The sequence below is a fragment of the Pseudomonas sp. A214 genome, assembly GCF_900156295.1.
Classification (GTDB): Bacteria; Pseudomonadota; Gammaproteobacteria; order Pseudomonadales; family Pseudomonadaceae; genus Aquipseudomonas; species Aquipseudomonas rhizophila.
On the sequence record NZ_LT707062.1, the window covers coordinates 4,044,383 to 4,101,570 of the forward strand.

The following is a 57,188-nucleotide window of genomic DNA, read 5'->3' on the forward strand; positions in this document are numbered from 1 at the left end:
GGGTATCTCGAGGATTATCCGGTGGAGCGCTACTACCGCGATGCGCGGATTACCCAGATCTATGAAGGGTCGAGCGAGATACAGCGGATGGTGATTGCCCGGGAGTTAAAGAACTACCTGGTGTGATGGCTGAAAAAGCATCGCGAGCAGGCTCGCTCCCACATGGGATCTTTGGTGTACGCAATCTCTGTGTACACCTCCGAACCCTGTGGGAGCGAGCCTGCTCGCGATGGCGTCAGTCAGGACGCCGCATTACTTGTCCTGAAACTCCGCCGCCCGTTTGGCCACGAACGCCGCCATGCCTTCCTTCTGATCCTGCGTCGCAAATGCCGCATGGAAGACCCGGCGCTCGAAGCGCACACCTTCGGAAAGGCTGACTTCAAAGGCGCGGTTGACGCTTTCCTTGACCATCATGCTGATGGGCACCGACTTGGAGGCAATCAGAGCGGCGGTTTTCAGCGCGTCGTCGAGCAATTCATCAGCCGGCACGATGCGCGCGACGATGCCGCACCGCTCAGCTTCCACTGCATCGATGAAACGGCCGGTCAGGCACATTTCCATGGCCTTGGCCTTGCCCACTGCGCGAGTCAGCCGCTGGGTGCCACCCATGCCCGGCAGCACGCCCAGGTTGATCTCCGGCTGACCGAACTTGGCATTGTCACCGGCCAGGATAAAGTCGCACATCAACGCCAGTTCGCAACCACCGCCCAAGGCAAACCCGTTCACTGCCGCGATGATCGGCTTGCGCCGGTTAGCCACGCGGTCGCTGTCGCTGAACAAGTCATCGAGGTAGATCTGCGGGTAGGTCAGCTCGGCCATTTCCTTGATGTCGGCACCGGCGGCAAAGGCTTTTTTCGAGCCGGTCAGCACGATGCAGCCAATCTTTGGATCAGCCTCCAATGCATCCAGCGCCTGGTTCAGCTCGCTGACGATCTGCGCGTTCAAGGCGTTCAACGCCTGGGGACGGTTGAGGGTGATCAGGCCAACGCGGTCCTTGATCTCCAATAAAATCGTTTCGTAGCTCATGCAGGACTCCTGTTCAAAGATTGCGCGAAATGACCATGCGCTGAATGTCGCTGGTGCCTTCGTAGATCTGGCAGACCCGCACGTCGCGGTAGATGCGCTCCAGCGGGAAATCGTTGAGGTAACCGTAACCGCCCAGGGTTTGCAACGCCATGGAGCAGACTTTTTCGGCCATTTCCGAGGCGAACAGCTTGGCCATGGACGCTTGCACCAACGCCGGCTGCCCGTTGTCGCGCAAAGCAGCGGCGTAATGGACCATTTGCCGCGCCACGGCGATCTGGGTGGCCATGTCCGCCAGACGGAACGCCACGGCTTGGTGTTCGATAATCGGCTTGCCGAAACTTTGCCGCTCGCGAGCGTAGTCGCGGGCCGCTTCGAACGCCGCGCGGGCCATGCCCACGGACTGCGCCGCGATACCGACCCGCCCGCCTTCCAGGTTCGCCAGGGCGATCTTGTAGCCCTCGCCCTCCTCCCCCAAACGGTTGCCCACCGGCACACGGACATCCTCGAACAGGATCTGGCAGGTGTCGGAGGCATGCTGGCCCAGTTTGTCTTCGACCCGCGCCACGCTGTAGCCCGGCGAATCGGTAGGCACGATGAACGCACTGATGCCACGTTTGCCGGCGCTCGGATCGGTCACCGCAAACACAATCACCACCCCGGCGTTCTGCCCGGAGGTGATGAACTGCTTGCAACCATTGAGCACGTAGTGATCGCCCTCCAACCGTGCCCGGGTCTTGAGGCTACTGGCGTCCGAACCGGCCTGGGGCTCGGTCAATGCAAAGGCACCGAGCATCGCACCGCTGGCCAGGGGGGTGAGGAATTTGGCCTTCTGTTCATCGCTGCCGAACTTGAGGATCGGCACGCAGCCCACCGAGTTGTGCACGCTCATGATGGTCGAGCACGCCCCATCGCCGGCGGCGATCTCTTCCAGGGCCATGGCATAAGTCAGGTAACCGGTGTCGCAACCGCCCCACTGCTCCGGCACGAGCATGCCGAAGAAACCCAGTTCGGCCATTGCAGCAATGGCTTCCTTAGGGAAGCGGTGCTCGCGGTCCCACTCAGCGGCGAACGGTTTCAAGCGCTCCTGAGCGAACTGCCGGGCCACGTCGCTGATTTGAGTCTGTTCTTCAGTTGGGAGCATGGTGATTCCTTAATACAGGCATTCAACGGCCATGGCCGTGGCTTCGCCGCCACCGATGCAGATGGCCGCGACGCCACGCTTGAGGCCTTTCTGGCGCAGGGCCGAAAGCAGCGTCACCAGGATCCGCGCGCCCGACGCACCGATGGGGTGGCCCAACGCGCAGGCGCCGCCATGGACGTTGACCTTGTCGTGGGGGATCTCCAGCGCGCCCATGGTCGCCAACGCCACCACTGCGAAAGCCTCGTTGATTTCAAACAGCTCCACGTCGTCGAGCGACCAACCGGTTTTGTCCATCAGTTTCTTCACCGCGCCGATGGGGGCGGTGGGGAACAGGCTCGGCGTGTCGGCAAAAGCGGCGTGGCCGTGAATCACCGCCAACGGCTTCAGGCCTCGCTCCCGGGCCTGGCTCTGGCGCATCAACACCAGCGCTGCGGCACCGTCAGAGATGGAGCTGGCATTGGCTGCAGTGACCGTTCCGCCCTCACGGAACGCCGGTTTGAGCGAGGCGATCTTGTCCAGGCGGGCCTTGGGCGGCTGCTCATCGTGGCGCACGGTGACCTGTTCCTTGCCGACCATGACCTGCAACGGCACGATCTCGGCGTCGAAACTGCCGTCCTTGATCGCCTGTTGGGCACGGGTGGTGGAAGCGATGGCGAAAGCATCCTGGGCTTCGCGGCTGAAACCATTGGCTTCAGCGCAATCTTCGGCAAAGGTGCCCATCAGGCGGCCCTTGTCGTAGGCATCTTCCAGGCCATCGAGGAACATGTGGTCGAGCACCTTGCCGTGACCCATGCGCAAACCGCTGCGGGCGCGGTCGAGCAGATACGGGGCGTTGGACATGCTTTCCATGCCGCCAGCCACCACCACCTCGGCGCTGCCGGCGATCAGCATGTCATGGGCAAGAATTGCCGCCTCCATGCCCGAACCACACATCTTGTTGAGCGTGGTGCAGCGGGTCGATTTATCGAGCCCGGCCCCCAGTGCGGCCTGGCGCGCCGGAGCCTGGCCCTGGCCTGCCGCGAGCACACAGCCAAACAGCACTTCTTCAACCGCATCAGGGGCAATGCCGGCCCGCTCCACGGCAGCTTTAATGGCGGCGGCTCCCAGTTGCGGAGCGCTGAGGCTTTTCAGTTCACCTTGAAAGCCGCCCATGGGGGTGCGGACGGCGCTGACGATAACAATCGGATCGTTGGACATGACAATTGCTCCTACTTGGCAGCCATACGCAAGGCGCCGTCGAGACGGATCACCTCACCGTTGAGCATGGTGTTTTCAATGATATGCCTGACCAGCCCCGCGTACTCGGCCGGTTTGCCCAGGCGCGGTGGAAAAGGCACGCCAGCGGCCAGGGAGTCGCGTACTTCGGGTGTCATGCCGGCCATCATCGGCGTTTCAAAAATGCCCGGGGCGATGGTCATCACACGGATGCCGAAGCGCGCCAGTTCCCGGGCGGCCGGCAGGGTCAGGCTGGCGATGGCGCCTTTGGAGGCCGCGTAGGCTGCCTGGCCGATCTGGCCGTCGAAAGCCGCCACCGAAGCGGTATTGATGATCACGCCACGCTCACCCTCGGCATCGGCCTCGGTTTCACTGATAGCGGCGGCGGCCAGACGCAACAGATTGAAGCTACCGATCAAGTTGACGTTGATCACCTGGCTGAAGCTGGCCAGCGCGTGCGGGCCGTTCTTGCCGAGGATCTTCTCGCCGCGCACGATGCCGGCGCAGTTCACCAGGCCATTGAGGCCACCGAACGCCGCCAAGGTGGCCTTGACCGCCGCGTCTGCCGCCGCTTCGTTGCTGATGTCCGCCACCACGCTCTGGCAGCCCAGCATCTGCGCCTGGGCAGCCACGGCTTCGGCGTTGAGGTCCACCAGCATCACCTTGGCACCGGCCTTGACCAGCATCTCGCCGGTGGCCGCGCCGAGGCCGGACGCGCCGCCGCTGACGAGGAAAATCTTGTTGTCGATCTGCATCATGGTTTCCTTGGATTCAAGCTGAAACGTTAGGCGCCGCGGCCTCTTGAGCCTTGGCGATCTCCTGGTTGCGCAAGATAAAGCGCTGCAACTTGCCGCTTGGGGTTTTCGGCAAGTCGCTGACAAATTCGATTTCACGGGGATAGGCATGGGCCGCCAGGCGCTTACGCACGTGCTGGCGCAACTCTTCGGCCAGCTCTGGCGCGGCGCGGTATTGGGCGCTGAGCACCACGAAGGCTTTCACCAGTTCGGTGCGTTCGGGATCGGGCTTGCCGACCACCGCCGCCTCGACGACGGCGGGGTGTTCGATCAGTGCGCTTTCCACGTCGAACGGGCCGACGCGATAGCCGGAGGTGGTAATCACGTCGTCGCTGCGGCCGACGAAGCTGATGCTGCCATCGGGGTTGAACTCAACGGTGTCGCCGCTCAGGTAATAATCGCCGACGAAAGCCTTGGTTGGCCCGCCCTCGTAACCGGCGAACCAGCACATCGGTGACTGGCTGCGGTCGACAGCGAGAATGCCCGGCTGGCCCACGCCCAATTCACGGTTATTTTCATCCAGCACCACGATCCGGTGGCCCGGCGAGGCGAAACCAGCCGCGCCCATGTGCACCGGATGTTCCAGAGCGTGGTGATTGCACAGCACCATGCCCAGTTCGGTCTGGCCGTAGTGATCGTGGATCACCACGTTCAGGTTGTCGGCAAACCAGCGGATTACCTCCGGGTTCAGCGGCTCTCCGGCGCTGCTGACCGCGCGCAGCGTGCCCTTGATCGAGCGGGCGAACTGATCGCCCCCGGCGATCAACAAACGATAGGCAGTGGGTGAACCGGCGAGGTTGGTGATGCCGTACTTGTTGATGACTCGGCAAGTGCTTTCCAGGGTGAACGGCCCATCGTAGAACGTGATGGGATGCCCCATGGCCAGAGGGCCGGTCACACCGAAGTAGATGCCGTAGGCCCAGCCCGGGTCAGCGACGTTCCAGAAGGCGTCTTCGGGACGCAGGTCCACGGCGTCACGCATGTAGCTCTGGAATGCGACGATGGCCTTGAGCGGCACCGACAGCGCCTTGGCCGGCCCAGTGGTGCCGGAGGTAAACATCAACAGGAACGGGTCTTCGCCACTGAGCATCACCGGTTCGCACTGGTTTGCATGGTTCGCCACTTCTGCCCAGAAACTGTAATCGCCGCGAACGATGCCCTGGCCTTTTGCGCCGCCGACCGTGACCACTGTGGGACAACCGGCTACATCGTTGAGTTTGGGGCGATTGACCGCGTCGGTGACCACAACACGCGCACCGGAGCTGCCCAGACGGTGTTCGATGGCCTTGGGGCCGAACGCGGTGAACAACGGCTGATACACCGCGCCGATGCGCCACGTGGCGAGTACCACGATCAGCAATTCAGCGGTACGTGGCAGCAGGCCGGCCACCTTGTCACCCTTGCCCACGCCTTGGGCCAGGAGGAAATTGGCAAAACGCGCGGCGTTGTCCTGCAGGTCACGGTAAGTCCAGGTCGCGTCGCTGCCGTCGCGACCCTCCCAGAACAAGGCAATGCGCCCCGGCAATGCATGCCGGTCGCAACACTCGACACAGGCGTTCAATGCCTCGAGCGAGCCGTGCAGTGCGGTGTTGACGGTGTGCAGGTAATCGAACTGTGACGTGGCGGACGAGTAATCGCGCATGACCAGAATCCCTCTGTACTTTTTATTGGTTGGGGGAACCGTAAACAGCAGGGAAATACTCGCGCCGAAGGGCTTGGGCGGCAATGGTCAAAGCCATCAAGTTGCTTGACTGGTTTGGCCATGGTTGGGTGATGTGGCGTCTGGGAGGCCGTTATCGCGAGCAGACTCGCTCCCACCGGGGCAATGCGAACCTTATGTGGGAGCAAGGCTTGCCCGCGATAGCGCAAGCCCAGTCAACCCACATCCCAAATCAGCCAGGATCGTTGAGAATCAGGCTGCGATAATGTCCCGGATTGGACCCGGACCACTTGCGAAACGCCTTGTAGAAGGAGCTGGCATCGGCAAATCCCAGGCGCGCGGCGATTTCCACGAAGCTGATGGAAGGTTCGGCCAGCCAGTTGATGGCCAACTCCTTGCGCACACTGTCCTTGAGCCCTTGATACGTCTGGCCCTCCTCCGCCAAGCGGCGGCGCAGGGTCGAGGCCGAAACGCACAACTGCTGGGCCAGAGCCTCGGTCTCCGGCCACTGCTCGGGTGGCAATTGGCGCAGGTCGTGTCTGATGCGGCTGGCGAGGCTTTGCGGGTCGCGATATTTGACCAGGATGTTGGCCGGTGCCTGGGCCAGAAAGCGGTTGAGTTCCTCGGTGCTGCGTCGGATGGGCAGGTCCAGGCATTCGGCGGAGAAGATCATCCGGGTGCGGGGCCGGTCAAAGCGTAGGTTCCGGGAGAACATCACACGATAGTCGTCGCAGAAATCCGGTTCCGGGCAACGCAACTCAATGGAAAGAATCGGAATACGCCGCCCGGCCAGCCAACAGGCCACGCCATGAACAATCATCCAGTAGGTGAAATAGGTGAAGGCCCGGCGCGGCTCCTGATCGTCCTCCAGCAGGACGATTTCCGCCAGGCTCTGCTGGCGGACCCATTGGGCCGGCAACTGTTCGAACATCAGCGAGAGGAACCCCAGCCCCGCCGTCAGGCCGCTCGCCAGCGTGGGTTGGGCCATGGCGCACTGGCAGAGAAACGCCAGGCTACCCGACTTGAGCTTGCGCGGGTCCATGCCAAAAAACTCGTCATCCAGGCGTCGGGCGAGCAAACGCCAGAGCCGCGCATAAGCATGGGCCGGGACCCGCGCCTGGGAGTCGTCGAGCAACGCAGGGTCTATGCCGACCTTGCTCAGAACCTCATCGGTGGCCGCTCCGGGAGCGCAGCTTTGCAGCAGCGCCTCACGTACCAACTGGATGGAGATGGTGTCTTTTTCCGACATGGCACGAGCTTTCACAGGATCCGGTAAAGCAGCCGCTCGATCCGCACCCGGCTGACCCGTTTCAGAAACCTGGCGACTGCGGCGGGATAGTCCGGCAGGGTTTCCAGGTCCAGATATCGATTGATGCGCCGGGTGTGCTGGTAAATCTGCTCAAGCTCGGCCTGACGCGGCCCCAGCAGTTCGCCCTTGGAGTCATCCAGCAACAAAGCGTTTTCCAGGTCCAGGCGAAACGCCCGTGGATTGAGGTTATTGCCGGTCAGCAAGGTGTAGCGCTCGTCGATCCACATGCCCTTGAGGTGATAGGTATTGTCACCGTCACGCCACAGGTGCAGGTTCAGTTGGCCGCTGTCGATGTAACGCTGATGCCGCTTGGCGAAGCGGCGCAGGCTGATTTCGTAGAGATAGGGCAGCGCGGCGATGATCTTGAACGGCTCGCTGGGCGGCATGTAGAAGTCGTTGGCGGTTTTGTCGCCGACGATAATGTCGATCCTGACCCCGCGAGCCAGCGCGCGATTGATTTCCCGGGTCACCCCCAGGGGCAGATTGAAATACGGCGTGCAGATGGTCAGTTGCCGGCGACTGCTGGCAATCAATTCTCCGATCACCCGGCTCAACGGATTGTTCTTGCCCACGCCCAGCAACGGGCTCACCGACAGGCCGCTCTTGTCGAGGTTGCCGGCCTGCGTGTCATACGCGGCGTACTTGAGCCGGCTGCGCAGATCGCCGATGTCCTTGCGCAGGCTGCGAGTGCTGGGCAGGTTCGGCAAATCCAGACGATGCACGGCGCTGGAGGCAATCAAGCCATGCTGTATCAGGTGCTGCATCGAGTCGGCCAGTGCCTCGTTGCGCAACAGGTGGTATCGGTCGTAGCGGTATTTGTCGAACTTGTGCAGATAGACGTTATTGAGGCTGGCGCCGCTGTAAAGCACACAGTCGTCGATCACGAAGCCTTTGAGGTGCAGCACGCCGAACAACTCGCGAGTCTGCACCGGCACGCCGTAGATCGGCACTTCGCTGGCGTGAGTGCGGGTCTGTTCCTGATACCACGCCGAATTGCCCGGCTGCTTCTTGGCGCCGATCAGCCCGCGCTGGGCCCGCAGCCAGTCCACCACCACGACCACGTCCAGTTCCGGACGCTTGGCCTTGGCGGCGTGCAAGGCATCGAGGATTTCCTGCCCGGCCTCGTCCTCTTGCAGGTACAGGGCGACGATGTAGATGCGCTGGGTGGCCTGGGCGATTTGCTCCAGCAGGCAACGGCGGAACTCGGCGGCGCCATCGAGGATGGTCACGGCATCGGCGGTCAGTGCAAAGCTGCGCAGCTTAGGCAGCAAGGGGCGTTTGAAAAGCGACGGCATAGGGCTCGCAAAAGGTCGAATCCGAAGAGTGGTTGAGCTTACACCATCGATGGGTTCGGGTCTTCAGGGCGTAATGAAAAAACAACTTGACCAAGGAGAACGATCGTTCTACTGTAGCGACATGAACGAAATCAATAGCAATGAGACCCGAGACATTATTCTCGATGTCGCCGAAAAGTTGATCTATAAAAGTGGCATCGCGGCCACCGGCATGGATCGGCTGGTGAAAACCGCCGGCGTCTCCAGAAAGAGCATTTATCGCTACTTTGCCAACAAGGACGATCTGATCGTGGCCGCACTCCAGCGGCGCGACGAACGCTGGATGCACTGGTTCAGCAGTGAGGTCGACAAGGCCCCTACTCCGCGCGCCCGGCTGCTCAACCTGTTTACCGTGCTCAAAACCTGGTTCGACAGCGAAGGTTTCCGTGGCTGTGCGTTCATCAACACCAGTGGCGAAACCGGCGACCCACAGAACCCGGTCCGCCAGGTCGCCAAACTGCATAAACAGAAGTTGCTCGACTATGTAACTCGGCTGTGCACAGAACAAGGCGTCGAGAGCCCGGAAGCCTTGGCCCGGCAGTTACTGATCCTGATCGATGGCGCCATTACCGTCGCACTGGTCATGGGCGATCACAGCGCCGCTGACCAGGCCCAAAACATACTGAAGTCCTTATTGGCTGAAACTGAATAACCCGTTCCCGTAAACCGCTGTGCCACTTGCTCGATCACTCACTGGAGATCTGCCATGTCATCCACTGCTGAAGTTCGTCCGCCGCTGCCGCCTTTCACCCGTGAATCGGCCATTGAAAAAGTCCGCCTGGCCGAAGACGGCTGGAACTCCCGCGACCCACAACGGGTGTCCCTGGCCTATACGCTGGACACTCAATGGCGCAACCGTGCCGAATTCGCCCATAACCGCGAAGAGGCCAAGGCCTTCCTGACCCGTAAATGGGCCAAGGAACTGGACTACCGGCTGATCAAGGAACTGTGGGCCTTCACCGGTAACCGTATCGCCGTGCGCTACGCCTACGAATGGCACGACGATTCGGGCAACTGGTTCCGTTCCTACGGCAATGAAAACTGGGAGTTTGACGAGCAAGGGTTGATGTCCAACCGCTACGCCTGCATCAACGACATGCCGATCCAGGAAAGCGAACGCAAATTCCATTGGCCGCTGGGTCGCCGGCCGGATGATCATCCGGGGCTGTCTGACTTGGGGCTGTAGGCGCACGGCATTTGTATAAGCAACGGAAACCTTGTGGGAGCGGGCTTGCTCGCGAAGGCGGTGCGTCAGCAGGTAGCAATGCTGGACGAACAACCGTCTTCGCGAGCAAGCCCGCTCCCACATTGCTACTGCGGGCTCGGCCCAGCGCCCGCTCACAACGGCGCTAGACAAGCGGCCACTCGCCAGGGTTGACCGGCATGCCGCCAGGCATCACATTGCCTGGACCGCCGATACACTCAGAGGCGATTTGCTCGTTGCTGACCTGTGGAGCCCATGACCGCGTCGATTCCGATCCGCCCCCCCTGCCCGCCTGGTATCTGTGACTGCGGGCGTGATGCGTTGCTGCAAACCCCGGGCAGTGACCTGCGCATTCTTTGCTTGAACCGTCAGGAAGAAAAACGCCTGCTCGAACGGCTGGAAAATATCCAGAGCCTGGACGAACTCCAACGGTTGCAGCAGCGTATGTACGAGAACCTCGGAATCCGCCTGAGCGTCGAACCCGGCTACAACGAAGTGCGCACCATGCGCGGCATCGCCATCGAGTTCCAGGAGCAGCCCGGCCTGTGCCGCAAGATTCGTCAGTCGATCCCCACCGCCATTCGACGCGGGTTGGAAAAACGTCCCGAAATCGCCTGGCGACTGCTGGATGCCCACGACCTGTTCCGTGACACCTGAGAAACAGCTTCATCCCTGAAGCTGCACATCGGTCTAGAAGTCCACGGTGGCCGAAAGCAGGTAAGTGCGCGGCGTTGCCAGGGTCAAGCCTGCCTCGCTGTCATCCGAGGCGCCGGCTGAACTCCAGTAGCGCTTGTCCGCGACGTTCTCGACATTGGCACGCAGGGTGATGTTCTTCTGGTCCACCTTGAACGCGTAGCGCGCGCCCACATCCACACGCTCCCAGGAATCGATTTCCTTGGTGTTGGACTGGTCCAGGTACTGCGAACTGGAGTGGATGGCGCGGCTGGTCAGGGTCAGGCCCTGCACGGTCGGCACATCCCACTCGGCGCCCAGGTTGACATTGTATTTGGGCGTGGCCGGCGCCCGATTACCATCAAAGGCGCCCTCGGTGGTATCGGTCAACTCGCTGTCGATGTACATGACCCCGCCGAGCAAACGCAAACCCTTGAGCGGCTCACCGAACACGCTCAACTCAACCCCGGTGTTCTCGCGTTTGCCGTTCGGGCCGAAGACGCGCGTCGTGGCATCGGTGGCGTAGGCAGGCTGCTTGATCCGGAAGACGGCGGCGGTGACGGCGAGCGCACCCGCGTCATATTTGGCTCCCACCTCGACCTGACGACTGATGAACGGCGGGAATATTTCGTCCTCGTTGATCGAGGTCGATGGCGCGATCTTGCCCTGGCTCAAACCTTCCATGTAGTTGGCATACAACGACAGCTTATCGGTTGCCTTGAACAGGATTCCGCCCGACGGCGACATCTTTTCCTCGTCGTACGCGGTGGCGCCTTTGACGTTATCCGTCCAGTCGTCAACCTTGATCCGCTGCCAGCGGGTGCCGAGGGTCAGCAGCAGTCGATCATCGAAGAAACCCAGAGTGTCGGACAGCGCCACGCCGGTGGAGCGGTTTTCGGTATAGACCTTGCTGTCCTGGCGCGTGGGGTCGCTCGGAGTCGGCGTTTGCACCGGGTCATACAGGTTGCTCGGGGACGAAGCATAACGAGCGCCGCCATTGGTGAAATCCATGTAGAAGTAGCTGGCGGCCAGGTTGATCTCATGGCTCACCGGGCCGGTATGGAACCAGTTGCGCACCCCGGCCGTGGCCGTGCGGACATTTTCATCGCGGGTAAAGTCGCGGGGTTGAACGCTGAAATCGCCAGCGTCGTTGCTAACCGAAACGTTGTGCCGCAGGAAGTCATGATCACTTTTGCGCGCCCCTGCACTGCCGTACAACATCACGGAATCGTTGACATCGTATTGCGCGTTCACCGCGCCGAAAGTGTCCTTGGTGCGCGCCTTGCTCCAGCGCTGAGCGTAGTTGCGGCGCACATCGCTGGCGTGCGGGACCTGTGCGTTGGCCCCTACCAGCACGCGCTCCTGCGGCGCGTCGGTATCGCGCTCGGTGCGCCCGATATCCGTCGAGAGGCGTAGACGCTCGCCACGAAAATCCAGGCCCAGCACGGCCATGTCACGGTCGACACTCTGGTGATCCCATTCAGTGTCGCCGGACTGCTTCACGCCGTTGAAACGAACGCCGAACTGGTTGTCTTCACCAAAACGCCGGGCGACATCCACGGCGCCGCCGAGCTGGTTGTTGGAGGCGTAGCTGCCCGTGAACGAAGTGATGGGTTTGTCGGTGGCCCGCTTGGGCACCACGTTGATCCCGCCACCCACGCTGCCACGTGGCGAGACGCCGTTGATGAGCTGGGTCGGGCCCTTGATGATGTCGACGCGGTCGGCCATCTCCATGTCGATCGAATAGGTCGGCAGGATGCCGTAGAGGCCGTTGTAGGCGACATCACTGTTGAACAGGCTGAAACCGCGAATGGTGAACTGCTCGAAACGCCCGCCTGCCGGATTGGTGGCGCGAACCGAAGGATCGCTGGCAATCAAGTCGCCCAGGGTCCGAGCCTGCTGGTTCTTGACCACTTCGCTGGTATAGGTGGTCATGCTGAACGGGGTTTCCATGAAGTCCCGCGACCCGAGCAAGCCTTGCGAGCCGCGGCGCGCGACCTGGCCACCGGCATAGGGCTCGCCCTGCGCCAGGCTCGTGGCCCCCATGATCGAGGTGGGAGCCAGTTGCAAGCTGCTGCCTTCCGGCGCCGGGGTCAGGATGTAAGCCTGCTCGCCCACCGGCTGCAGTTGCAGACCCGAGCCCTGCAACAGTCGGGCAAAGCCCTCCTCCACGGCATACTCCCCCGACAGACCGGGGCTGTTATGCCCGCTCACCAGGGCCGGGTCGACCGACAGGTTGACCCCCGCCAGGCCGGCGAACCTGGTCAGCGCGGCGCTGAGGCTGCCGGCCGGCACCTGATAGCTGCGTCGGGCAGCTTCTTCGGCTTGGCTGGAGGACATGAACAATGGGCTGGCGCTCAGGCTGAGCACGAGGCTCAGGTTCAACAGCGGACGCCAGCCGGCAAGGGCCGGGCGAAAACGCAAAGGTACTACTGCGGACATTGGAGGGAGCTCTCGTTTTTGTTCAGTTGCCTTGAATGACAAGCGAGACAAAAAAAGGGGACAGGCGTCAGACAGTATTTTTGCGCAGCGTCAATGTGACCCAGTATCGGGTGCGCGTTTGCACGTGCAGCGGCAGGCTGGCCGAGAGCAACGCGAGGATTCGATCGGTGTTTTCCAGACGGAAGCTGCCGGTCACCCGCAGCGACTCCAGGGCGGGGTCCCAACGCAATAAACCTGGGCGATATCGGCCCAGCTCACGGAGAAAATCCCCCAACGGCTGGTTCTGCGCCACAAGTACACCGTCACGCCAACCCAACTGCGCTACGTCGAACGCCCCCACCGGTCCGGCGCCCGAGGCCAAGAGGTTGACCTGCTCGCCTTCCTTCAGTGTCAGCATTGGCCCGCGCAACGGTTGCAGTTGCACCGAACCACTGAGGACCGACACCCGGCAACTGCGCTCATTCAGGCGTACGCAGACCTCGCTACGGCTGACGGAGATCAGGCCGAACGGTGCCTGAATGGCCAATGGCGCAGGCCCCTGGACATTGAGGGCCATCTCCCCTTGCACCAGCACCAGGCGTCGAGCCTTGAGGTCCAGGTCCAGGGCGCTGTCGGTATTCAACTGCAAGGCGCTGCCGTCGGCCAGCGACCAGCGCCGCTGTTCGCCCGTGGCCGTGTGCAGGTCGGCGCGCCAGACCTCCAGCGGCAGCTCTCGCCCCAGCCACCAGGCCGTGGGCACCAACGCGGCGACGCCGAGCGCACGCTTGAGCACCGCCCGACGGGGCAATGCCGGGCGATCCAGGGTCGCCATACCCAATGAAGTCGGCACCCCGGCGAAACGCTGGCGCAATCGCTGGGCTTTTTGCCAGGCGGCCTCGTGGTGGGCGCTGCTGTCGCGCCAGCGTTGCAGCGCGGCGCAATCGAAGTCATCCCCGCCAGACTCCATCATGGCCAGCCAGCGAGCCGCCGCCCGGGCGACTTCGCGAGCTTCAGGCGAAGGGGCCTGGCGCATCAAAACTCCACCAACAGGCAATGCTCATAAGCCTGGGCCATATAGCGCTTGATGGTGCGCTCCGACACCTGCATGCGCTCGGCGATTTCACGGTAGCCCAGGCCTTCGAGCTGGCTCCACAAAAAAGCCCGCCGCACCAGAGCCGGCAGGCCATCGAGCAATTCATCCAGGGCTTGCAACGTTTCCAGCAGCAGCCAGCGCTGCTCCGGGGACGGTACGCACGCTGGCGGCAAGCTCGCCAAGGCGTCGAGGTAAGCCTGCTCCAAGTTGCGGCGCGCGTAAAAGTTGCTCAACAGACGCTTGCCGACTGTCAGCAGATAAGCGCGGGGTTCGTGCAGATCGGCCAATGGCTGAGCGCTGGACAGTACCCGCAGGAACGTGTCCTGGCGCAGGTCCGCGGCATCCCAGGCATTGCCCATGCGTCGTCTCAACCAGCCTTCCAGCCAGCCACCGTGGTCTCGGTACAGCGCGTGCAAGGAACGCTCCGTTGGCGTAGCTGCATCAGACATGTCAAGAAGCCTTGTGCAAGGAATACATTAAATGAGAGTGATTCTAATTAATGTTCCCGCACGAATCCAACTTCTTTATCGAACCGCTCTGTTAATGACCCTGGCCTATCGTTTTTCGCCAGCCTGCCAAACGGGTGGTTCGCCCCCCAACGCAGCCAGGGACGAACTCATTTGTTCAAACGGCCTCAGTGGCTGGCATGCAGTTGCTTCTGGACTTGCGGCATGGCCGAGGAGTGGTGGTTAAGGATCTTCCACTGACCGTCAATGCGTTCATAGATAAAGGTGTAGCGCGCCTGAACCTCGCGCTTGGAGCCGTCGGCGTTGGTCAGGGCAAAGGTATAGACACCACTGTCCATCGCCGCGTCAGGTCCCAGGTGACGGATTTCCCGGTAGTTGATCTGCCCCACCGGCTTGCCGGCCAGGAAGTGTTCAAAGTAATCCTGAATCAGTGCCGCCGTGTTGCGCACCTGGTTGGATACGGTGGGCTGCAATATCGCATCCGGCGCATACAGGCTGGTTACTGCAGCAGCGTTGCCGGTTTTGAGGGCCGCGTTCCAGCGGTCGAACAATGCGGCGATTTCACGGTCATTCTGATTCTGTGGCTGCTCGGCTACGGTGCGATAAACGTATGGCGTTGTTTCAAGTGCCAGGGCCAAGGGTGTGGTCAGCATGAAAAAAGCGGCAGCGGCGAAGGTTTTCAGTTTCATCGTAACGTTCCTGTGGGTTTCAATGAGCCGACTTTGCCGGGCCTGACGGCCTTCGCCATCGGCCAACCGGTGCCGATTGCCTATGCCGTTCGGCAGATAGGCCCGGTGCTGATGACACGCTCTAATACCGCCACGCCGACCGGTCCCATCCACGCTGGAGCCCTATCATGCAAAGCCCACCCCATGACCCCGGCAGTGCCCTGGCCATCCGAACCCAATATCGCCAGTCGCAAAGTCGTGCCGCACGCCTGCGCCTGCTGTTGGGCACCGGCCATGAACTGACGCAATTGCCCCTGTCGGCGATGCGCCAGCGCGCAGTGCAACGAGCGTGCGCATTCATGGCCATGGATCATGGCCTGCTGCTGGAGTGGGCAGCGGACACCACGTTTCGCACCATCGCCAGCCATGGCAGCCAAGAACGGCTCGATCTGCTTGCCAACCTGGCTCAGCCGCCGTCAGCCGAGCCACAATGGCTGGAGTACCCTGGCAGCGCCCTGCCCCAGGTCTTGCGCGTTCCGTTGCGTGGTTCCGACGGTGTGGTGTTCGGGGCTTTATTGCTGGGCAACGGCGTAGCCCTCGGCACGCCGGACAACGAGGATATTGAGTCACTGCAATTGCTGGCGACCCTGCTGGCTGCCCATCTGGAAAACAGTCGTCTGCTCGAAGCGTTGCAGGCCCGCGAACGCACCATGTCCGAGCTGGTCCATCGACTGTTCAGCGCCCAGGAAGACGAACGCAAGCGTGTGGCCTACGACCTGCATGATGGCCTGGCACAGAACCTGGCCGGCTTGCATCAGCGCCTGCAGGGGTTCGCCGGTCGCTGCCCGCCTCTGCCGCCGGCCCTGGCGAACGACTTGCAGGCCATCCTCGATCTCGCCCGGGGTTGTGTCGGCGAAGGCCGGCAGTTGATCGGCGGTCTGCGTCCCCATGCGCTGGATGACTTCGGTCTGTACAAAGCCGTCGACAAGGAAGCCGACCGCCTGCGGGATGCAGGCCTGTCGGTGGACTGGGCCGAGCACAGCGCCGCTCGCCTGCCGGGCAACACCGAAATCGCCTTGTTCCGCATTGCCCAGGAAGGCATCAACAACATTCTCAAGCACGCCCGGGCCAGCCATGTACGCCTGGGATTGATGGTGAGCGACGACCGGGCCTCGCTGCGGGTCGAAGACAATGGCCGTGGTTTTGCTCTGGAACAACCCATCGAGACCAATGGCACCTGCCATCTGGGCCTGGCGGCCATGCAGGAACGTGCCAGCCTGCTGGGCGGCCACCTGAGCTGTTTCAGCCAGCCCGATGGCGGCACCCGTTTGCTGGCCAGCGTCCCCCTACCCACCCACGGAACACACTCATGACGTCCCCTTTACGCCTGCTTTTGGCCGATGATCACGAAGTGACCCGCACCGGTTTTATCAGCATGCTGGCCGGCAGCCCGGGGTTCGAAGTCGTCGGCCAGGCCAGCGACGGCCAGGAAGCCCTCGATCTGTGCGAGCGGCTGCAACCGGACATCGCCATTCTCGACATTCGCATGCCGGTGCTCAATGGTCTGGGAGCGGCGCGTATCCTGCAGCAGCGCCAGCCGGGGATCAAAGTGGTGATCTTCACCATGGACGACAGCCCTGATCACCTTGAAGCCGCCATCGGCGCGGGCGCGGTCGGTTATCTGCTCAAGGATGCCAGCCGCGATGAAGTGCTGGACGCCCTCAAACGGGTCGCCCAGGGCGAAGAGGCCCTGAACAGTTCGGTCAGTGCGCGCCTGCTGCGGCGCATGGCCGAGCGCGGTGCCAGTGGCGCTACCCCGGTCCAGGCCCTGACCGCCCGCGAGCGTCAGGTGCTGGGGCTGGTGGCCGGCGGCTTCAGCAACCGCGAAATCGGCGAAAAACTCGGCATCGCCCCCGGCACCGCCAAGGCCCACGTGGAGCGAGTCATCGGCAAATTGGGAGCCGCCGACCGAACCCAGGCCGCCGTGCGCGGTGTTGCCCTGGGGTTGGTGGCCCAACCCAGCGGGCAATGGCCATGAGATTCCTCGCCGCCCGCCGCTGGGCCAACCTGCCATTGCGGGGCAAGGCATTGGTCGTCATTTCCCTGCCCCTGGTGGTGCTGTTGCTGTCGCTGGTGCTGATCTACATCACCGAACGCCAGACCGCCCGGGCCGAAGAAGACGTGCGCCGGGTGCTGCTGGTCCAGGGCGATATCCAGACGGTGCATACCCTGCTGGCCGAAGCCGCAGCCAGCGTGCGCGGTTACCTGCTGACCCGGCGCGAAGACTTCCTGCCCAGCTACGAACAGGCCACGCCGCTGATCAAGGCCGCGTTGCAACGGTTGGACCACAACATCCGCGACGCCCGGATGCGCGAGCGCCTCAAGACCATCACCCCACTGATCGCAGAAAAACTCGATGGGCTGGATGCCTTGCGCAACGGCAAGGCCGATGACACAGCGGCCATCACGACGATTCTGATCGAAAACAAACACGTCCTGGACGTGCTGCGCGAGCAGATCAACGCCATGCGTATACGTGAGGACGCCCTGCTCGCCGACCGCAGTGCCGCCGCATCGGCCACGCGCATGCGCCTGTTGTTCGCCACGCTACTGGCGGCGCTGTGCGGGCTGCTTGGCGCCATCGTGGCGGTGCTGTTCCTGTCCAAGGGCATTGTCGCCCGCGTGCAACAGGTCCAAGGCAACGCTCAGCGCCTGGCCTTGGGTCAACCGTTGTTGCCGCAACCGCCGGAGCAGGACGAAATCGGCCAGTTGGGCACCCGTCTGGTAGAGGCCGGGCAGTTGCTTGCCGAACGCGAGCGGGCTCTGCGGGATAACGAAGAACGCTTGCGGCTGATCATCGATGGGGTGAAGGACTACGGCATCTTTGCGCTGGACGCCCAAGGCCATGTCATTACCTGGAACGCCGGCGCCGAACGGATCAAGGGTTACACCGAACAGGAAATCCTCGGCCGGCACTTTTCGTTGTTCTATCTGAGCGAAGAATGCCCGGCGCACCCGGACATGGCGCTGCACGAAGCGGCCCGTGACGGTCATTACATGGAAGAAGGCTGGCGCTGTCGCAAGGACGGCAGCCGCTTCTGGGCCAGTGTGGTCATCACTGCCCAGTACGACAGTACCGGCACCCTGCGCGGGTTTTCCAAGATCACCCGCGACATCACTGACCGCCGCGCCGCCGAGATCGCCCTGCGCACCGCCCGTGAAGAAGCCGAAAGCGCCAGCCGCGCCAAGAGCGAATTTCTTTCGCGCATGAGCCACGAACTGCGCACACCCCTGAACGCCATACTCGGCTTCGCGCAACTGCTGGACATGGACTCCAGCGCCGGCCAGCGCCCACAGGTCAGTCACATCCTGCGTGCCGGTCAGCATCTGCTGGCATTGATCAACGAGGTGCTGGACATTGCCCGGATCGAGGCCGGTCGTCTGCCGCTGAACATTGAGCCGATTGCCTTGACGACGGTGTTGCATGAAGCCCTGACGCTGGTTTCCCCCATGGCGGCCGACGCCGGGATTCAGTTAGCCGAGCTGGCGCCGCTACCCGACAGCAGCGGTGTGCTGGCCGACCGTCAACGCCTGGTGCAGGTGCTGCTCAATCTGTTGTCCAACGCCATCAAGTACAACCGGCCCGGCGGTGAAGTGCGCATTGAAGTGACGGCCCAGGGGCCGCGAGTCAGCATTGCCGTCAGCGACACCGGGCATGGCATTGCCCCTGAGCAGCTTGACCGGTTGTTCAAGCCGTTCGAGCGCCTGGGTGCCGATCCACAGGTCGAGGGCACCGGTCTTGGGCTGTCCTTGAGCAAGAGCCTGCTGGAAATGATGCAAGGCAGCCTGCAGGTCCACAGCGAGCCGGGGCAAGGTTGTTGTTTTACCCTGCAATTGCCCGGTGCCCGGGTGGAACACGCCCGCTTGCCCCCCATCGTCGCGCTGAAGGCACCGCGTCCGTCAGTCGAATATCACGGCAAGATACTGTGCATCGAAGACAACCTGTCGAGCCTGGCGCTGATCGAGACCCTGATGCAGCGACGTCCGGGTATTCAACTGCTGTCGAGCATGCAAGGCCAGTTGGGCCTGGACTTGGCTCGCCAGCACGCCCCGCAGTTGATCCTGCTGGACGTGACCCTGCCGGACCTGACAGGCCTGGAGGTGCTGCGCCGCTTGCGTCAATCGGCGGCTACGGCGTCCACACCGGTACTGATGATCACCGCCGATGCCAGCGACCTGACCCACCGTGCCCTGCACGAAGCCGGGGCCACAGCGATCCTGACCAAACCCATTCATATCCAGGCCTTTCTCGGCCACCTTGAACGTTATTTACCGGAGCCCGCATGAATCACGATTTGCGCATCCTGATCGTTGACGATCAGCGCCCCAACCTGGACCTGATGGAGCAGTTGCTGGCTCGCGAAGGGCTGCACAACGTACTGAGCAGCACCGAGCCTTTGCGCACCCTCGACCTGTTCAACAGTTTTGAGCCTGACCTGGTGATCCTGGACCTGCACATGCCGGCATTCGATGGCTTCGCCGTGCTGGAGCAGCTCAACCGGCGCATCCCGGCAAACGACTACCTGCCGATCCTGGTGCTGACCGCCGACGCCACCCGCGACACCCGCCTGCGCGCCCTGGCGCTGGGCGCCCGGGACTTCATCAGCAAACCCCTGGATGCGCTGGAAACCATGCTACGCATCTGGAATCTGCTGGAAACACGGGCGCTCTATAAGGCGTTGCGCGAGCTGGTTCCATCGCAGCAGATCGAACTGTTGCGCCAGCACCGGCCGGCCGCCGGCGCGGTTTAGTCCGATTAAGCCGGCCGCAACAGGCTCGGGTTCTATTCGATGCGGTAGTGAAAGGTATTGCGCACCGCCGGCACTGTCACGGCCTGGCCGTCGACGATCCGCGGCTGATAACGGAAGGTTTGGGCCGCAGTCAGCGAGGGTCGGATGAACAACGGGTGACAGCCGTCCAACACCTTGGGGTTGTCGATTCGTCCGTCCGGCTTGACGCTGTACTCCACCGTGCAATCGCCTTCCAACCCTTTGTCCAAAGCCCGTTGCGGATAATCCGGAGCCTCTTTGCTCAGGGGTTGATAGTGGCGACTGTCGGCGGCGGCCAGGCGTGCCTGTTCGGCTTGGCGTTGCCGGGCGAGCGCCTGGGCCTGTTGAGCCGCTTGGCGCTGTCGTTCGGCGGCCTGTTGCTCGGCTTCCTGCTGACGTCGCTGGTTCTCCTGACGCTCGCGCTGCTGCTGGGCCTGTTGCTCGGCCTGCTGCTCGCGCTTTTGCTCCTCGACCCGTTTGCGCGCCAGGGTTGCCTGCTCCAGTTTCTGCGCTTGGAGCCTTGGATCAACCGCAGGTTTGCTCGGCGCCGGGCGTGGCGCTTGCACTGGAGCCGGCGTGGCTTCGACCGGTTCTGGGGCGACCTCTGCCACGGCGGTCGGCGCAGGCGCTTCAGGCACCGGCAGCGGTGGCAACATCACCAATTGCGTGCGCAGCACCCGGGGCGCTTCGACGGTCGGTTTCTCTACGGTCCAGCCCAGCACCAGCAATGCCGCGACAACCGCGTGCAAGGCCACGGCGAGTCCCGCTGCCAGGCTGTTCCTCCAGAAACCGCTGCCGGACACCGTGGGTAAACCCAAGGATGGACTGTGCATGATCATCGCCGTCATCGGGGTGCCTCGGTCACCAGGCCAAGGTTGCTCACTCCGCCCTGCTGCAAGGCGGCCATGGCGGCCACGACACGACCGTAGTCGGCGTGGTCGTCGGCACGGATATACACCTGGGTATCGCTGCGCTCGGCAACAACCTGGGCCACTTTGGCGCGCATCTGATCCAGGTCCACGGCGCTGTCGGTCTGGCTTTGGGTGTCCAGTTCAGCACCCAGGTTCCAGTAGTAACCGCCCTCGGCCTTAACAGACAGGGTCAGGATCTGTTGGCGGCTATCGTTGGCCAATGCCTGGCTGGCGACCTTGGGCAGCTCGATTTTCACGCCTTGGGTCAGCATGGGTGCCGTGACCATGAAGATCACCAGCAGCACCAGCATCACATCGATGTAAGGCACCACGTTCATTTCGGCCTTGGGCCCGTGCTTGCGTTGCGGCTTGACTAGCATCTGCCCTCTCCTCTCAAGCGGCCGCGGCCAGGTTCACCGGAGCGCCGTGCAGCTTGCGATGCAGGCGTGCCTGCAGCTCGTTGCCGAACGCGTAGTAGCGTGTCAGCAAGGTCTGGCCGCGGGCGGAAAAGCGGTTGTAGGCGATCACCGCGGGAATCGCCGCGAACAGGCCGATGGCGGTGGCGATCAACGCCTCGGCGATGCCCGGCGCCACGGTGGAGAGGCTGGCCTGTTGTACCTGGGACAACCCCAGGAAGGCATTCATGATCCCCCAGACCGTGCCGAACAAACCGATGTAAGGGCTGACCGAACCGACCGTGGCGAGAAACTGCAAGCCTTTCTCCAACTGCACCTCCTGCTCGCTGATTGCCACTTGCAGCGAACGCTCCACCCCTTCAAGCACCACCTGTGGGCTGCCGGAGGGCACGTTGAGCTGGGTGAAAGCCTGGAAGCCGGCGTGAAAGATCGGCTCCACGCCGCCCTCTTCCTCGCGCACCTGGGCGGTCTCGCGCAACAGCGCTGGCAAATCGCTGGTGCTGCGAAAACGCTGCATGAAACCCTTGAACTGGCGCTCGGTGCGGCGCAGCACGGTGCTGCGCTGGATGATCAGGTACCAGCTCAGCAGCGAGGCCAGCAGCAGTGTGAGCATGACGGCCTTGACCAGAAGACTCGCATCGCTGATCAGGCCCCAGATTGTCATATGTTCCAGCGTGGCTTGCATGGGTAGAGCTCCTGTCTGGCTGCTATTCGATGAAATGTTCATGACCGGTTGATGACAGCGCCGCTCAAGGCAGGCGCAAGGCTTTCGCGACTTCGTTCCAGGGCACGAACTTGAAGTTCTGGGTCTGCTCGGGCATCCGTTTGCGGCCGTCCTGGACCACCAGCATGCCGTCGCTCCAGGGACCGCCAAGGTTGGCCGAAGTGACTTCCAGGCCATCGGTTTCCGAGGCGCCGTCGATGCCCGCGGCGCCGTTCAGGCCGACACGGAACGCACCGCGCACGGCATAAGGCGGTTCGGCATCAAGTAGCACATAGCTGTCGTTGCCCTGGCTTGAGATCACCAGGTAATCGTGGCCGGCGCCTTGGTACAGGGCGATGCCCTCGACGTCGGCATGCAACTGAGGTCCGACCTTGATCACGTTGTCCAATGTCGCCGGCCGGTCGGCCCGGGCATCCACCGCCCAGACTCCGACGTCTTCTTCACCGAGAAACAGCCGCTGGCGCCGGTCATCGGCGACGCACCCTTCAGGCTGGCTGTCGACGCTGAACTGGCGCACCAACTGCCCTTTCACCACGCCGTCCGGGGCGCTGAGGCGGTACTGCAAATAGCGCCCGTCCTTGCCATTGGCGAAGGCATACAGTTCGCCCTCAACCGGCTGGAACAGGCAGATGCCGTAGATTTCCTTGAGTGGCGTGGGGATCTCGCCGGCCTCGCGCAGTTCGCCGCTGACCCGGTCGATGCTGAACAGGCTGAGGCTGTTGCGATCGCGGTTGCTGGCGACTGCCAGATCGACGGTTTGCGTACCCAACTTGAAGTTGCCGCGCACATCGACGTTGTTGAGGCGGCCCACCGCCAGCTCCTGCAGCAGCTTGCCGTGCAGGTCATACGTCAGCAGGCCTTGCTTCTTGTTGGTGCCCAGCACCCGGCTCAAGGCAGGTGTGGTGGGATGAACCCAGATCGCCGGATCATCCGCCGCGTCGCCCTGGCGCGCCACCGGCTCGCTCTGGCCAATGGCAGCCACTGTAGGCAGCACCGGCGGCAGGGACAAAGGGGTGGGTTGCCAATTGATTTGGCCCTGATACAGGCGTGCGCTGTCATCGTCGCGCAACAACAGTTCAAGGCCGTTTTTCGTCGCCCGTACCGCCAGATTTTCCGGCTCGTTCAGGCCCGGCAGCGCCAGACGGGCTGTCGAGGTCCAGCCCTGGCCGTCTTGCTGATACAGATGCAGCTGTCGCGCTTGTGGGTCCAGGCCCAGCAACCCGCCTGGTAACGCCGCCAGGTCCCCAGCGGCCTGCTGGATGTCACCGAACGGCGTGCGCATCGCCACGGGTACACGCACGGCATCGGCCTCGGAGGATGCCGGGTAGGCCCACCAGCCGACTTGTTCCTCGTTGACGAACAGTTGATTGGCGCTGTCTTGCACCTGACAGGTCTGGGCATCGGGCGGCAGTGGCAAGCCGCGTACGCGCTGTGCACTGGCGCTCAGGTGCTCGCCGTTGCCCACCAGCCATTGCTCCCCCTTGCCTTCTTCACCCACCAGAAACACAAACAGGTTGCTCGCTTCATCGCGGTACAGGCACAGCCCGTTCACCGGGAAATCTCGCGCAGGAACGTACAGCGGCGTCCCCCACTGACGTTTATCCGGATCGAGGCTGACCAACAGTGCTTGCTGACGAGTGCTGTCGAGGCTGGCCACCAGAACGTTCGCCCCGAGGGCACGGCTGTCGAGACCTTCGAAGGAGCCCTCCAGGCGTGACAGTTCGCGGCCTTGGGCGTCCAGCAACAGCAAGCCTTCACGGGCGCTGGCCAGTCGTTCGGTCGTCCAATGGCCGGGCAAAAATCCCAAGGCATTGATCGAGCGTTCCTGTGCCTGAGGCCAGGGTTGCAGCTTCAGGGTTGGGGAAGCCGCCAACGCTGGAACGCTTGCCAGGCTGATGAGCATTGCCAGCAGGTACTGCTTGGGTAAAAACAAAGCTGTGTTCAACGGAAAAATCCTTGTCATTGAGCCGGGTTCAAACGGGGCTGTTGTTCACCTGTGTGACGAAGGGATTGATCCCCTCGCCCTGACGGATCGGCGTCGCGATCTAGAAATGGGTGAAGGTCAGCCCCAGCTTGTAGGTCGGGCCGTATTCTTCGTACTGACCGTTGTAGGCGCGGTGGCCGGTGTAAACGAAATACGACTCGTCGGTGAGGTTCTGGGCTTCCAGGCTCACTTGCAGGTTTTTGGTCAGGGAGTAGCGGGCGCTGAAGTCGACAAAGGTCTGGGCGTCAACGTGCAGGTCATGGTCGCGGTCGCTGATGGACGCCAGCTCATACAGGTAGGCCGACTTGTAATTGGCCGACAGACGCAGGCTCAGCTTGTCGTTTTCCCAACCCAGCATCAGGTTACCCACGGTGTCCGACTGGTTCGGCAGGTCGATGCTGCGCTTGCGTTGTGTTCCGCTGGCCTGATCGAACCCTTCGATCTCGGCGTCCGAGCGACTGAAGGTGGTGTTGGCCCCCAGAAGCAATCCATTCCAGGGGGCTGGCAGCCAGTCGAATTTTTGTGAGTAGGCCAGTTCCAGGCCATAGAGCTTGGCGCTGTCACCATTGGCGAAGCTATGGGCTTCGGAGAAGTCGGCCCAGGCGCCCGTGCCCGCCAGGTCGGTGTTGTAGACGAAGTTCTTGATGTCTTTGTAGAACACGAAAGCCGACACAGTGCCGGCCCGGCCCATGAAATGTTCAATGCCCAGGTCCAGGTTGCTCGACTCCAAGGGTTTGAGGTCCGGGTTGCCGAAGGTCGCCTCGTCATCATCAATGACAAAACCCGGGGCCAGTTGCCCGAAGGTCGGACGCACCACGGACTTGGTCCAGGCCGCACGCACCTGGGTGTTCTTGTCCAACTGGTAACGCGCGTGCAGGCCCGGCAGCCAGTGGTGATATTTGCGCCGGGTTTGGGTGTCGGTGAACACGCCGTCGGTAACGCCGCTGCCTTTGGCTTCGAACTCCGTGCCTTCATAACGCATGCCGGCGATCAAGCGCCAATCGTCGATGTCCACCGTGTTCATCAGGTAAGCGGCGTTGATGTCTTCGCTCATCTGGAAGTCATTGACCCGCGACTCTTGCGCATCAAAGAAGGCGTCGCGGTCCAGACCACCCAACAATTGTTCGATGGCTCCGGCACTGATGCCTGGACCGTAACGGCCGAGACTGTAATCCACGTTGCCCTTCTGGAATTGTCCGAGGTTCAACTGCTCGTCGGTGAACCCCAGATCGTCGAAATCCTCATAGACCCAGGCGTCGAGATCGTTGTCCTTGTCGCGGCGGCTGACTTTGCCGCCGAATTTGACCTGGGAGGCGTAGCCACTTACGTCATAGTCTCTGGCCAGGTCAAGGCGCAGGTTTTTCTCGGTGTCGGTGGTGTTCTGCTGTTCCCAGTCCACCTTGTCCAGGCTGAAGTTGGCCGGATCATAGAACCCCGAACCAATGATCGGCCGCGGCTTGTCGTTGCCGTAGAAGCCCCCCTCGAAACTGTCGATGCCTTCGAATGTGGCACCGGCGATATGACCGGGGCTGTCCTCGCTGGACTTGCTGTAGCCGCCCTGGCCGCTGAGAGTCCAGAGACCGAACATGCGCTCCCCGCCCAGTACATAGGATTGGATCTCCTGGGTTTCTTCGCGCTGCTTGATCTTGCGCTCGCCTTCTGCTGCGCCCAGCTCACCGGCCGCTTGCGGATCTTCGAAAGCCAGGCTGGCGGCATTGCGGGTTTCGCTGTCTTTGTAACGACTGTAAAGCGTGCGCAGGTAGTAGCTGCTCAGATCATCAGGCTTGTAGTCGAAGTTCAGCCCGCCGCCGGCGCGCTCCCGACGGATGTCATAGTCGCGTTGTTCGAACTCTTCCAGTCGTGAGCCTTGCTCGAAATCCCAGGCGCCGCCGGTTTCAACGTTGTCCGAGCCAAAATCGCGCTTCTGCCAGCTCAGCGCTGCTGCAACGCCGAAGTTATCGATGCCGTCGCCCAGGCTGAAACGGTCGCTGATAGCGCCAGAGAATTTCGGACTCGTCTGGCCGGTATTCTTGTCGTAGCTGGCTTCGCTGCTGCCGGTGTAGAACAAGCCCTTGTGGTCGAACGCCGAGAGGCTTTTCACGTCGACCGTGCCGCCCAGGGAGTTGGCGTCCATGTCCGGCGTCAGGGTCTTGATCACCGACAGCGACTGCACCAGCTCCGCGGGCAGCACGTCCAGGGCAACGGCCCGGCGCTCGCTTTCCGGTGCCGGTACCAGCGTGCCGTTGATGGTCACGCTGTTGAGGTCTGGCCCCAGGCCCCGCACGCTGACAAAGCGACCTTCGCCCTGGTCACGTTCGACGCTGATGCCCGGCAGGCGCTGCACGGCTTCGGCGACGTTTTCATCGGGCAACTGCGCCACGCCGTCGGCATGCACCACGCTCTTGATGCTGTCGGCGCTGCGCTGCTCCTTCAGGGCCTGATCGATGCTGGCCGCCTGACCGACCACTTGGACGTGTTCAGTGGTCGTCTGCTCGGCAGCGCTCAGCCGTTCACTGGCAATGGCCATCGCCAACGCGGTGAACGTAAAACCGACGAGCCCGGCAGTGCTTGTGCGGTGATGCATGGTGATCTCCCCCAGGAATCCGAAAATCCGCCAGGCAACGGCCCGGCAACTGGGAGGGCACGCTAGGGGTGGGGGGTGACGGTTCTGTGACAGCGTTTGCCCGCAGGGCCTAAAACACACTGATGTGAGGGGGTTGGCGGACCAGAATGAGCTGAAATGACCTGTTTCCGAGCCGCACAGGCCTTCAGCAGCCGATCACTTTTAGCGAAACGTCGCTCCACACCGCTGTGGGAGCAAAGCTTGCTCGCGATGCAGGCGCCTCGATCCCCTGAAAAACCGCGTCGTCTTCGTCGCGAGCAAGCTTTGCTCCCACAAAATCCCCTCACCACAATGAGATAAGGGCGATCTCATGCATAAAAATCCGGACAACCAATGAGCTGATTCGACCTCCCCACCCATTCACCCACCGTCACCGCACTGTCACATCCATCTGCTGTGCTGAGCCGCATTCCGCTTCTGGCAAAGGATTCCGGCCATGTTCTCCGTGCTGCGCCCGCACCGCATCAAACTCGCCCTGCTTCTGCTGGCGGCCAACCTCGGGCTGATGCTCCACCTGGCCAACGGTGAGCTCAAACCGCTGAGTGAGTGGGTCTGGCTGGATATCCTTGGCGAAGGCGGCTCGGCCTTGCTGGCGCTGGTCTGGCTCGGCCTGGTGCTCAAGAGTCGCCCGGCCGGTCGGGTGACCAACTACCTCGTATGGGGCCTGGGTTGCATCTTTTTTTCCTGGTGGATCGACAGCCTCGACGAGTTCATCCGTTTGCCCGACAGCATCACCTGGGACCACTGGCTGGAGTCCGGGCCGATGCCGGTGGGCATGATTCTGCTGACCCTCGGCATCTATCACTGGCACCGGGAACAACTGGCGATCAACGGACAAATGGAAAAGCGTGAACGGTTGTTCCGCGAGCACCGCCTGTTCGACAAACTCACGCCGCTGGGAGGCGCGGACTTTTTCAGACATGAACTGACGAGCAGCCTGGAGGACAGCCGACGCCGCCAGCAGCCCTTGTCATTGCTGGCCCTGGACCTGGACAACTTCACCGCCATCAATCAGCGCTTCGGTCACGGCGAGGGCGATGCGGTGCTGCAAGCCGTCAGCCAGTTGCTGGTGCTGAACCTGCGCCGTCAGGATCTGCTTTGTCGCCTGGCCGGTGATCGCTTTGTGGTCCTGCTGCCCGACACCGGCGAGAGCCAGGCCCGGTATCTGGCCGCAGAACTGGCCCACGCGGTTGGCAGCCTGGCCCACAAGACTCGGCAACACGGCGAGCGCTTGCAACTGGCCGCCAGCACCGCCGTGGTGATGGCATTTGACGAGTCGCCGGAGGCCTTGCTCAAACGCCTCAACCTGACGCTGGCCCGATCCCGTTCCACGTTGAAAAGCGCCTGAGGCCGGCCCATGACCCTCAAGACCTGCTGGTATGAAACCGACAGCCGCTTCATTCCGGGGCACTATCAGCCTGCCGCGCTGATCGATCTGGCACTGTCGCGTGACATCGACAGCCACCGCCTGCTGCGTGGCACAGGGCTGTTCCACGACGATATCCTCGCTGGCCAGAGCCGCATCAGCCCGCAACAGTTTCTTGGCCTGATCGACAACAGCCGACGCCTGCTCGATGCCAGTGACAGCAGTTTCCTGTTTGGCCAGCGGCTGCTGCCGGGGCATTACGGGCCAGCCAGCCATGCGCTACGCCACGCGCAGAATCTGCATCAGGCCCTGGAAACCCTGATTGACCAGCAAGCACTGCTCAGCCCCCTGGCCGCGCCGCGCCTGTTGTTGGACGAGCACTATGCCTACATCCATTGGCTGGACAGTTGCGGTGCGGATGAACAATGGCGCTTCATACTGGAAGCCAGCATGACTTCGATGGTTGCCATGAGTGCATGGCTGAGCGGCGAACGCCTGCCCTGGCAATGCAGCTTTCGCCATGAGGAGCCGCGTTACGTCGAACAGTACTGGGTGCACCTGGGTGAACAGACACAATTCAATCGACCGCTGGACCTGATGCGCCTGCCTCGCCACTGTCTGGCCCAGCCCTGGCCCAACGTGTCGGCCACCGCCGGCCAGGTGGCGCGGATCGAAGCCCGAGACCAACTCGATCAACTGGGTTTCACGGCAAGCTTTCTGGACTGCGTCTACGACTACCTGCACAGCCATGTGCAGCAGACGCCCAGCCTGGAACAGATCGCCCAGGCTTTCGCCATGAGCCCGGCGACGCTCAAGCGCAAGCTGCACAAGCACCATACCGGGTTCCAGCAACAGGTGGACCGGGTGCACACCCATGTGGCGTTGTACTTGTACCAGGTCAAGGGGTTCAGCAACGAGGAAGTGGCGCAGTACCTGAACTTCAACGACACGGCGAATTTTCGCCGCTCGTTCAAGCGCTGGACCGGCAGTACGCCGAATCTGATCCGGCAGTTGCTGATGTTGGGGTGAGGAAATTTAGCGAAACTTCGCACCATTGTGGGAGCAAGGTTTGCTCCCACAGATAAATTCCCTGTGGGTTCAGTGCCCGCGAATGTAATGCTCCAGCTGCCGGATCAAATCCGCCTGCTCGACAATCGCCTCCTTCACCAGATCGCCAATGGACAACAACCCCATCAACTGGCCGTTATCCAGCACCGGCAAGTGCCGCAGGTGGCTATCGGTCATGACTTCCATGCAGCGGTCGATGCTCTGCTGGCTATCGGCGGTGACCACGGGAGCACTCATGACGGTGCGTACCGAAGTGCCCACCGAGGAGCGTCCTTGCAACACCAGCTTGCGCGCATAGTCGCGCTCGCTGAACACGCCAACCACCTGACCGTGTTCGATCACCGGCAACGCGCCGACGTTTTTCTCGGCCATGATCTGCAGCGCTTCGAGCACGGTCTGCTCCGGCGCGATGCTGTGAACCTGCTGGTTCTGCACACTCTTGAGTCTTACCAGTTGAGCGGCTGTTTTCATTGTTGATTCCCAACTTCAGTTAAAGGCAAGCCAATGCACTTAAATTGCCTGATTCATTGTGGCGCCCCGGTCAGAGGCGGATCAGTCTTCGCCAATCTCCACCACATCACCATTCAGGCGCACCGGCCACACCCGCAGACGCTGCTCCGGGTATTCCAGGCAATGGCCGTCTTCCAGGCGGAAATGCTGTTTGTAGAGGGGTGATGCGATCACCAGTTCACCCTTGATGCTGCCCAACAGCCCCCGACCGATCACGTTCGCCCCGGACTTGGGGTCGCGGTTGTCGATGGCGTACAGCGGTTTGTCCTGCTGTTCGGGCAGGTACAACAGCGCCACCTGGCTGCCGTCGTGCCAGGCGACCACGCCGGAGTTGGGCACCAGATCCTCGCGGCTGCACAGGGCACGCCATTGCACGGGATTTTGGGCCGCGTTGCGGGTGGGGATACGAACGACGTTTGACTGGCTCATCAGAGCACCTCCTCGGTAACGGGAATCAGGTGAAGCTCGTGGGCGTGAACCGGCCGGCGCTGGCCGCGTTCCCTGACGAAATGAACATCCGGATCACCGCGACCGTCGTTGACGAAGGTGCGGAAGCGCTTGAGCTTGTCCGGGTCTTTGAGGGCGTTGGCCCACTCGCATTCATAACGATCGACCACCAGTTGCATCTGGGCTTCGAGTTCGGCCCCCAGGCCCAGGCTGTCTTCGATGATGACGTCCTTGAGGTAGTCCAGGCCGCCTTCCAGGCTTTCGCGCCAGACCGACGTACGCTGCAACTTGTCGGCGGTGCGGATGTAGAACATCAGGAAGCGGTCGATGTAGCGGATCAGGGTCGCGTCATCCAGGTCGGTGGCGAACAGCTCGGCGTGACGCGGGCGCATGCCGCCGTTACCGGCCACGTAGAGGTTCCAGCCCTTCTCGGTGGCGATCACGCCGACGTCCTTGCTCTGGGCCTCGGCGCACTCGCGGGTGCAACCGGACACCGCGAACTTGAGCTTGTGGGGCGAGCGCAAACCCTTGTAGCGATCTTCAATGGTCAGAGCCATTTGCACGCTGTCCTGCACGCCGTAGCGGCACCAGGTGCTGCCCACGCAGGACTTCACCGTGCGGGTCGACTTGCCGTAGGCGTGCCCGGTTTCGAAACCCGCTTCGATCAGTTCGGCCCAGATATCCGGCAACTGGTGCAACTGGGCGCCGAACAGGTCGATGCGCTGGCCGCCGGTGATCTTGGTATAGAGGTCGTATTTTTTGGCGACCACGCCGATGGCAATCAGCTTGTCGGCAGTGATTTCGCCCCCGGCGATGCGTGGCACCACCGAATAGGTGCCGTTTTTCTGCATGTTGGCCATGAAGGTGTCGTTGGTGTCCTGCAACGGCACCAGGGACGGGTCCATGATCGGCTGGTTCCAGCACGACGCCAGGATCGAGCCCACTGCCGGTTTGCACAAGTCGCAACCGGTGTGCCCGCGGCCGTGCTTGGCCAGTAGCTCGTCGAAGCTGATGATGCCTTCAACCCGCACCAAGGCATAAAGCTCCTGGCGGGTATAGGCGAAGTGTTCGCACAGGCTCTTGTCGACACTGACGCCGCGAGCAATCAGTTCGTGCTCGAACACCTGCTTGACCAGGGCGGCGCAACCCCCGCAACCGGTGCCAGCCTTGGTATCGCATTTCAGTTGCCCAAGGTCGGTGCAGCCGCTGTCGATGGCCGCACAGATCGAGCCTTTGGTGACGTTGTGGCACGAGCAGATGGTCGCCGCCGCGGGCAGCGCAGCCGGGCCCAACGTGGGTGCACCTTCGGAACTCGGCAGGATCAGGCCGGCAGCCTCCTTGGGCAACGCGATGCCGTTCTGCATGTATTGCAGCAGGGTGTCGTAGTAGCTGTTGTCGCCCACCAGGACCGCGCCGATCACTCGTTTGCCATCGGCGTCCACCACCAGTCTCCGGTAGCTGGCGCTGGTTTGATCGATGAACTGGAAGCTGCGCGCCCCCGGTGTATTGCCGTGGGCGTCGCCGATGGAACCTACGTCCACCCCCAGCAACTTGAGCTTGGTGGACATGTCCGCGCCAGTGAACGGCTCGGCGCTTTCACCGCACAGGCGAGCCGCGACGTTGCGGGCCATCTGGTAACCCGGAGCGACCAGGCCGAAGATGCTGCCGTTCCAGGCTGCGCATTCGCCGATGGCGTAGATGTCCGGGTCACTGCTCAGGCAATAGTCATCGATCACCACGCCACCGCGCGGGCCGATCTGCAGAGCGCACTGGCGAGCGAGGGCATCCTGGGCGCGAATGCCGGCAGAAAATACGATCAGGTCGGTTTCCAGGAAATCGTCATCGCCGAAATTCATCCGATAACGGTACTGCTCACCGGCGCTGATGGACTGAGTGCCCTTGGACAGATGCACGCCGACGCCCAGTTTCTCGATGCGCGCCTTGAGGGCCAGTCCGCCCTGCTCATCCAGTTGTACCGGCATCAATCGTGGGGCGAATTCCACCACATGGGCTTCCAGGCCGAGGGTCTTGAGGGCATTGGCCGCTTCCAGGCCCAGCAGACCACCACCGACCACCACACCCCGGCGGGCATTGCTTGCGGCGGCACGAATGGCGTCCAGGTCTTGCAGGGTGCGATAGACCAGGCAGGAATCGCCTTCGGCGCCCTGGATCGGTGGCACGAACGGGTAAGAGCCGGTAGCGAGCACCAGTTTGTCGTAGCTGATGCGAGCCTGGGCAGTGACCACCTGGCGCGCCTCGCGATCAATTTCCAGCACCGGCACGCCCAGGTGCAGCGTGACGCCAGGGGTCTGGTACAACGAGGCTTGCCCAAGCGCCAGGGACTCGGCGTCACGGCCAGAGAAATACTCCGACAGATGCACGCGATCATAGGCGCGCATCGGTTCTTCGCTGAACACATGCAGGTGGTAATGATTGAGGGCACCGCGCTCGATCAGTTGCTCGACGCAGTGATGGCCGACCATGCCATTGCCGATCACGATCAGTGTTTGCAGCTTGTTCAGGGAAGCAACGTTGGAATTCATAAAAGCACCCGACAAAAGCCCATCACGGTTTTGAAAGCAAAAAAAAGACGCCTGAAACCTTGCGGTTCCAGGCGTCTTTGCCTGTTCTGTGCGGTATCGATCCGGCGACTGCGCCCCGATCTACCGTTATCCCCGGCCTGCTGGCTCTCGATCTTCGTTGACCGACGGGGTTGCCCACTTGAATGTATTTACAGTGGGCCTGAACAGCCTCTTGCAGCGAGCGTGCCAAGCCTTTGTCTGCCGCCCTGAAGTCACAGACCCAGCGCTGCTTGCAACCCTCGAAAATCCCTGTGGGAGCGGGCTTTCCCGTGAAAAAGGCCGTCCAGTCACCTCATGCTTACAGGCGCTCGCCTGACGCTTCCATGCGCGGACGATTGCCTTGCCATGGTGCGATCCATCGCCTGCGGCTTCATAAAAGTGCAGTGACTGGGCTGACGCTATCGCGAGCAGGCTCGCTCCCACAGGGGGGCTCGGGCCATTTGCGATGGGGAAGGTTCAGGTTGCGCCAGTGCGGGCGGCTCTATCCACCATCGCCACGATGGTCACAAAGAGCTCTTGCTTGGCCTCGGCGGCGCTGACTTCCCCGGTGGCAGCGGCATTGGACAGGGCTTCTGCCGCACCCAGCATCGCCCGCAGACTCGCCTGGGTGATGGCCCGTGTACCGGCGAACGGTTCCAGGACGGTTCGGCACTTGTCCAGGAAAATCGCCTCATATTCGCGCTTGATGCGCTCCAGTTCTGGCGAACTGGTCAGCGCCGCAATCACCCCCGGGATCTCCCGGCCTTGCAGCAGGACGCATTCGACAAACGAAGCAGCAATCACCTCGGCGCGGCTTTGCAGTGTCGGTTCGCTCGCTTCCAGGGCGGCGTCCATGAGCGCCGTCTGACGGGCATCGAAATCCTGATAGAGCGCCGCCAACAGCCCGGATCGAGTGCTGAAGTGGTCATACACAATGGGTTTGGTTACCCCCGCCTGTTCCGCGAGCCGGGCCAGGGTCAGCGCTTCGCTGCCCTCCTCTCGCACCAGCCGCCAGGCGACATCCATCAGTTGCCGTTGCCGATCCTCGCGAGACAAGCGTCGACGGGGAGCAGCTACAGATCGCGAATTTTCATCAAGGCTTGACATGCTAACTTTACCAACCGTAACTTACTAAAGGTAACTTAACCAAGCATACCTGCTTGATACCGGTCATTGCCATGAGGAGTTTTGCCATGCACGCACTCATCGTTGTCGCTCATCACGATCCCCACTCCCTTACCCACGGCCTCGCGAAAAAAATCGCCCAAGGCCTGACCCAGGCCAATCCCGCCGATACGTTCGAGATCGCCGACCTGGCCGCCGAAGGCTTTGATCCGCGGTTCAGTTTCGCCGATCACGCGGTACACCACCGCGAGGCCTCACCGCCCATGGACGTTTTGGCCGAACAAGCCAGAATCGACCGCGCAGATGCGCTGGTGCTGGTGTATCCCATTTACTGGTGGTCGATGCCAGCATTGCTCAAAGGGTGGATCGACCGGGTGTTTTCCAACGGCTGGGCGTTTGATTTCAGCCTCGATAAACCCTTTATCAAAAAACTGCAGCGTTTGCAGGTGCATCTGGTGGCCCTGGGCGGGGCTGATGAGGGTACGTTCCTGCGCCACGGCTATGGCCAGGCGATGACCGCGCAAATCGACCTCGGCATCTTTGATTACTGCGGCGCCCGGGTGGTCAGTTCCCAACGTTTGCTCGACTCGGAAACCCTCGAACCGGCGCTTCACCTGGCCACTGCCTATGACCTTGGCCGGCGGCTGTTCCCGCAGTGCGAGAAGACTGCACAGGTTCAAGCCAGCAGCGAGTGCGCCTGACCGCCATCAGAGCACGCTGCCCTTGGCGGCAGCGAGGACCTGATCACGCTTGTAGATATCCGGGATGTACACCGCCTGCCCCTGGTTGTCGGCTTGCACTGTCCAGTAGCCCAACAGAATCGGCACCGGCCTGGCCAGCCTGAACTCATGAGTCAGCCCGCTGGCCAGCAGCGTGTCGGTGCGCAGACGTTCAGCCGGGCTCACCAACCAGTCACGCAACTGCATGGCCTGTTCGACTCGCACACACCCCGAACTGAACGCCCGCGGTTCCTTGCTGAACAGTGACTGGCTGGGCGTGTCATGCAGGTACACGGAAAACGGGTTGGGAAAGCGGATCGCCATTTTACCCAGTGGGTTTTGCGGACCGGGGTCCTGGCGCAGCATGAGGCCGCCGGGATGCTCCCAATCGATGTCCTGGGCCAGTAACGGCAAGCCATCGCGATCGATCACCCTCAGGTTGTGTCGACTCAAGAACTCTGGGTCGCGACGAATCTCAGGCAGTTTGTCTTCACGCATGATAGTCGGGGGGATGGTCCAGGTCGGGTTAAGTGTCAGTCGTGTCACTCGGGACTTGAGCAATGGGGTTTCCCGGTCCGCGCGGCCCACTTGGGTGCGGGTTTGCCAGACCGCTACGCCGTCCTGGTAGACCGTCAACCGGGCCGCCGCCACATTGACCAGTACGCTGTCCGGCTCCAGGTCCCGGGCCAGCCAGCGCATGCGCTCCAGATTGACGCGCAACTGCTCGCGCCGCATGAACGGGCTGATGTTCAGCTCCGTCACCGTCCATGGCCCCACTACCCCATCGGCTTGCAGCGAATGGTGAAGCTGGAAGCTTTTCATCGCCGCCACCAAGTCGGGGTTGTAGTGATCGTCGACGATCACGGGGGGTGCGCTGAAATAGCCTTCGCTGAACAATCGCTGGGCCAGGGCCGGTACGCGGGCGTCCCGCTTGTCCGGGTGCAACAACGGGCCGCCGGGCACCGGTTGCCATTCGGGCAAGGGCTGTTGCCGTTGCCGGGCGTAAAGTTCACGCAAGTTGCGATACAGCGCCAGGCTCGGCCGGGCCTGCTCAAAGGCCTCGTCCAAGTCGTGCAGGCCCGACGCGGCAACGGCCAACACCTCGGCCTGACGATCCTGTGGCAGCGGGTCGGCCTTCCACACCGGCTCCAGGCGGTCCTGAGGCAGGTATCCGAAACGCAGCTCATACAGCGCTTGCAAGTAGCGCTGACTGATGGCGATGTCTACACAATGGGGGTTTTGGGCGGTTCCTTCTGCGGGCAAGCTGTAGCGTGCCGGGTCCAGTCCGTCGTCGGCCAGTTGCTGCAACTGTGCCTGCAACGCCATCCGTCGCTCATCGTTCGACCAGACGTCCTGGCCTGCGTTTTGCTCGTAGAACGCCTGCAAACTCATCATCGTCGGAAAGTCGACGCCTGCGGCCAGCTCGGGACAGTTGACCGACAGCTGGGCCAAGGTGGTTTGCACCAATGCCGGATCGCTTTGCTCGGCTGTTGCGACCAATGGCGCAGTGAGCAATAAAACGCTCAGGTAACATGCGGACTTTTTGAACAACTGCTTTACTCCAATCCATGGCCGTCCCGTTGACGGTCAACTTTGCGACAGGTACGACCCGCCATCATGCAAACAAACCAAATCGGACGGGATGCCGCAAACAAACACCACCGTGGGAATTTTCCATCTTCAGCAAGCCTCTTGCGCCGACTCTGCCTGGTCATCACCGGCCTTGGCGTGATGTGCAGCCCGGCGCTGGCCGACAAAGGAAATTCTCAGCCGCTTTACAACAGCCTCACCCACGCGGCGCCGGAACTCAATCCCCAAGCGCTCAAAAGTGCCTTGAGCGCCATGCAATGCGCTGTCGCCAACGGCGCTCGCCCAGCCCGCCACCTGGCGGTCATCGACTACTCGCAACCTTCCACGGCCCGTCGCCTGTGGATCTTCGACCTGCGCCAGAAGAAGCTGGTATTGCGCGATCTGGTGGCCCACGGGCAAAAATCCGGGGAAAACTTCGCCACGCAGTTCTCCAATCGCCTGGGCAGTTTCCAGTCGAGCCTGGGACTGTTTCGCACTCAGGAAAGTTATCAGGGCGCCCATGGATACTCGTTGCGCATGGACGGTCTGGAGCCGGGCTTCAATGACCTGGCCCGCGACCGCGCGATCGTGATCCACGCCGCCGATTATGTGAACCCGTTGTGGAGCGTGCGTCAGGGGCGCATCGGCCGCAGCCTGGGCTGCCCTGCCGTCCGCCCGCAGGTGGCGCGCAAGGTGATCGACAAACTTAAAGACGGGCAATTCATGTTTTCCTGGTACCCGGACCCGAGCTGGCTCAAGCGTTCGGCCTACCTCAACTGCCAGCCGCAACAGGTTGCGAGCATTTTGGCTACTAGCGGCAGTTAGGTAGCACCTTTGTGGCGAGGGGATTTAGCGAAACGTCGCACCGCCCCGCTGGGCTGCGAAACAGCCCCAATGCAGCAGACTCCATCTTCCTGGCACACCGAGTTGGCAGGCAGGGCTGCTTTGCAGCCAGCGGGGATAAATCCCCTCGCCACAGATTGCACCTGCTGAAAGGCTGGTTAAAATGCCGGCCTTTCGCATTGCTGGCCTTGTCCGATGAACCCTGAAGCCCTTCAAACCCTGCAGACCCATTTACTGACGGCCCTGACCTCGGTGCCGGAAGAAACCCGGCGCCTGTTCCATGGCCGCGGTCGCTGCTGGCCGGGGTTGGAGCAGATCACCGTCGACTGGCTGCAAGGGGTGATGCTGGTTTCGTTGTTCAAGCAGCCTGAGCCGACGCAGTTGGACAATCTGATGTCCACGCTGCTCGCCCTCACCGTTACCCCGGCCTGGCAACAGAGCAAGGCCCATACGCTGGCCGTGCAACACCGTTACCTTCCCGACAGCCTTACCCAGTGGCTGGTGGGTGAGGCTCTGGACGAATGGACCTTGGTCGAAGGCGGCTTGCGCTATCGGATCGACCTGGGCAAGAAGCAGAACAACGGTCTTTTCCTCGACATGCGCTACGGCCGCGACTGGGTTCGCGCCAACGCCAGCGGCAAGCGAGTGTTGAATCTGTTCGCCTACACCTGCGGTTTTTCCGTGGCAGCCATCGCCGGCGGTGCACAGCATGTGGTCAACCTGGACATGTCGCGCGCGGCCTTGAGTCGTGGCCGCGACAACCATCGCCTGAACGGCCATGACCTGAGCCAGGTGAGTTTTCTTGGCCACGACTTGTTCAAGTCATGGGGCAAGGTGATCAACAGCGGCCCTTATGACCTGGTCATCATCGATCCCCCCACCTTTCAGAAAGGCAGCTTCCTGCTGACCAAGGACTATCAGCGAGTCCTGCGGCGCTTGCCGGAACTGTTGTGCGCCACTGGCACGGTCCTGGCCTGCAGCAACGACCCCGCCACCGGCCCGGACTTCCTCATCGACGGCGTCACCCGCGAAGCGCCTGGCCTGAAGTTCGTGGAACGCCTGGCCAATCCCCCGGAGTTTCCCGACGCGGATATGGAGTGCGGCTTGAAGGCATTGGTGTTCACCCGCGACGATGGCTGCGCCGTGTAACGATGCCTGATGCGCCCCTTTGCAAGGGCGCTGTGGCGAGGAGATTTACGCCCTCGCCACAGCTTCGCGGCAGGTGTGCCGGCACAGGTTATTGCGGTCGCAGCGACCACCAAGGGGTGACCAGGCCAGTGGTTATCCGATGCACCATGGCCTCGACTTCCCGGCTCTTGACCGAACGGTAGATCGCCATGGTGCGCCGCAATTGGTCTTCGGTGAGCGTCACCGGCTCGCCTGCGGCCCAGTTCACATCTGCTACGGCCTCGAGCCTCACCCGATACCACATCGTCCCGGTGGGCTGGGTGATTGACTCCAGGGCGCTGGGCAGGTCGGCGTCCGGTTGCGCCAGGTTATCCAGCAATACCTGCGGCCAATGGGAGGGATCCACCGGCTCGCTGAAGGCATCCACCAGGTTTTCCTCCACCGTGTCCCAGATGGCCAGGCCGTCGAGCCAATCGCGAGACATCAACCCCAGATACGGGCGCCAGGCCAGTTCCCCTACGCGGGGCGTTTGATCATTGCTGTTGAATGTGTCCTGTGCGTCACTGAGCCAGTTGATGAAACCCTCACGGGTCATCGCGGCCCGGCGTTGCACAAGCTCGGGATATCGGCCGCTTAACACCTGGCCCCAATAGTCATAATGGTTGGTCAGAAACCTCGCAAAGTGTATGCCCTGGGGTTCGAGGCGAGCACGCTGAACCGAACCGAACATGAGGAAATGCAGCTCCAGCTCGGCAACGTCTGGTGTTTGCCTGTCCAGAACCCGTGCTTGCAAGCGGGTACGCAGTTGGGCCAATTGCTGGTCGAAATCTGCGATACGGCCCGACAGCTCGGTATAAAGGTCGGGGTAGCCAGTGTAGTACTGCAGGATACCGGCAGCCCTCTGACGATCTCCCAGGGCCAGGCCGCCTGGTTGATCGGCGTCTGCGTCACGGATGGCGCCGCAGAACCAATCGATGAAGCGGCGCCCTCCGGCATCGTCGCGAGCCACTTCCAATGCACTCTTGAGGTCGGGGAAGTCACGGAGCCAGTCATCGACGGTGTAGCGAAAGGCCTCGGGGTCCAATGCGCGAAGGGCGCGGATCTGGGCGCTGGGCAGTGGATTATCTTCGAGCCAGAGCCCAAGGGTGTTCGTCTTCGGCATGTTGCCAAGGGCAGGAATCAGATCATCCTGGATGTTGCTGATGCGATTGCCCTTGAGGTCGAGGAAGATCGGATCGGATGAAGGCCTGGCCAACAGCGCCAGGGCCAATGCCGGTACCCGATCGAGCCCCGCGTTGGCCAGTTCCAGCTCCTTGAGGTGCGCAAGCTCCGGCAGATCGGGTAATTCCCGACAGTTGTTACCGCTCAAGCGCAGGTCCTCCAGGGCCGTGGCGGCACGCAAGAATGCACTGCCCTGTTCATCCAGGCGAAGGCCACAACGAACCAGGTCCAGCGCTTGCAATCCTGGTAAAGCGGTGATGGCCTCCAGCTCCTGGGGGGTGAAATGCAAGTTGTCGGACCAGACCAGTTCACGCAGGGACGGCAACTCAGCCAGGCGGCCGATGGCCGCGACCATATTGGCACTGGCCACGGGGTCCGAGCCACTGCTCACCTCGGACAGCTGCAGCTCTCGCAAACCAGTAGCACGGTCGGCGCCGATCAAGGGGGCAAAGGTGTCCGCATTCATATTGAGCGGATTTCTGCCCAATGACAGCTCCTCCAGAGAGCGAAACTCACCCGCCGCTACCGGCACGGCGGTGAGCTCATTGCCATGCAGGCGCAGCGTATCGATATTGGGAAACAACCTCAGGAAATTCGAAGGGTCTTCGCTCAGCCCCAGATGAGCCAACGTCAGCTCTTCAATATGCTCGAAACGTGCGCTGATGGGAGGAAGCCGGCCGATGTTCAACCCCGACAGACGTAGAGTCAGCTCGCTATCCTCCCTGCGCGGATCCGGCTCACGGCGCCAGGCGCGACGGATCTCCTGCGCCACCTCCCTGCGCATGGCGATGGTATCTGCACGGGTATATTCGCTCTCGACGGGGTGATGAACCCCCTCATGGACCTCCCACTGACGCAGGCCTTCGTCCAGCGTTGCCCAATCGTTGCTCAACCGGGTCACCAGGGTGTCCAGGCTGATGCCTTCGCGCCTGGCCTGATCGGCCAGGCTACGCTGAAGCCTGGCCAGCGATTCCCCGGCATAGTAGGGAAACAGGCGTTCAAGACGCCCTTCCACACGGTGGCGCCAGCCCTGCAAAGGAAGTTTCCCGCGCCCACTGAGCGGATAACCCAGGCGTCCGTTCTGCCATTGCAGGGCAGCTGCGTCGTTGCCCGTGCGTTTGAGCGACAGGTACGTACGCAGCCTCTGGCGATCGCCAAGGGCTTGCTCCATCAGCACCTTGCGAAGGGTGGTCGACGCCCAGATGTTCAAGCCGAGCGCGTTGCGGGCCTCATCCGGCATCGCTCTGAGCAGCGCCTCTTCGAGGCTCGAATCCCCAGCCAGCTCATTTCCCCTTTCGTCGAAGGGATGGTATTTCCCGCCGTCCTGGCGGATGACTTTCAAGGGGCCGTTCTCTCCCACCTCGAGCGGAGCCAACAACTTGTCCGACAACAGCCGCAGGTGCAACCGGCCTTGCAGTTGCGGCGCATTGCCAAGTAGGCCCATGACAATGCGATCCCGGTCCGCGCTGCTTTCACCCCGCTCAAGATCGCGCAAGGCTCGAGTCAGGCGCAGCTCAGTCAGGGCTTCTACGCATTGTTTACCCAGGCGTCCCGTCACCCGGCCTGCTTGCAGCCGCACCCGGTCCTGGCCCTGAGACTGCCGGGCAAGCTCGTTGGCGATGGATTCAGGCAGCCCGGAAAAAGCCCGAACTATCGGAGCGGCCAACGGATCGAGCCGGGTGGACGAGGCCATGCCAGCAGTCACCTGCGTAACATTGCGCTCAAGATAATCGGCCCAGCGGCCGGCCAACAACCGACTGCTTTCCACCGGGCGCAGGCCGATAGAACTCTGCCCCAGCAGCACGCGCTGTTCGTCCGCGCGAAGACCGGCCAGGATACACTCCGCCCAGGCATGATGCTCCAGGTCCGCTTTGTCCAGATCGAGAAAACGCATGGTGGCCCTGTCGCCCACGGAGTGAACCTGCTCGCCATCGTGCAAGCGCAGCGTCATGTCCGCAGGCCAACCGGGCAAATCCACAAGGGTTTGGGTGACCTGAATGTGCGCGCTCCCGGGTGCTTCACCCGCGCGCAAGCGTCCAACGGTCTGCTGCACCCATTGCCAGTTGCGTGCCTCAGCGAGGGCATCGGCGAATATGGCCGGCATTGGCTGCCCGCCTACTTGCAGGTAGCGCAGATGCGCCTCGCTGATACCGACCTGCTGCTGTACGGCCAGGAGCATAGCGTCGTCCAGCTCGGCGGGCGTCTCGACAAAGTTGCGCAGCAACTCCAGATTGCTTCGCTGCAAGGGATTGCGGTGTGCCCATTGCCAGCCGCGCGCGCGGCTCCACTCCAGAGGCGGGGTCACGCCTCGGTGACCGGCAGGCAGGCGCAGCCCCAGGGCCTCGCCGGTGCCTTGCACCTCGAAATAACGACCATCGATCCGCACCCATGCCTCGTCTGGCGTACGCCAGACACCCCAGGCGTCCTGCTCGGCCTCCACAGGCGGCAAGCGTCGCGCCTGGAAGGGCGTGACATCGCCATTCCACAGCCGCGTCGTGCCGTCATGCAAGGGCATGGGTTCAACAGCCCCGCCGATGAAACCCAGATAGGCACCTTGGGCGACCCCGAACAGCACGTTGAAGATGTGATTGATGCATTCTTGCGCGTGGCCTTCGTTGAGCGCCTGGATACCTTCAAAGAACTCATACACCAGGCGCACCCCGCCCACCGCCGCCGCAGCCATCCCCATGGGAGCGCAGAACGGAATGAAGCTGACAGCCAGCATCAATGAACGCTCGGCAAGGCCTTCCCAATACTCCAGGCGTGCCAGCAATGCCTGCCAGTCCTGGTCCCGGGTCGAGATCATCAGCGCCGAGGCATTGCTCAGGGTGTGGGTGCGCCATTCGTGATAGCGATCATTCCAGTGATCCTCGCGAACATCGCTAAGGGTCCAGGGGACGTGGGGAACAGGCACGCGAATGCGCCGGGGATTACCCTCCTCGCCAAGCTCGCCTTCACGCCAACCCACAATACGCGCGTGGATTTCCTGGAAAAGGTTGAGGTTGTCTTTTATCTCCCACTCCACTTGGTCATGCAGGGCCTCACCTAAGCGGGCCTGCAAGCGTACCGGCAGGTAACGCATCAGGCTCTGGCGGTAACTGCGTTTGCGCACCAGTTCGGTCAGCTTTGCGGCCATGGCCTGCAGGCTGGGAAATTGCCTGATCGGGGCCACTACGTCATAGGGCAGGTGCAAGACGACCGGGCGAACGCCTTTTGCGTCCCCTTTCAGCCCCCAATACACCCGTGCGCCGAACAACGGCGCAGACAGCACCTCCAGGCCCTTGACCTCACACGCCAGGGAAGCCACCGGACGATCTTCGAGCCGCACCCCGACATAGGCCAACAATCGCTCGCCGGTGTCGTCCAGGCGTCCATCCAGCTTCGCCTCGTACGCGTCATAGGCGAGCAGACTGCGCGCGTAGGCCATATAGGCGTCAGCCACGACAGGAACCTCGTCGCCGATAGGCGGCAGGCGTTGCTTGAGCAGACGCTGGTAGGCACCGCCCACATCCACCTGCCGACAGACTCGGGCAAAACTGGCAGGGGTCGTGGGCAATGCCGTGGTGTCTGACGGCGCGCCCCAACGGTAAAACTCTCCAGGCTTGCCCTTGATGAAAAGCTCGCCGGTTTTATCGAAAGAACTGCCGGTGGCCGCATCAGCAGGAGGAAAGTTGCGCATGGCGGCCTCCACCACCGACAGAGAGGGGCCGAAGTGCTCGCGCCTGACCCTTGCCCGCCGGACTGCGTCGCAAACACTGCCGCGGCCATTGATCGGGCGCCAGGCCTGCATGGGTGGCTGAGCCTGTAGCAAATCGAGTGTGAAGGGTTCCGGCGCTGGCAGGTCGATAAGCAGTGCGTTCAGCGCATCGCTGTCGCGCTGCAATTGCTGGGCAAGGACCTTGAAACGCTCTTGGCGGTGGCGCGAAGCTTGTTTCAACCAGGCCGGTAGCCTGGCCTGGATGAAATCGATATGGGAATCGACAGTGGACATGATGGACCTCCTTCCTTGGGGTCGATTAAGCATCTGAAATTTTGAAATACGCTAAGCCGGGGCGTGGGCGATCCTCTCCAAAATGAGCTTGTTTTTAAACCGCCCAACCGTTGCAAGGGGTTGCAGGTTCCATGGCCAGTCGCTGACAGGTCTGCATCAAATGCTTGCGCCTGATCAGGATCACACCACCAACGTCAACCACGCCGACATCAGCAACAACACCGCCATGATCCGATTGAACCGACCCATGGCCACGGTGGATCGGCAGAATCTGGCGGCGCCGAGGCCCAGATACGCCCAGGCGGTCATGCATGGGATCGAAATCGCGAAGAACGCCAGGGACAGCCAGAGCACCCGCACGGTGCGGTCGGCCTCGGTGCCGGCGAAGACGCTGACCACCGCCAATGCCATCATCCAGGTCTTGGGATTGACCAACTGCAAACCGGCCGCCCCCGCCAAGCCAAGACGCAGACCCTCAATGGGTCGTTCAGGGTCGATGGCCTGGACTGGCGTGCTGAATATTTGCCAGGCCATCCAGCTCAACCAGGCAATTCCGGCCCATGACAGCAAAGTCTGGAGCGTTGCATGACGGGCCAGCACATCGCCCAATCCGGTGCCCACCAACAACACCAACAAGGCTGCGGCGGCGCAGGCGCCGAGGATGATTGGCAAGGTGGTCGCCAGGCCAAAGCGCGAGCTGTGGCTCAGCACCAGGATATTGGTCGGGCCCGGGGTGATGGAGGCAACAAAGGCGAACAAGGCGAACGGCAGCAACTGGTCCATGGAGCAACATCTCGGTGAATGATCGTAGCCTGATCATCCCCACCCAACCGCGCTCAGTCTGGAACGTTTGAGCAACGCTTGCGGTAGTCCGCCGGGCTCAGGCGATAGGCGCGCTGGAACCAGCGACCCAAATGACTCTGGTCGGCAAAACCGAGTATCGCCGCCACCGCCACCGCGCTTTCGCCACGGGCCAGCAAGCGCCGGGCCCGGGCCAGGCGTAACTGGATCAGATAGGCATGGGGGGCGAGACCGAACGCGGCCTTGAACGCCCGGGTCAGGCGAAAACGGTCCACCCCGGTGACCCGTGCCAGGTCATCCAGCCCGATGTCTTCACTCAGATGACTGTGCAGATAATCACGGGCCTGCTGCGCCACCAATGGCAGGCGCGGATCGGGATTGATCCGCGCACGCCAGTGCAGGTGCTGGGTCAGGTTGGCCAGCAAGGTGTCGAGGGCCGTCTGGCGCACGATGCGCATCTCCTGCTGATGCAAACTCTGGAACGCCATGGCCGTGGCGCTCGCCAGCCGCGCATCGTCGGCCAAGGTAGCGGCGAATCCCAGCTGTGCATTATCCGGAGCCACGTCGAACAACGACCGCAGTTCGCGCTCCAGCCACTGTGGCTCGAGGTACAACGTGCGATAGGTGAAACCGCTGGCGTGGGGCGCGTTGCCGTCATGCAACTCCCCAGGCTCGAGCAGAAACACCTTGCCCGGCGTGCTGTTGTGCTGCTGGCGGCGACAATGGAACTGCTGCACGCCCTGTTCGGTCACGCCCACCAGATAGGCGTCGTGCCAATGGGGATCGTAGGCATGCCCCTCGAAATGCGCGCGCACGGTCTCGATGCCGGACGTGGGGTCCTGCTTGAGATCGATCCAGTTGCGCGTTGTCATGGGCAGTCTCGTTTTTGTGTATCAGCACGAGCAGGTTAACCGCTGGCGGCGAGGGTGTCTGGAAGATTTGTGCAGTTTTGTTTTCGCCGAAACGAAGCAAATGGATCCATTAAAGACTGCCAACCGTCTACCAGGACACCAAAAATATTGACAACCGAATTAGTTAAGAGAGTTAATGGATCCATAAGCACAACAACATCCGCCCGGAGATCCGTCATGTATCCCAAGAACACCTGGTACGTTGCCTGCACCCCCGATGAAATCGCTGACAAACCTCTGGGCCGCCAGATCTGCGGCGAGAAGATGGTTTTCTACCGTGGGCATGAAGGCAAGGTCGCGGCTGTCGAGGACTTCTGCCCCCATCGCGGCGCCCCGCTCTCTTTGGGTTATGTCGAAAACGGTAACCTGGTGTGCGGCTATCACGGGCTGGTGATGGGGTGCGACGGCAAGACCGTCGAAATGCCCGGGCAACGGGTCCGGGGATTCCCTTGCAACAAGACGTTTGCGGTGCAGGAGCGTCATGGGTTTATCTGGGTCTGGCCCGGTGACCAGGCCTTGGCTGACCCGACGCTGATCCATCATCTTGAATGGGCCGAAAATGACGAGTGGGCTTACGGCGGAGGCCTGTTCCATATCCAGTGCGATTACCGCCTGATGATCGACAACCTGATGGACCTGACCCACGAAACCTACGTGCACGCCTCCAGCATCGGCCAGAAGGAAATCGACGAGGCGCCGCCGGTGACCACGGTCGAAGGTGACGAAGTGGTCACCGCCCGACACATGGAAAACATCATGGCCCCGCCCTTCTGGCGCATGGCCTTGCGCGGCAACAACCTGGCCGACGACGTGCCGGTGGACCGCTGGCAGATCTGCCGTTTCACCCCGCCCAGCCACGTCCTGATCGAAGTCGGCGTGGCCCATGCCGGCAACGGCGGGTATCACGCCGCGCCGCAGTTCAAGGCGTCCAGCATCGTGGTGGACTTCATCACCCCGGAAACCGAGACATCCATCTGGTACTTCTGGGGCATGGCCCGGCATTTCCAGCCCCAGGACGAAGCACTGACCGCCAGCATTCGCGAAGGCCAGGGCAAGATTTTCAGCGAAGACCTGGAAATGCTCGAACGCCAGCAGCGCAACCTGCTGGATCACCCGCAACGCAGCCTGCTCAAGCTCAATATCGATGCCGGCGGCGTGCAGTCGCGTCGAGTGCTGGATCGTTGGATTGCCCGTGAGCGCGAGCCACAAGCGGGATTGATTGCCAGCACCCATCAGGGAGAGCAGCGAGCATGATTGAAGTCCAGGTCACGGCGCGACACAACGAAGCCCAGGACATTTGCAGCTACGAGCTGACGAGTGTCGACGGCCAGCCTTTACCGGCGTTCACCGCCGGTGCCCATATCGACGTACACCTGCCCAACGGCATGATTCGTCAGTACTCGCTGTGCAATCATCCCGAGGAACGGCATCGCTACCTCATCGGGGTGCTCAAGGATGCCGCGTCCCGAGGCGGTTCGCGCAATTTGCATGAACAGATTCTGCCAGGCGCGCGCTTGCTGATCAGCGAACCGCGCAACCTGTTCCCCCTCGCCCCCGAGGCTCGACGCAGCCTGCTGTTTGCCGGCGGTATCGGTATTACGCCGATCCTGTGCATGGCCGAACACCTGGCCCAGAGCGGTGCGGCGTTCGAACTGCATTACTGTGCCAGGTCCAGGGAGCGTGCAGCCTTTATCGAACGCTTGCGCCAATCGCCTTATGCCGACCGGGTGTTTCTGCACTTCGATGAAGAGCCTGCAACCATGCTGGACGCTGCCAGGGTCCTGGCCGCCCCCAGTGAGGATCTGCACCTCTATGTGTGCGGTCCCGGTGGCTTCATGCAGCATGTCCTCGACACCGCCAAGGTTCAGGGCTGGCGGGAAAGCTGTGTGCACCGCGAGTACTTTGCCGCTGCGCCCACCGACACCCGCGCGGACGGCAGCTTCTCGGTGAAAGTCGCCAGCAGCGGCCAGGTCTTCGAAGTACCCGCCGACCGAAGCGTGGTCCAGGTGCTGGAAAGCCATGGTATCGAGATTCCGATCTCCTGCGAACAGGGCGTGTGCGGCACCTGCCTGACGCGTGTGCTGGAAGGTGTGCCGGAGCACCGGGACATGTTTTTGACCGAGGCCGAACAGGCTTGCAACGACCAGTTCACGCCGTGCTGCTCCCGCTCGAAGACGCCACTTTTGGTGTTGGATATCTGACCAATACCCTGTGGGAGAGCTTTGTGGGAGCAAAGCTTGCTCGCGATGGCGGCGACTCAGTCAGCATTGCTATCGGCTGACAGACGGCTATCGCAAGCAAGCTTAGCTCCCCCAGCCGTATGCGCGCTCACTGCGACCGAACAATCACCTTCATCCGCTCATCAGCCAACGTCGAGCCGAACACCTCGGCATAACGCAAAGTCGCATTGGCATGTTCGCGCATGATTGCCTCGGCGCGGGCTCCCTGGCGATGGATCAGCGCATCGAACACCGAGTGGTGCTGCATGTGGGCGTAGTTGAAGCGGCGAAATTCACCGGCCATGTTCTGACGATCCACCGCCAGGGCGGTGACTGAGGCAAATGGCAGGTGATCGTTGCGAGCCAGGGCATCGGCAATCGCCGGGTTATGGCTGCCCTCGACGATCACCTGATGAAAGCGCATGTTCAAGTCGTGATAGACCTCAAGGTCATCCTCGGTCACATAGCCCTTGGCAAACAGTTCGTCGCCCTGCACCAGGCATTGTTCAAGTGCCGCTCGCCCCTCTTCGGATAAGCCACGCTCGGCCGTTTGCCGCGCGGCCAGGCCTTCGAGCACACCACGCACCTCCACGGCCCCGGCGATTTCCTCGGCACTGACCGAGCGCACCTGGAATCCGCGACCACCGAAGCGCACCAGCAGCCCTTCCTGCTCCAGGGTACGAAACGCCATGCGCACCGGCATTCGCGAAACACCGAACAACTCAGCCGTGGGAATTTCCATCAAGCGCTCACCGCCCGCCAGCTCGCCTGAGGCGATCATCCTGCGCAATGCGACCAGCACCGTTTGGCCGGGCTTACTCATCCAGGTTCTTCCAGAGAAAACAGAGTCGCCATAGTAGAAGGCTTGGGACGGTGTGTCACGGCGGGGGTATGGAGCGAACGCAAGAGCAATCGAGCGCAGGAAAATCAGCGGGGCAGGCAGACCGCCATCGCGAGCAGGCTCGCTCCCACAATGGGTCCGCCATAGATCCTTGTGGGAGCGAGCCTGCTCGCGATGGCGGCAGACCAGACAACATTGATGGCAAGCCTTGCTGTCACGGATTTTGGGTCTGGACCGACTAGTTCGCCCGCAGGATCGACAGATCTTCGCCGCAATACAGCGCCTCGACTTTCGCCGCGCGCCATTGCAACACCGCCCGTTGGTTGATCGAGCCCTTGTCGGTGATTTCACCACGATCGATGGAGGGCGGCTCATCGAGCAAGGCAATCCACTCTACGCGGCTGGCGTTGCCGCTCGCCTCGCGGTTAAGACGTTGCAGCCAATCGGCAAACCACTGGCGTACCGGTGGGCTGGCCAAGACCTCGGCATCGCTGGCGCTCGGGGACAGGCCTGACAAGCGCCGGCATTCAGCCAGCCGTGGGAACACCAGCGCGCCCAGGCACTCGCGATCCGGCGCGGTCACCACCAGGTCCTGGACATACGGGGTCCCCTCCAGCACCGCCCGGTTACGCAGCGGCCCGACACTGACAAACACCCCAGAGGACAGCTTGAAGTCCTCGGCTATCCGTCCGTCAAACATCAGGCCCAATTGCGGGTCATGGGGATCGGCCAACTTGATCGCATCGCCCGAACAGTAAAAACCGTCTTCGTCGAACACCTCAGCGGTCTGCTGCGGCGAGCGCCAGTAGCCGGGCATGATGTGCGGTCCGCGGAAGCGCCCTTCGAACTTGCCGTCCACCGGCACCAGCCGCACCTCGCAGCCGGGTGCCGGCAAGCCGATGTAACCGGCCATGGACAACGGCCCGGTGGTAAAAGTGCAGGACGGCGACGCCTCCGTCATGCCCAGCCCGGCCATCATGCGAATGCGTTCGCCGCAATGCTGTTCGGCGACCTTGTCGAGCCGGTCCCAAGTACTTTGGGACAGACCCGCTGCCGCAAAAAAGAACAGACTGATGCGCTCGAAGAACCGCTCGCGCAACTCGCCGTCCTGCTCCAGGGCACTGACCAACTCTTCCCAACCTTTGGGCACGGTCAGGTACGCAGTGGGAGAAATCTCCTTGAGGTTGCGCAAAGTTTCGGCGAAGCCCTGGGCGGTGGGTTTGCCGTCGTCCAGGTAAAACGTGCCGCCGTTGTACAACACGATGCCGACGTTGTGACTGCCACCGAATGTGTGGTTCCACGGCAACCAATCCACCAATACCGGCGGCGCTTCACCGAACACCGGAAAGGTCTGCAACAGCATTTGCTGATTGGCGCAGAGCATGCGTTGGGTCGTGATCACAGCCTTGGGCAGCTTGGTGGAGCCCGAGGTGAAGAGAAACTTGGCAATGCTGTCCGGTCCGGTGGCGGCAAAGGCCCGCTCGGCCTCAATACCACCGGGTTGCGCCAGCAGGCTGGCAAAGCTTGCCCTGGACCTTGCGGCCATTTCCCCGCGCACTGTGATCAAGGGGATGTCCGCCGGCAGCACCGCATTGATCGCCCGCTCAAACGGCGCGGCCTCGCTGACAAACACCAGCCCCGGCTGCAACAAATCGCAAACGTGCCGCAGCTTGGCGAAATCCTGGGACAGCAACGAATAGGCCGGCGACACCGGGCAATAGGGAATCCCAGCGTACATCGCGCCAAGGGCCATTTGCAGGTGCTCGATGTCATTACCCGATAGCAGCGCCAGGGGCTTTTCGGCTGACAGGCCATAGCTCAACAAACCTTGAGCGATGGCCCGCACGCTGTCGAGCATCTGGGCATAGCTGACTCGACGCCAGTCCCCGCCCGCCTGGCGGGCTGCAATAAAGGTCTGTTGCGGGCGCACCTCGGCCCAATGCACCAGGCGATCAAGCAAGCGCGTCGGCAACGCAGCCAACGGCTCCAGGGAGCGCATGTGCAGGATGCCCTGCTCTTCTCTGACTTCAACGGCTGGATGACCAATCGACACCTGGCGATAGCGCCCGGGGCCGGCTCGGGAGGACGATCTGAACTCAACACTCACGTACATTTCCTCCATCAAGGCACGCCGAACCCGCGCGAAGCGAGCGGAGCGTGGCAGCATCTGGCTGCGGCCTTGTTATTGTTATGTCTGGCCTGCATCGGGCCGGCGATGTCCACGCGCCGCCGCCCGCAATGCGACGGATATCAGATCGGGTAATGCCGGGCGCCGTTCTGCATCGTCACCCAGCGCAACTGGGTGAAATGCTCGATGGACGCCTTGCCGCCAAAACTGCCGTAACCGCTGGACTTGACTCCACCGAAGGGCATCTGCGCCTCGTCGTGCACGGTCGGACCATTGATGTGGCAGATGCCCGACTCGACCCGTTGGGCCAAAGCCAACGCCCGAGTGGTATCGCGGCTGAAAATGGCTGCCGAAAGGCCGAACTCGGAGTCGTTGGCCAGGCGCAACAAGGCTTCGTCGCCTTCACCACGCAGCAACACGGCCACCGGACCGAAAGACTCTTCGCGGTACAGGCGCATGTCTGGAGTGACGCCGTCGAGCAAGGTCGGCTGCAGAATGCTGCCGTCCAGTTGCCCTCCCGCCACCAGCGTCGCGCCTTTGGCCAAGGCATCGTCGATCAACCCCTTGATACGCTGGCCGGCACTGACGTCTACCAGCGAACCCAATACCGAATCACCGGCCGCAGGATCACCGGCACGCAAGGTGGCGATCTTGGCGCTCAGCCGGGAAACAAAGGCATCGGCCACGCTGGCATCGACGATCAGCCGCTCGGTGGACATGCAAATCTGCCCCTGATTGAAGTACGCCCCGAAGGCGGCAGCTTCTACCGCTGCATCCAAGTCAGCGTCATCCAGCACCAGCAACGGCGCCTTGCCGCCCAGTTCCAGTAATGCCGGCTTGAGGTGGCGCGCCGATAGTTCGCCAACGATGCGCCCGACATGGGTCGAGCCGGTGAAATTGACACGGCGTACCGCCGGGTTGGCGATCAGCCGCGCGACAATGGCCGGCGCATCTGCCGGGGCATTGCAGATGACATTGACCACGCCATCGCCCAGTCCGGCGTCCTGCAATACCTGGCCAATCAAGCGGTGCACCGCCGGGCTGATTTCAGAAGCCTTGAGCACCACGGTGTTGCCGCAGGCCAGAGGCATGGCGATGGCGCGGGTGGCGAGAATCACCGGGGCATTCCACGGCGCGATACCCAGCACCACACCACACGGCTGACGCAGGGCCATGGCGAAACTACCAGGCACATCCGAAGGAATGATTTCGCCATTGATCTGGGTGGTCATGGACGCGGCTTCGCGCAGCATATTCGCCGCCAGATGCACATTGAAACCGTACCAGTTGGCCATGGCGCCCGTCTCGCCGGCAGCGGCGATGAACTCGCCAGTGCGCGCCTGCAATTGCTCGGCGGCACGCAGCAGACGCGTGCGTCGCTCATTGGGCGCCAGCGCTGCCCAGGCGGGAAACGCAGCTTGCGCGGCGGCCACGGCGGCGTCGGCATCCTCCAGCGTGGCAGCCGCCACACGGGAGACCACTTCACCGGTTACCGGATTGCAACGCTCGAAAGTCCGACCGTCACGGGCGGGGCACGACTGGCCGCCGATCAACAGGGGCACGTCCAGCATGGTGATTCCTCTTTATTGTCTTTATAGGGAACACATTCACAGTAGCGCCAAGGGCCTTTGAACAACAGCCTGCGGGCGCAGGATAGGCACCCGCCGCGCCGTCGTCTCAGCGCTTGTAGGTCTGCAACCCCGGCTTGATGCTCTTGTCGTCGAGGAACTGCTTCATCCCCTGCTCGCGACCACCCTCGGTGTCGAGCAGGCGCGACTGATCGAGCTTGGCGTACAGGTAATCCTCATTCTGCTCCCAGGTCAGTTCGCGGCAGCGTTTGAACCCGTGCTTGGCTGCTCGCAAAACCACCGGGTTTTTCTCCAGCAGGTTACGCGCCAGCTCAACGGTGACTTCGCGCAGTTGCGCCAGGGGCACGCTTTCGTTGACCAGTCCCATCTCGGCGGCTTTCTGCCCGCCAAAGGTTTTGCCGGTCATGATGTAGTACAGCGACTGGCGATGGCCCACGGTATCAGCCATGGCCTTGCTGACCAGATTACCGGGCGGGATGCCCCAGTTGATTTCCGAAAGGCCGAAGGTCGCCTCGTCAGCGCAGATCGCCAGGTCACACGCCACCAGCGGGCTGAAGCCGCCACCGAAGCACCAGCCATTGACCATGGCAATGGTCGGCTTGGCGTACATGCGCAGCAGTTTCCATTGCCACTGGGAGGCTTCGCGACGGATTTTTTCTTGCAGGATTTCAGGCCCGGCATCTACTTCGCGGAAATACTCCTTGAGGTCCATGCCGGCCGTCCAGGCATCACCGGCCCCGGTCAGCACCAGTACACCGGCGGCCGGGTCCTGCTCCAGGGTTTCCAGCACGTCGATCATCTCGCGATTGAGCGTCGGACTCATGGCGTTGCGTTTTTCCGGACGATTGAGGGTGACCCAGGCAATGCCTTCCTCGATATCGACCTTGACCGTTTTCCAGCGACCTTCGTAATTGCTCATGGCGGGCGTGCTCTCTTGTTCTTGGCTGAAGATGAGCAAAAATTAAACTCGAAAACTAGTTATGTCAATTAACTATTAATCCATTTATCTGTATTTTTCCCAACGGACAGGACAAAGCGGCAAATCACGATTTCGATATCCACCATAGCCATCGCGCTTCAACCTCGGCAAAATGGATAGCCTTGTTAATCACTCACCTTGAGGATGCTCCCTCCGATGGCCAAGTCTTCCAAGCTTGCCGAACCCGCCGAGCCCCAGGCCAGCGGTACCGACGCACAGGCCCCGCTGGACTCCGCGCTGGATGATCTGATCGGTTACGCCCTGCGTCGCGCCCAGTTGAAACTGTTCCAGAACCTGATCGGTCGACTCGCCATCCACGATCTGCGGCCCGCCCAATTTTCGGCTCTGGCGATCATCGACCAGAACCCCGGCCTGATGCAGACCGATCTGGCCAAGGCCCTGTCGATCGAACCGCCGCAAGTCGTGCCCCTGTTGAACAAGCTGGAAAGCCGGGCACTGGCCGTGCGGGTGCGGTGCAAGCCCGACAAACGCTCCTACGGGATATTCCTGAGCAAAACCGGCGAAACCCTGCTCAAGGAACTCAAGCAAATCGCCGCACAGAGCGACCTGGACTCCACCTCAACGCTTGACGGTGCCGAGCGCGAAGAATTGCTGCGCCTGCTCAAGAAGGTTTACCAGGCATAGAAAAACGGGCGCCAGCGTTTACAATCGCCGCCTTCTCCTACTACCCAAGGAATCGCCATGTCCGGGCTTGAACTGTTTGCCGCAGCCCTCGGCGTGATTGCTGTCTGGTTGACCGTCAAGCAGAACCCCTGGTGCTGGCCGATCGGCCTGGTCATGGTGCTGCTCTATAGCTGGATCTTCTTCGAAGTGAAGCTGTACTCGGACATGTTGCTGCAGTGTGTCTACGCCGTACTGCAACTCTATGGCTGGTACCAATGGACTCGTGCGGGGCAGCATCATGAGGGGCGACAAATCACCCGTCTGGGCGCGCCTTCAGTATTGCGTGGCCTGGCGGTCGGCGCGGCAGGCAGCCTGATGCTGGGTGCTGCCATGGCGCACTGGACCGACGCCGCCCAGCCCTGGCTCGACGCTGCACTCACCGGCTTCAGTCTCGTGGCGCAGTGGTGGATGGCGCAAAAACGCGTGCAATGCTGGCCGTTGTGGATCGCCCTGGACATCATCTTCGTGGGCTTGTTCATCTACAAGGACCTGTACCTGACCGCTGCGCTCTACGCTTTGTTCACGCTGTTGGCCGTACAAGGCTGGCGCGAATGGCGCGCCGACCCGGTCCTGCGCACATGAAGGTGATGGTGCTCACCGGCCCGGAGTCCAGCGGCAAGAGCTGGCTGGCGGCGCAGTTGCAGGAGCACTTCGGCGGCTTGCGGGTGGACGAATACGTTCGCCACTTCATGGAGCAGAATCCGCGTGAGACCCGCCTGTCGGACATCACCGATATCGCCGCAGGACAGTTGGCCTGGGAAGACGCAGCCCGCGCCGGTAAACCACCGTTGTTGATCCTCGACACCCACCTGTTGAGCAACATCCTCTGGAGCCAAACCCTGTTCGGCGACTGCCCAAGCTGGCTGGAGCCGGCCTTGCTGGCCCGCCATTACGACTTGCACCTGCTGCTGAGCCCGCAACAGGTCGAATGGACGGGCGACGGCCTGCGCTGCCAACCCGAACTGGAAGACCGAATGAGGTTTTTCGAGGCTATCGAGCAATGGCTGGTTCGGCATCAGCAACCCTTCCAGGTTATTGAAGGCGATTGGGCGCAACGTCGGGAACGGGTGTTTGCAACCGTGACTCGACTGCTCCAAGCCTGATTTACCCCTCTGTTTGTACCACTCTTGAAACACCCCAGTCGTGGCAAACCCGGCTCCAGAGCACTTCGATGGTTTTTCCAGTGCCTTTGTCAGGTTCTTGAAACACCTGCTTGCGAAGCCTTGAACCAGAGCCAAGCGATAGCGCCCGGCCATTAGCCTCTATCGGCATGTCTCACGGATGAAACAGGTGCTGGGCGAAACTCCCCTTAAATATAGCAACCCATTGAATTTGATAGATTTTTTATAACCGGCACAACACCTGCTCTTCCTCCTTCGCAACGCTGGACCAAGGCCAGCCCACCGAAGAAGGAATCGATGCCGTGGGGACTTTCAATAGAAGCTTGACCTGCCTGCTGTTGATCGGCTGCGCCGCTGGCGCGACGTTCAGCCTCCCTGTGCAGGCCGAGGGCAACGGCGTCATTGTGCTCACCCGTGACGTACAGCCCGTTCATATCGGTCGCAACGGTGGCAAAGACCCCTACCCGAGCACCGTCAACGCCAACCCATCTGATCGAGTCAATCAAGCGACCGCCAGCATCGAGCTGAGCGACGGCGAATTCGCCAGCGTCGCCAGCGGCTCGTCGATCCGCAACGCCGTCAACCCGAACAACACCGGCGTACAAGGTCTGAACATCGTGACCAACCCCAACGGCTTGCCGGGCATGCGCGCCGGTCACGGTGGCGGCAACGGTGGTGCCATCTCCGGCACGATCAACCGCTCGCTGAGTTCAGGGCTGGCCCCGCTGGGCCGGCTGGCCGGAGGTCAGTGACATGAAGCCAACCCTGTTTCTGCTTGCCCTGCTCGGCTCGTCCACCGCGTTCGCCGATCCGGGCGCGGCGGTGATCAGCACTGCCAATCTGCAGGATTCCGGCAGCCGCTATACCGGCAACTTCAACGTCAACCAGGCCGCTGGCGATCAGACCCAGCAGACCAACACCCGGGCCATCGCCATCGGCACTCACGCCCAGGCCACCACTGTCGTGCGTCAACGACTGGACACCGCGGCCGACCCGTCGATGAACGCAACGGCCCGCATCGGCGGCAGCTCATTTAGCAACGGCAACGGAGTACTGGGCGTGAACCAGTCCGCCGGGGCCAACAACCAGATGGCCAATGTCATGCGGGTGGGCATCAGTGCCCGGCCGCAGAGCATCGACGATAGCGCCCTTTCTCAACAGAACGTGGCGTTGTTACCAAACTCAGGAGCAACTGGCACCCCAACCGGCAGTCGCCAGGTCGTCACCAGCGACCAGGCCTTCACCGGCAGCCGAGGGGTTATCCAGGTGAACCAGAGTGCCGGGGTGGGGAACCGCATGGCTAACACCCTGAGCATCCGGGTCGCTGACTGACCCGAAAAACGTGGGCATAAGAAAGTACTGACACTTAACCAACGACACGCAAGGAGAAACACCATGAAACCAACAATGGCACTTAAACCATTGGTTTTCGCTCTCGCCGCTGTCATGGCAATGGCTGCACAGGCTGATGGAAACGGACGTGGCAACGGGCACGGCAACGGGCATGGCAATCACGGTCCGCAAGGTCCGTCGTTTGAACAACTGCTTTCGATCACCGCCGGGGCTAGCGCGACCGTGATGGATGAGCAGAACAGCGACGGCAACGTGGTGACCAACCAGGCCACCCGCAACACGGCTGAAGCCGCTGACTCGCTCAATGGCAGCAACGGCAATATGGGCGCCAACATCGCCGCCGGCGATGGCAACCAGCAGGACAACGCCGCCGCCATCGCCACCGCTGACGAAGCATTCATCTTCGGCTCGGCGGTCGCGACCTCCAGCGCCATGCAGGTCAATAACAATAACTACGTCAAAAACAACTCGACCCGAAACAACGCCTCGCTCACCAATGCGGGCAACAATGGCTCCGGCAACATCGGCATCAACGTGACGGCCGGCAACTTCAACCAACAGAAAAACAACCTGGCCATCGCTGTATCGGGCGGACGTGTCGCAGAAGCCGCAGCCTCGGCCGATCAGTCTTCCACCGGCCTTGTGGTCGACAACAAGGGCGTACGGACCTACAAGACCGACACCCTCACCAGCACCTACGCTGCTTCCGGCACCTTCAAGGCCAAAGGCACCGGCACCGTCGAAGACGACGACCATGGCGGCTGGGGCAACAGAGGCGGCTACGGCGGCGGTCACGATGACGACAAGTTCAAGTTCTCCGCCGTGGGCACTTTCGAACTGGCCGGCAGCAACACTCAACAAGTGCTGACCCGCGATGGCTGGAAAAACCCTGTCATCAACAACGCGACCATGACCAACTCCATGAACGGCTTCTCCGGTAACGGCGGCGCCAACGTGTCGGCGGGCGTGGGCAACCAGCAAAGCAACTCGCTGTCCATTTCGGCCGGTTGCAGGACTTGCATGTAAGCGCGATCGAAACGAAGCCCCGGAAACGGGGCTTCTTTCCCAGGTGTGCATAAGGCGTATCGATCATGCGAGCGGCAGCCCTTTCTCTGCTCCTTTGTCTGGCCGGCGTGGCTGAAGCTGCGCAAATGCCGGTCGCTGCCCTACCCGGCGGCATGTTGGTCTACAAGCCAGTACAGAGTGTGCGCGAGCGCAAGTTCAGTGACATCGTCGAACAGAAAACCGATTTCAGTTGCGGCGCCGCCGCGCTGGCCACGGTACTGCGCCAGGCCTATTGGCTTGACGTGGATGAAGAGCACGTCATCAAGGGCATGCTGGTCAAAGCCGACCATGACCTGGTCCGCACCCAGGGATTTTCCATGCTCGATATGAAGCGCTACGTGGAAAGCATCGGCATGCGCGCCCGGGGCTACCGGATACCGCCAGAAAAGCTCGAGGCAGTGACAATTCCGGTGGTGGTCCTGATGGACATCCGTGGCTACAAGCACTTCGTGGTATTG

The 57,188-nt window shown here is 62.0% G+C and carries 50 protein-coding genes (2 of these 50 running past the window's edge); 22 read left to right on the top strand and 28 right to left on the bottom strand.

Annotated features, from left to right (window positions below):
- Positions 1–126 carry the final stretch of an acyl-CoA dehydrogenase family protein gene (locus tag BW979_RS18050; protein ID WP_047226493.1) on the top strand. Its footprint begins 1,026 nt before the window's first position, so the window shows 126 of its 1,152 coding nt (coding positions 1,027–1,152); the start codon falls outside the window, past its left edge; it ends in the stop codon at positions 124–126.
- Positions 127–252: 126 nt separating this feature from the next.
- On the opposite strand, the gene BW979_RS18055 is transcribed toward BW979_RS18050, so the two are convergent.
- The 7 genes from BW979_RS18055 to pssA all read right to left on the bottom strand — a co-directional run bounded on the left by BW979_RS18055 (position 253) and on the right by pssA (position 8,440).
- Complete coding sequence (locus BW979_RS18055; RefSeq protein ID WP_047226494.1) at positions 253–1,026, bottom strand: enoyl-CoA hydratase; 774 nt, start codon at positions 1,024–1,026, stop codon at positions 253–255.
- A 13-nt stretch (positions 1,027–1,039) separates the two neighbouring features.
- Complete coding sequence (locus BW979_RS18060; RefSeq protein WP_047226495.1) at positions 1,040–2,167, bottom strand: acyl-CoA dehydrogenase; 1,128 nt, start codon at positions 2,165–2,167, stop codon at positions 1,040–1,042.
- 9 nt (positions 2,168–2,176) lie between these two features.
- Entirely contained in the window at positions 2,177–3,364 is a 1,188-nt protein-coding gene (locus BW979_RS18065) for an acetyl-CoA C-acyltransferase (protein WP_160892687.1), read from the bottom strand.
- Between the two features lie 11 nt (positions 3,365–3,375).
- Positions 3,376–4,137: an SDR family NAD(P)-dependent oxidoreductase gene (locus BW979_RS18070; RefSeq protein WP_076384910.1), complete on the bottom strand. Its 762-nt coding sequence runs from the start codon at positions 4,135–4,137 to the stop codon at positions 3,376–3,378.
- A gap of 16 nt (positions 4,138–4,153) precedes the next feature.
- Positions 4,154–5,818 (bottom strand): AMP-binding protein, encoded by a 1,665-nt coding sequence (locus tag BW979_RS18075; RefSeq protein ID WP_047226498.1) that lies wholly within the window; start codon positions 5,816–5,818, stop codon positions 4,154–4,156.
- A 250-nt stretch (positions 5,819–6,068) separates the two neighbouring features.
- Positions 6,069–7,085, bottom strand: coding sequence for an AraC family transcriptional regulator (locus BW979_RS18080; protein WP_076384912.1), 1,017 nt, complete (start codon positions 7,083–7,085; stop codon positions 6,069–6,071).
- 11 nt (positions 7,086–7,096) lie between these two features.
- Positions 7,097–8,440, bottom strand: coding sequence for a CDP-diacylglycerol--serine O-phosphatidyltransferase (pssA, locus tag BW979_RS18085; protein ID WP_076384914.1), 1,344 nt, complete (start codon positions 8,438–8,440; stop codon positions 7,097–7,099).
- 121 nt (positions 8,441–8,561) lie between these two features.
- Between pssA and BW979_RS18090 the strand changes: the two genes are divergently transcribed.
- From BW979_RS18090 to BW979_RS18100, 3 genes are all read left to right on the top strand, one after another.
- Positions 8,562–9,131, top strand: coding sequence for a TetR/AcrR family transcriptional regulator (locus BW979_RS18090; protein ID WP_076384916.1), 570 nt, complete (start codon positions 8,562–8,564; stop codon positions 9,129–9,131).
- A gap of 54 nt (positions 9,132–9,185) precedes the next feature.
- Positions 9,186–9,665 (top strand): nuclear transport factor 2 family protein, encoded by a 480-nt coding sequence (locus BW979_RS18095; RefSeq protein ID WP_047226502.1) that lies wholly within the window; start codon positions 9,186–9,188, stop codon positions 9,663–9,665.
- Between the two features lie 273 nt (positions 9,666–9,938).
- Positions 9,939–10,340: a hypothetical protein gene (locus BW979_RS18100; RefSeq protein WP_076384918.1), complete on the top strand. Its 402-nt coding sequence runs from the start codon at positions 9,939–9,941 to the stop codon at positions 10,338–10,340.
- A gap of 33 nt (positions 10,341–10,373) precedes the next feature.
- Here BW979_RS18100 and BW979_RS18105 read toward each other — a convergent pair whose 3' ends face one another.
- The 4 genes from BW979_RS18105 to BW979_RS18120 all read right to left on the bottom strand — a co-directional run bounded on the left by BW979_RS18105 (position 10,374) and on the right by BW979_RS18120 (position 15,025).
- The gene (locus tag BW979_RS18105) at positions 10,374–12,797 is read right to left on the bottom strand and encodes a TonB-dependent receptor (protein WP_076384920.1); all 2,424 of its coding nucleotides are present in this window, start codon (positions 12,795–12,797) and stop codon (positions 10,374–10,376) included.
- Between the two features lie 67 nt (positions 12,798–12,864).
- Entirely contained in the window at positions 12,865–13,809 is a 945-nt protein-coding gene (locus tag BW979_RS18110; RefSeq protein ID WP_076384922.1) for a FecR domain-containing protein, read from the bottom strand.
- Positions 13,809–14,318, bottom strand: coding sequence for a sigma-70 family RNA polymerase sigma factor (locus BW979_RS18115; protein ID WP_076384924.1), 510 nt, complete (start codon positions 14,316–14,318; stop codon positions 13,809–13,811). The genes BW979_RS18110 and BW979_RS18115 overlap by 1 nt, the downstream gene beginning before the upstream one ends.
- 185 nt (positions 14,319–14,503) lie before the next feature.
- The gene (locus tag BW979_RS18120; protein ID WP_047226507.1) at positions 14,504–15,025 is read right to left on the bottom strand and encodes an SgcJ/EcaC family oxidoreductase; all 522 of its coding nucleotides are present in this window, start codon (positions 15,023–15,025) and stop codon (positions 14,504–14,506) included.
- A gap of 167 nt (positions 15,026–15,192) precedes the next feature.
- Here BW979_RS18120 and BW979_RS18125 point away from each other — a divergent pair, with 167 nt between their 5' ends.
- From BW979_RS18125 to BW979_RS18140, 4 genes are read left to right on the top strand one after another with little or no spacing between them, the layout of a single operon-like run.
- Positions 15,193–16,377, top strand: coding sequence for a sensor histidine kinase (locus tag BW979_RS18125; protein ID WP_047226508.1), 1,185 nt, complete (start codon positions 15,193–15,195; stop codon positions 16,375–16,377).
- Positions 16,374–17,042 (top strand): response regulator, encoded by a 669-nt coding sequence (locus BW979_RS18130; RefSeq protein ID WP_047226509.1) that lies wholly within the window; start codon positions 16,374–16,376, stop codon positions 17,040–17,042. The genes BW979_RS18125 and BW979_RS18130 overlap by 4 nt, the downstream gene beginning before the upstream one ends.
- A complete protein-coding gene (locus BW979_RS18135) occupies positions 17,039–19,351 on the top strand; it encodes an ATP-binding protein (RefSeq protein ID WP_076384926.1) in 2,313 nt (770 codons plus the stop codon). The genes BW979_RS18130 and BW979_RS18135 overlap by 4 nt, the downstream gene beginning before the upstream one ends.
- On the top strand, positions 19,348–19,815 hold the full coding sequence (locus BW979_RS18140) for a response regulator (protein ID WP_076384928.1): 468 nt from the start codon (positions 19,348–19,350) through the stop codon (positions 19,813–19,815). Before BW979_RS18135 ends, BW979_RS18140 begins: the two co-directional genes overlap by 4 nt.
- Before the next feature lie 32 nt (positions 19,816–19,847).
- On the opposite strand, the gene BW979_RS18145 is transcribed toward BW979_RS18140, so the two are convergent.
- From BW979_RS18145 to BW979_RS18165, 5 genes are all read right to left on the bottom strand, one after another.
- The gene (locus BW979_RS18145; RefSeq protein WP_047226512.1) at positions 19,848–20,681 is read right to left on the bottom strand and encodes an energy transducer TonB; all 834 of its coding nucleotides are present in this window, start codon (positions 20,679–20,681) and stop codon (positions 19,848–19,850) included.
- Entirely contained in the window at positions 20,678–21,124 is a 447-nt protein-coding gene (gene tolR / locus BW979_RS18150) for a protein TolR (protein WP_047226513.1), read from the bottom strand. The genes BW979_RS18145 and tolR overlap by 4 nt, the downstream gene beginning before the upstream one ends.
- A gap of 13 nt (positions 21,125–21,137) precedes the next feature.
- A complete protein-coding gene (gene tolQ / locus BW979_RS18155) occupies positions 21,138–21,845 on the bottom strand; it encodes a protein TolQ (protein ID WP_076384930.1) in 708 nt (235 codons plus the stop codon).
- Positions 21,846–21,909: 64 nt separating this feature from the next.
- Complete coding sequence (locus tag BW979_RS18160; RefSeq protein ID WP_231990629.1) at positions 21,910–23,787, bottom strand: phytase; 1,878 nt, start codon at positions 23,785–23,787, stop codon at positions 21,910–21,912.
- 142 nt (positions 23,788–23,929) lie between these two features.
- A complete protein-coding gene (locus tag BW979_RS18165) occupies positions 23,930–26,452 on the bottom strand; it encodes a TonB-dependent receptor (protein WP_047226516.1) in 2,523 nt (840 codons plus the stop codon).
- A gap of 475 nt (positions 26,453–26,927) precedes the next feature.
- Here BW979_RS18165 and BW979_RS18170 point away from each other — a divergent pair, with 475 nt between their 5' ends.
- Positions 26,928–27,839: a GGDEF domain-containing protein gene (locus tag BW979_RS18170; protein ID WP_076384934.1), complete on the top strand. Its 912-nt coding sequence runs from the start codon at positions 26,928–26,930 to the stop codon at positions 27,837–27,839.
- 9 nt (positions 27,840–27,848) lie between these two features.
- Positions 27,849–28,886, top strand: a complete 1,038-nt coding sequence (locus tag BW979_RS18175; RefSeq protein ID WP_076384936.1) for an AraC family transcriptional regulator — start codon at positions 27,849–27,851, stop codon at positions 28,884–28,886.
- A gap of 69 nt (positions 28,887–28,955) precedes the next feature.
- On the opposite strand, the gene BW979_RS18180 is transcribed toward BW979_RS18175, so the two are convergent.
- The 4 genes from BW979_RS18180 to BW979_RS18195 form a co-directional block, all read right to left on the bottom strand.
- Positions 28,956–29,396 (bottom strand): CBS domain-containing protein, encoded by a 441-nt coding sequence (locus BW979_RS18180; protein ID WP_047226520.1) that lies wholly within the window; start codon positions 29,394–29,396, stop codon positions 28,956–28,958.
- Positions 29,397–29,477: 81 nt separating this feature from the next.
- On the bottom strand, positions 29,478–29,864 hold the full coding sequence (gene nirD, locus BW979_RS18185) for a nitrite reductase small subunit NirD (RefSeq protein ID WP_076384938.1): 387 nt from the start codon (positions 29,862–29,864) through the stop codon (positions 29,478–29,480).
- On the bottom strand, positions 29,864–32,425 hold the full coding sequence (gene nirB / locus BW979_RS18190) for a nitrite reductase large subunit NirB (protein WP_076384940.1): 2,562 nt from the start codon (positions 32,423–32,425) through the stop codon (positions 29,864–29,866). The genes nirD and nirB overlap by 1 nt, the downstream gene beginning before the upstream one ends.
- A gap of 495 nt (positions 32,426–32,920) precedes the next feature.
- Positions 32,921–33,550, bottom strand: a complete 630-nt coding sequence (locus BW979_RS18195; RefSeq protein ID WP_076384942.1) for a TetR/AcrR family transcriptional regulator — start codon at positions 33,548–33,550, stop codon at positions 32,921–32,923.
- Between the two features lie 86 nt (positions 33,551–33,636).
- Here BW979_RS18195 and BW979_RS18200 point away from each other — a divergent pair, with 86 nt between their 5' ends.
- On the top strand, positions 33,637–34,269 hold the full coding sequence (locus tag BW979_RS18200) for an NAD(P)H-dependent oxidoreductase (protein ID WP_076384944.1): 633 nt from the start codon (positions 33,637–33,639) through the stop codon (positions 34,267–34,269).
- A gap of 6 nt (positions 34,270–34,275) precedes the next feature.
- Here BW979_RS18200 and BW979_RS18205 read toward each other — a convergent pair whose 3' ends face one another.
- Positions 34,276–35,838, bottom strand: a complete 1,563-nt coding sequence (locus tag BW979_RS18205) for a L,D-transpeptidase family protein (RefSeq protein ID WP_076384946.1) — start codon at positions 35,836–35,838, stop codon at positions 34,276–34,278.
- A gap of 180 nt (positions 35,839–36,018) precedes the next feature.
- On the opposite strand from BW979_RS18205, the gene BW979_RS18210 reads away from it, so the two are divergent.
- Positions 36,019–36,681, top strand: a complete 663-nt coding sequence (locus BW979_RS18210) for a murein L,D-transpeptidase catalytic domain family protein (RefSeq protein WP_047226636.1) — start codon at positions 36,019–36,021, stop codon at positions 36,679–36,681.
- 213 nt (positions 36,682–36,894) lie between these two features.
- On the top strand, positions 36,895–37,848 hold the full coding sequence (locus BW979_RS18215; protein WP_076384948.1) for a class I SAM-dependent methyltransferase: 954 nt from the start codon (positions 36,895–36,897) through the stop codon (positions 37,846–37,848).
- Positions 37,849–37,936: 88 nt separating this feature from the next.
- Here BW979_RS18215 and BW979_RS18220 read toward each other — a convergent pair whose 3' ends face one another.
- The 3 genes from BW979_RS18220 to BW979_RS18230 form a co-directional block, all read right to left on the bottom strand.
- Positions 37,937–43,039 carry a dermonecrotic toxin domain-containing protein gene (locus BW979_RS18220; RefSeq protein ID WP_076384950.1) on the bottom strand — a complete coding sequence of 1,701 codons (5,103 nt, stop codon included), beginning with the start codon at positions 43,037–43,039 and terminating at the stop codon, positions 37,937–37,939.
- A gap of 180 nt (positions 43,040–43,219) precedes the next feature.
- A complete protein-coding gene (locus tag BW979_RS18225; protein ID WP_076384952.1) occupies positions 43,220–43,822 on the bottom strand; it encodes a LysE family translocator in 603 nt (200 codons plus the stop codon).
- 53 nt (positions 43,823–43,875) lie between these two features.
- Complete coding sequence (locus tag BW979_RS18230; RefSeq protein WP_076384954.1) at positions 43,876–44,712, bottom strand: AraC family transcriptional regulator; 837 nt, start codon at positions 44,710–44,712, stop codon at positions 43,876–43,878.
- A gap of 216 nt (positions 44,713–44,928) precedes the next feature.
- Between BW979_RS18230 and BW979_RS18235 the strand changes: the two genes are divergently transcribed.
- Entirely contained in the window at positions 44,929–46,005 is a 1,077-nt protein-coding gene (locus BW979_RS18235; protein WP_076384955.1) for an aromatic ring-hydroxylating oxygenase subunit alpha, read from the top strand.
- Complete coding sequence (locus BW979_RS18240; RefSeq protein ID WP_076384957.1) at positions 46,002–46,952, top strand: PDR/VanB family oxidoreductase; 951 nt, start codon at positions 46,002–46,004, stop codon at positions 46,950–46,952. Before BW979_RS18235 ends, BW979_RS18240 begins: the two co-directional genes overlap by 4 nt.
- A gap of 127 nt (positions 46,953–47,079) precedes the next feature.
- Here the strand turns inward: BW979_RS18240 and BW979_RS18245 are convergent, their stop codons facing one another.
- The 4 genes from BW979_RS18245 to BW979_RS18260 form a co-directional block, all read right to left on the bottom strand.
- Positions 47,080–47,793: a GntR family transcriptional regulator gene (locus BW979_RS18245; protein ID WP_047226532.1), complete on the bottom strand. Its 714-nt coding sequence runs from the start codon at positions 47,791–47,793 to the stop codon at positions 47,080–47,082.
- 256 nt (positions 47,794–48,049) lie between these two features.
- A complete protein-coding gene (locus tag BW979_RS18250) occupies positions 48,050–49,918 on the bottom strand; it encodes a feruloyl-CoA synthase (RefSeq protein WP_047226637.1) in 1,869 nt (622 codons plus the stop codon).
- A 143-nt stretch (positions 49,919–50,061) separates the two neighbouring features.
- The gene (locus tag BW979_RS18255) at positions 50,062–51,510 is read right to left on the bottom strand and encodes an aldehyde dehydrogenase (RefSeq protein ID WP_076384959.1); all 1,449 of its coding nucleotides are present in this window, start codon (positions 51,508–51,510) and stop codon (positions 50,062–50,064) included.
- Positions 51,511–51,616: 106 nt separating this feature from the next.
- Positions 51,617–52,447 (bottom strand): p-hydroxycinnamoyl CoA hydratase/lyase, encoded by an 831-nt coding sequence (locus tag BW979_RS18260; RefSeq protein WP_003202420.1) that lies wholly within the window; start codon positions 52,445–52,447, stop codon positions 51,617–51,619.
- A gap of 216 nt (positions 52,448–52,663) precedes the next feature.
- Between BW979_RS18260 and BW979_RS18265 the strand changes: the two genes are divergently transcribed.
- The 7 genes from BW979_RS18265 to BW979_RS18295 form a co-directional block, all read left to right on the top strand.
- Positions 52,664–53,152, top strand: coding sequence for a MarR family winged helix-turn-helix transcriptional regulator (locus BW979_RS18265; RefSeq protein ID WP_047226534.1), 489 nt, complete (start codon positions 52,664–52,666; stop codon positions 53,150–53,152).
- Positions 53,153–53,209: 57 nt separating this feature from the next.
- A complete protein-coding gene (gene pnuC, locus BW979_RS18270; RefSeq protein ID WP_047226535.1) occupies positions 53,210–53,773 on the top strand; it encodes a nicotinamide riboside transporter PnuC in 564 nt (187 codons plus the stop codon).
- Positions 53,770–54,294: an AAA family ATPase gene (locus tag BW979_RS18275; protein WP_047226536.1), complete on the top strand. Its 525-nt coding sequence runs from the start codon at positions 53,770–53,772 to the stop codon at positions 54,292–54,294. Before pnuC ends, BW979_RS18275 begins: the two co-directional genes overlap by 4 nt.
- A gap of 320 nt (positions 54,295–54,614) precedes the next feature.
- On the top strand, positions 54,615–55,064 hold the full coding sequence (locus BW979_RS18280) for a hypothetical protein (protein WP_076384961.1): 450 nt from the start codon (positions 54,615–54,617) through the stop codon (positions 55,062–55,064).
- A 1-nt stretch (position 55,065) separates the two neighbouring features.
- Complete coding sequence (locus tag BW979_RS18285) at positions 55,066–55,644, top strand: adhesin (RefSeq protein ID WP_076384963.1); 579 nt, start codon at positions 55,066–55,068, stop codon at positions 55,642–55,644.
- Positions 55,645–55,707: 63 nt separating this feature from the next.
- Positions 55,708–56,691 (top strand): heme utilization protein, encoded by a 984-nt coding sequence (locus BW979_RS18290; protein WP_076384965.1) that lies wholly within the window; start codon positions 55,708–55,710, stop codon positions 56,689–56,691.
- A 65-nt stretch (positions 56,692–56,756) separates the two neighbouring features.
- A protein-coding gene (locus BW979_RS18295; RefSeq protein ID WP_047226540.1) for a C39 family peptidase crosses the window boundary here: on the top strand, positions 56,757–57,188 show its 5' portion. It continues 249 nt past the right edge of the window; the window shows 432 of its 681 coding nt (coding positions 1–432); it begins with the start codon at positions 56,757–56,759; its stop codon lies beyond the right edge, outside the window.

Excerpts from the sequence above, each read along its gene's own strand:
- nirB (WP_076384940.1), bottom strand. The coding sequence starts at position 32,425 with ATGAATTCCAACGTTGCTTCCCTGAACAAGCTGCAAACACTGATCGTG.
- BW979_RS18245 (WP_047226532.1), bottom strand. The coding sequence starts at position 47,793 with ATGAGTAAGCCCGGCCAAACGGTGCTGGTCGCATTGCGCAGGATGATC.
- BW979_RS18195 (WP_076384942.1), bottom strand. The coding sequence starts at position 33,550 with ATGTCAAGCCTTGATGAAAATTCGCGATCTGTAGCTGCTCCCCGTCGA.
- BW979_RS18080 (WP_076384912.1), bottom strand. The coding sequence starts at position 7,085 with ATGTCGGAAAAAGACACCATCTCCATCCAGTTGGTACGTGAGGCGCTG.
- BW979_RS18235 (WP_076384955.1), top strand. The coding sequence starts at position 44,929 with ATGTATCCCAAGAACACCTGGTACGTTGCCTGCACCCCCGATGAAATC.
- BW979_RS18275 (WP_047226536.1), top strand. The coding sequence starts at position 53,770 with ATGAAGGTGATGGTGCTCACCGGCCCGGAGTCCAGCGGCAAGAGCTGG.
- BW979_RS18115 (WP_076384924.1), bottom strand. The coding sequence starts at position 14,318 with ATGTCTGATGCAGCTACGCCAACGGAGCGTTCCTTGCACGCGCTGTAC.
- BW979_RS18175 (WP_076384936.1), top strand. The coding sequence starts at position 27,849 with ATGACCCTCAAGACCTGCTGGTATGAAACCGACAGCCGCTTCATTCCG.
- BW979_RS18200 (WP_076384944.1), top strand. The coding sequence starts at position 33,637 with ATGCACGCACTCATCGTTGTCGCTCATCACGATCCCCACTCCCTTACC.
- pssA (WP_076384914.1), bottom strand. The coding sequence starts at position 8,440 with ATGCCGTCGCTTTTCAAACGCCCCTTGCTGCCTAAGCTGCGCAGCTTT.
- BW979_RS18240 (WP_076384957.1), top strand. The coding sequence starts at position 46,002 with ATGATTGAAGTCCAGGTCACGGCGCGACACAACGAAGCCCAGGACATT.
- BW979_RS18140 (WP_076384928.1), top strand. The coding sequence starts at position 19,348 with ATGAATCACGATTTGCGCATCCTGATCGTTGACGATCAGCGCCCCAAC.
- tolR (WP_047226513.1), bottom strand. The coding sequence starts at position 21,124 with ATGCTAGTCAAGCCGCAACGCAAGCACGGGCCCAAGGCCGAAATGAAC.
- BW979_RS18180 (WP_047226520.1), bottom strand. The coding sequence starts at position 29,396 with ATGAAAACAGCCGCTCAACTGGTAAGACTCAAGAGTGTGCAGAACCAG.
- BW979_RS18230 (WP_076384954.1), bottom strand. The coding sequence starts at position 44,712 with ATGACAACGCGCAACTGGATCGATCTCAAGCAGGACCCCACGTCCGGC.
- BW979_RS18160 (WP_231990629.1), bottom strand. The coding sequence starts at position 23,787 with ATGCTCATCAGCCTGGCAAGCGTTCCAGCGTTGGCGGCTTCCCCAACC.
- tolQ (WP_076384930.1), bottom strand. The coding sequence starts at position 21,845 with ATGCAAGCCACGCTGGAACATATGACAATCTGGGGCCTGATCAGCGAT.
- BW979_RS18105 (WP_076384920.1), bottom strand. The coding sequence starts at position 12,797 with ATGTCCGCAGTAGTACCTTTGCGTTTTCGCCCGGCCCTTGCCGGCTGG.
- nirD (WP_076384938.1), bottom strand. The coding sequence starts at position 29,864 with ATGAGCCAGTCAAACGTCGTTCGTATCCCCACCCGCAACGCGGCCCAA.
- BW979_RS18095 (WP_047226502.1), top strand. The coding sequence starts at position 9,186 with ATGTCATCCACTGCTGAAGTTCGTCCGCCGCTGCCGCCTTTCACCCGT.
- BW979_RS18055 (WP_047226494.1), bottom strand. The coding sequence starts at position 1,026 with ATGAGCTACGAAACGATTTTATTGGAGATCAAGGACCGCGTTGGCCTG.
- BW979_RS18220 (WP_076384950.1), bottom strand. The coding sequence starts at position 43,039 with ATGTCCACTGTCGATTCCCATATCGATTTCATCCAGGCCAGGCTACCG.
- BW979_RS18145 (WP_047226512.1), bottom strand. The coding sequence starts at position 20,681 with ATGACGGCGATGATCATGCACAGTCCATCCTTGGGTTTACCCACGGTG.
- BW979_RS18075 (WP_047226498.1), bottom strand. The coding sequence starts at position 5,818 with ATGCGCGATTACTCGTCCGCCACGTCACAGTTCGATTACCTGCACACC.
- BW979_RS18060 (WP_047226495.1), bottom strand. The coding sequence starts at position 2,167 with ATGCTCCCAACTGAAGAACAGACTCAAATCAGCGACGTGGCCCGGCAG.
- BW979_RS18170 (WP_076384934.1), top strand. The coding sequence starts at position 26,928 with ATGTTCTCCGTGCTGCGCCCGCACCGCATCAAACTCGCCCTGCTTCTG.
- BW979_RS18215 (WP_076384948.1), top strand. The coding sequence starts at position 36,895 with ATGAACCCTGAAGCCCTTCAAACCCTGCAGACCCATTTACTGACGGCC.
- BW979_RS18125 (WP_047226508.1), top strand. The coding sequence starts at position 15,193 with ATGCAAAGCCCACCCCATGACCCCGGCAGTGCCCTGGCCATCCGAACC.
- BW979_RS18065 (WP_160892687.1), bottom strand. The coding sequence starts at position 3,364 with ATGTCCAACGATCCGATTGTTATCGTCAGCGCCGTCCGCACCCCCATG.
- BW979_RS18090 (WP_076384916.1), top strand. The coding sequence starts at position 8,562 with ATGAACGAAATCAATAGCAATGAGACCCGAGACATTATTCTCGATGTC.
- pnuC (WP_047226535.1), top strand. The coding sequence starts at position 53,210 with ATGTCCGGGCTTGAACTGTTTGCCGCAGCCCTCGGCGTGATTGCTGTC.
- BW979_RS18265 (WP_047226534.1), top strand. The coding sequence starts at position 52,664 with ATGGCCAAGTCTTCCAAGCTTGCCGAACCCGCCGAGCCCCAGGCCAGC.
- BW979_RS18290 (WP_076384965.1), top strand. The coding sequence starts at position 55,708 with ATGAAACCAACAATGGCACTTAAACCATTGGTTTTCGCTCTCGCCGCT.
- BW979_RS18135 (WP_076384926.1), top strand. The coding sequence starts at position 17,039 with ATGAGATTCCTCGCCGCCCGCCGCTGGGCCAACCTGCCATTGCGGGGC.
- BW979_RS18070 (WP_076384910.1), bottom strand. The coding sequence starts at position 4,137 with ATGCAGATCGACAACAAGATTTTCCTCGTCAGCGGCGGCGCGTCCGGC.
- BW979_RS18130 (WP_047226509.1), top strand. The coding sequence starts at position 16,374 with ATGACGTCCCCTTTACGCCTGCTTTTGGCCGATGATCACGAAGTGACC.
- BW979_RS18285 (WP_076384963.1), top strand. The coding sequence starts at position 55,066 with ATGAAGCCAACCCTGTTTCTGCTTGCCCTGCTCGGCTCGTCCACCGCG.
- BW979_RS18260 (WP_003202420.1), bottom strand. The coding sequence starts at position 52,447 with ATGAGCAATTACGAAGGTCGCTGGAAAACGGTCAAGGTCGATATCGAG.
- BW979_RS18110 (WP_076384922.1), bottom strand. The coding sequence starts at position 13,809 with ATGCGCCAGGCCCCTTCGCCTGAAGCTCGCGAAGTCGCCCGGGCGGCG.
- BW979_RS18210 (WP_047226636.1), top strand. The coding sequence starts at position 36,019 with ATGTGCAGCCCGGCGCTGGCCGACAAAGGAAATTCTCAGCCGCTTTAC.
- BW979_RS18165 (WP_047226516.1), bottom strand. The coding sequence starts at position 26,452 with ATGCATCACCGCACAAGCACTGCCGGGCTCGTCGGTTTTACGTTCACC.
- BW979_RS18120 (WP_047226507.1), bottom strand. The coding sequence starts at position 15,025 with ATGAAACTGAAAACCTTCGCCGCTGCCGCTTTTTTCATGCTGACCACA.
- BW979_RS18225 (WP_076384952.1), bottom strand. The coding sequence starts at position 43,822 with ATGGACCAGTTGCTGCCGTTCGCCTTGTTCGCCTTTGTTGCCTCCATC.
- BW979_RS18255 (WP_076384959.1), bottom strand. The coding sequence starts at position 51,510 with ATGCTGGACGTGCCCCTGTTGATCGGCGGCCAGTCGTGCCCCGCCCGT.
- BW979_RS18100 (WP_076384918.1), top strand. The coding sequence starts at position 9,939 with ATGACCGCGTCGATTCCGATCCGCCCCCCCTGCCCGCCTGGTATCTGT.